The following is a 57,671-nucleotide window of genomic DNA, read 5'->3' on the forward strand; positions in this document are numbered from 1 at the left end:
GGCACTGAGAGTGTTAATCACGATCTCGGCATGCTGAATGACGACCAGGAAGAGAAGATAACTCTTGAAAATTACAACTGGGATATCGCCAAACGATAAGGCACTGCCAGATTTTAATATAGGATCTCAGCGTTCTGAATCACGGCACTATCAAGCGAAGACAACGCTAAAAAATAACACTATTGGGATATCGCCAAGCGGTAAGGCACCGGGTTTTGATCTCGGCATTCAGAGGTTCAAATCCTCTTATCCCAGCCACATTGATGCGGAAGTGGCGGAATTGGTAGGCGCGCTAGATTTAGGTTCTAGTATCTTAGGGTGTGAGATTTCAAGTCTCTCTTTCCGCACCATTCTTTGCTTAGGTGAAGAAGTAAAATAACCAGCTTAGTGCTGGTTTTTTATACCTGTAAGAAAATAAATATGCGCTAGAAACAAAAAGACACGCTAGATTTAGATTCAGCGGTTCCTCAAAGAAAGCGCAAGATGCATGAGTTCAAGTCTCTCTTTCCGTTTCTTAAGTAAAGATCTATTCCTGCCGTGGCGGAAGCTCAATAATATAGGGGATTAGCACAGCTCTATATTTCAACACATAATGCCATAGTCGAATCTTTACATTTCACCGATGCAGTTAGCATTGCTTTTCTATACCATTGATATTTATAATATTAGATCTCGAAAACTCTCTATCTGCGTGTAACTGATACAGTGAAAACAATTTTACTTAATCATACTAATTTAACACTTCGCAATGCCCTGACACCGCTTTTCGGCGGCCGCTGTATTTCTGTATTTTATAACTGATATCTAGTCTCCTCAGCAGCACTCTCATTCAATAAATAATAGCAAATCCACTAATTTTCTATTCATTTATGCTGGTTAAAATGGAGACGAGCTAAATACAAATAAGATTTGTATTTAGCTTCTTGATTTTGTAATTAGAACAACTAGTTACTGCAGTCAAGACCTTGCTTCCATCCATTTTTCCAACGCCTAAATAGATCATTTTAATGGAATTGCTATAACCTGCACTCCAGATACTGGTGATGCAGCCGAATCTGCATTTTGAAAATAGGCATCAAATGAAATGAAAATTAACAGTCTCTGGCTGGCTGATACCCTGGCCCTAATTTCTTTTACAATAATTACAGGCCTCTTTATCGAAGTATTAATTGTCGGCATGACAATACAACAGTCGCTGCTGTCACGCTTACTGTGCCAGCCTGTCAATATTGTAACTGGGCGGATGTACGGAATCTATCGAGATAAAATCATTGCAAAATTAAACAGCGGTAAACTACACAAACAGTATAAGGTTTTGGGTGATATCACCGCTTATATCACCTTCCAACTACCACTATATGTACTGATACTTTTCATTATCGATATGGATATACAAAACATCGCAAAGGCTGCCATGGCTCAAACTATGGCCTTACTGGTTCTAGGCGCGCCCTATGGATATTGGCTTACTGCAGTACGAAAATTTATGAATACAGCATCAGAACCCGATTTACGGATAACAGGTTAAAGAAAAGGCTGGCAGAGAAACCTGCCGGCCTTTTCTTTTATCAGCTTTTTGCATCAGACTATTACCAGGACGGCGGGTAAATAGTTACATTTCCTTGGTATCAAGCGGGGAACTGAAGTCTGTACTATTTGCCCTCTTTAGTTTCTTAGACGCTGCAGCACAGCCTCTACCATATTATTTAACGGCTCAACCTGATCGACGCCTCCTAATAACAGCGCTTCTCTCGGCATCCCGTAAACAACACAACTTTGTTCATCTTGTGAAAAGTTAAATGCTCCCTCATTTTTCATCGTTAATAACCCTGCGGCTCCATCTTTCCCCATACCGGTTAAGATGATTCCAATGGCATTTTCCCCGACATTAGATGCAACAGATTCAAACAAGACATCAACAGAAGGACGATGACGGTTCACCGGCTCTAGTTCATTAAGCTGCGTATAATAGCAGCCTGATTTGCGGATCACACATAAATGCTTATTGCCCGGTGCAATATATGCAGTTCCAGCACTAAGGCACTCATTATGCTTAGCTTCTTTTACCTCTATGGTGCAGAATGAGTTTAAACGCGAGGCAAATGATGCGGTAAATCCTGCGGGCATATGCTGAGCAATAACAATCGCCGGACATTCTTTAGGCATAGATCTTAACATTTGACTGATAGCTTCAGTGCCGCCCGTTGACGCACCAATCGCAATGACTGTTTTTCTACTGATATTGTCAGATCTAGGCATCGATACTTTTGAAAGAGCAGTGCTTTGAACGGGTCGTTTAATTTTTGCCATCGAAGCCGCGCGAATTTTATCGGTAATTTCCTGGCTGTATCCCTGCATGCCGTTAAGCTGATTAATTTTAGGCTTAGTAATAAAATCAACCGCTCCCAGCTCTAATGCCTGCATGGTAATCACAGAGCTTTTTTCCGTTAACGTCGATATCATTACCACCGGCATGGGACGTAAGCGCATTAATTTCTCAAGAAAGTTTAATCCGTCCATTTTCGGCATTTCAACATCCAGCGTTAAAACATCCGGATTTAGTGCTTTAATCAGCGTCCGGGCAATTAACGGATCCGGAGCCTCCCCAACAACCTCCATATCATGCTGAGAATTAATAATTTCTCTCAAAATTCTACGAATTAACATTGAGTCATCAACAATCAACACTTTTATGCTCATCGCGCCTCCCGTAGAACTTGCAGTTAACTGAACAGGTCATAATCCCCCTCAGCATCGCTTTGATTAACTTTAGAAAAATAACTTTTTTCGCGCATCTCTATTGTGTTGTTACTCACCTTTTTAAGCTTTCTCACCATTACCTTTCCCGTTTTCGGAAAAAAATAAACCTTTCTCGGATAATCACCTAATAAATCCTCTGCACATACCGGTATAGATTCATTTTTAAAATAACGGATAACGAATTCAGCATTACTTAAACCAACATCCAGCCCGTGAAAATGACTCAACATCCGTCCCCCGCCAAATACTTTAGCTGCTAAATTTTCTCTTTTCCCGCCAGACTGGATAATATTATTGATTAACAGCTCCATTGCATAAGCACCATAGCGGGCTGATTTATCAATGCAGGATTTTCCTGCATGGTTATTTTCAGGAAGCATAAAATGATTCATTCCTCCAATCCCGTTACTCTGATCCCAGATACACGCTGAAACACAAGAGCCTAATACTGTCACCAATACCATATTGCTCGTGGTAACATAGTATTCCCCAGGTAATAACTTAACCGCATCAAGAGCAAATGTCTGGTCAAAATAGGTTTGGAAAGCCAGCTGTTCTCTATCCATAATTTTTCCAAAGGGCAGGATAAATCCAGCGCCCGCAGTCAATTCCACGAGAAAAAAGAGCGGTAAAAACGATCTCATACTGCACACTATTCATTTTTACACTCTCCGATACACAGTATGCTTTTCTAATTTAAAAACACTGGAGGCATTTGGAAAACTTTCTGAATGGCCTACAAATAATAAACCTCGCGGGGGCAGCTTCTCAGCAAACTTTGCAAGCAGTTCATACTGCGTTTCTTTATCAAAATAGATCATTACATTACGGCAAAATATTACGTCAAACTGCCCTTTCATCGGCCATTCAGGTGATAATAAATTTAATTTTTTAAATGTAATTAAACGCTGCAGTTCAGGCTTTATTAGTACGAATCCCTCTTGAGCCCCTTTACCTTTTAGAAAAAACTGTTCAGTTTGTAATCTGCTTAACTGCTCGATTTTATCAATGGAGTAAATTCCCTTTCGCGCTTTTTCCAGTACACGGGTATCTAAATCAGTTGCTAGAATTTTCACCGGAGGGGCTAAACAGCCGAATAACGAGACCATCGTCATCGCAATACTGTACGGCTCTTCTCCAGTGGAACTGGCTGAACACCATATTTTAATCGGCTGGTCCTGAGATACTTTTGAATAATTACGTTTTATATGGGAGGCTAACGCTTCAAAATGATGCTTTTCTCTAAAAAATGAAGTTAAGTTAGTGGTCAGCGCATTAATAAACTCTTCCCACTCAGAACTATGCGGATCATCCAGTAAAGATAAATAGACACTAAAACGGCTGATTTTATGAAAGCGTAACCGTTTGACTAACCGGCTGTAAACCAGCTCCTCTTTTTTGGGGCTTAAAGAGATGCCTGCATGCTCATAAATTAATTTCTGCACATGCGCAAAGTCTTTACCGGTAAAAATAAATTCTCGTACATCACCCATAAATATACCTGCTTTAATAAACAGTCAAATTGCTGCCCGCCGGCAGCAGATGACTGCTCATTAAAACTCTGTCCATTCATCGTCATTCGGCGTTTTAGGAATCTGATTAAAACGATGATGCTCTTTTCTACCTGCAGCTGGAGGCCTCTGCAGTGTGTGCTCCGCAGCATCACCGGTATCAAAAACACTCACAGATACAGATAAATTATCAGCCTGCTCTTCTAATGACTCAGCCGCGGCGGCGGCCTCCTCAACCAGTGCTGCATTTTGTTGAGTGACCTCATCCATCTGTATTATTGCCTGACTGACCTGACCAATGCCGGAACTTTGCTCCATTGAAGCTGTTGCAATTTCAGCCATGATATCAGTAACCTGCTTAACGGCTGTCACGATCTCATCCATTGTATTTCCCGCTTCATCCACCAATTTAGCACCGACTTCTACTTTATCAACGGAATCACCAATTAAGATTTTAATCTCCTTAGCCGCCGCCGCTGAACGCTGCGCAAGACTTCTCACTTCAGAAGCAACAACTGCAAAACCACGTCCCTGCTCCCCGGCCCGGGCGGCCTCAACAGCGGCATTTAAAGCCAGAATATTGGTTTGGAAAGCAATTCCGTCGATTACCGAGATAATGTCAACAATTTCCCGGGAGCTGTCGTTAATATCACTCATGGTATTAACCACTTTACCAACAACATCCCCGCCTTTAAGTGCAATATTCGAAGCACCATTAGCTAATTCATTTGCCTGTTTTGCGTTTTCTGCATTCTGTTTAACCGTAGTAGTTAACTCCTCCATACTGGCGGCTGTTTCTTCCAGGCTGGAGGCCTGCTCTTCGGTGCGCTGCGATAAATCACTATTACCCATTGCAATCTCCCGGGATGCAATATTGATAGTATCCGTGGCTTCTTTTATCTGTAAAACAATCTCTTTTAGTTTATCTGCGGTTAAGTTTGAATCATCTTTTAACTGACCAAAAGTACCCTGATATTCATTGGTAATACGATCGGTCAGATCCCCTTTTGCTAAAGCTGACAGCATACGAACCACTTCATTCAACCCTTTCTCGCTGGTTTCCATCAAGCGGTTAATCGCTTCACAAAGCTGCGTGAAAAATTTGTCTTTTCCTTCCAGACTCATACGGCGGGTAAAGTCCCCCTGTACAGCACCATTTACAATACTTGCCACCTCTTTTTCAATAACCACTTCAGCAGTCCTGTCAGTCCACTCAATGACAGAGCCTAAACGTTCACCCTGTACATTAATGACAGGATTAGCAACCAGAAGAAAGGTTCTGCCTCCCACTTCAATTTCAGCTTTATGTTCACTGGTAAATGCGGCTAATAACTTTTCCTGATGTTCAGGATGTTTATGGAACTGATCAATATTACTGCCCATTAACTTTTCAACATCAAAATTCGGCAGCTCTGTACGGATATCATTTTGTGCATTGCTTAACATCGGCACAATTGAGTTATTCATATAAATAATATTGCGGTTATTATCGGCAACCATGACATTAGTACTTACGTTATCTAAACCTATTTTGATACGCGTTGATTCATTCGCCAGACGCTTCATATCCTCAACTTCAAAACCAAGCTTTATCTGCATCATTTTTAAAGCTTCAAGTACATGACCTACCTCATCGTCATTACCCGCTTCAACATCAAAAGCATAATTGCCTTGAGATAATTCACGAAAATATCCTATCGCCCGATTTAGTGGTTCCGTAATACTCTTACTAAGTCTCACGGAGACAACAAAAGTGATAATAATCACAATTAAAGTCGAGCTCAGCATAAACAGGGATATATTGATAAAGTTAGTGTGGCTTTGCTGGTAAAAAGACTTTGTCGCTTCCATATTTTGAACCATCACTTTATCAATCTGACTCTGCAGAGCAGGAAGCTGCCTGCCGGCCGTCTTTAATAGTGCCTGCAGCTGTTTTGTATCATCATCATAAATAACCTGCTCCGCCGGAGAAAAAACACTATCCAGCAGCTTTTCACTTGATTTTAAAAAGGTTTTATTCTCTGCTAGTTGTGCAGGAGTAAAGATATGCTGTGAGTATTGTGTCTGCAGTGCTTTAATCGCATTTACATTTTCAATTAAACGAGCGCTTATTAACTGCTGCTCCTGAATATTTTTTACGGCTAAAGCGTCTTCTAATAAAGAGCTGCTTTCATGCCACTTATTCTGCAGAGATATCAGTTCATTCTGGGCAGCCATATGGCGATTGTATAACTCATTAAAGGTGTTATTAGTCTGACTGTTAACAAAGATTCCAAGTCCGCCGCCGGCAAGTAAAACCAGCGCCATTATCATAAACATGGCAAAAATCCGCTGCTTAATGCTTATATTATATAGGAAGTTAAACTTATCCAGCCATACAGGAGATACAACCTGACCGTGTACTATTTTTAAGGCCCCCTGCTTCCCCTGCTTAAACAGGTTGTAAACCGCACTAATAGTTTCTATTTCACTGCGCAGCGGAGCTGTACGCACCGACATATAACCAATATGCTGGCCGTTTTCTAAAATGGGGGTCACATTTGCTTTAACCCAGTAAAAATCACCATTTTTACAGCGGTTTTTTACCAGGCCGGTCCATGGTTTTCCATTTCTTATGTCAGTCCAAAAATCAGCAAAGGCTTCCGCAGGCATATCCGGATGACGAACAATATTCTGCGGCTGGCCCATTAATTCCGCTTCGCTGAATTGACTTATACGCAGAAAGTCATCGTTAATATAGGTGATATTTCCCTGCAGATCAGTATTAGACACGATTGAATCTTTTTCAGTTAAAATGTATTCATCATTTGTTACCGGAGTATTATTTCGCATAGTGACATCCTAATTCTAAGTACTTAAAAACCACTTTAACTACAACTCTCTGCTTCAGGCTAACTGTTCAACCAGCGCCATCTCTTTACTGCTCATTAAATTTTCTATATCAATCAGAATCAACATCCGCTGGTCAACGACTCCCAGCCCTTTAATGTATTTTGTGTCAAGCACCGCGCCAAATTCCGGCGCTTCTTTAATCTGTTCGGAGCTCAGGGAAATGACATCGGAAACACCGTCAACCACCATTCCGACAACCCGGTCAGCAATATTAAGAACAATAACAACCGTCATTTCGTGATAAGTCACATCACCTAGGTTGAACTTAATTCTCATATCAACAATAGGTACAATAATGCCGCGTAAATTAATCACGCCTTTTATAAAATCCGGCATATTCGCAATGCTTGTCACAGAGTCGTAACCGCGAATTTCCTGTACAGTAAGAATATCAATGCCGTATTCTTCATCCCCTAAAGTAAATGTTAAATAGCCGCGGTCCTCTGTTCCCGTCATTTCAGAGATAAAATTATGCTTTGTATCTGTCCCGCTTTCTGTTTCCTGCATTATTTTGTCCTTTTCATTTTCCTGCTATTTTATACACACAGAGTGCTTACTCCATTGCGCTGATTAAACCGACGGCATCAAGAATTAAAGCAACTCGTCCATCTCCCATAATGGTTGCACCGGAGATGTACGGCACTGCGTGAAAATTCGTTTCTAAGCTTTTCAAAACAACCTGCTGCTGTCCGACTAAGCGATCCACTAATAAGGCTGTTTTTTTATTATTACTCTCTAACAGCACTAGAATTCCATCACTAGGCTGGTGTACCTGTGTTTCAATATTAAACAGCTGGTGCAGTGCCAGTAATGAAATATATTCCCCTCGAACTTTTACCACAGTGCCTTTACCATTGATGGTTTTTATGTTCTCTGGCTGCGGCTGCAGTGATTCAGAAATAAAGGTCAGCGGGATAATGTAGATATGATCTCCAACCGCAATCGACATACCGTCTAAAATAGCCAAGGTAAGCGGCAGGCGGATAGATATGGTTGACCCCAGTCCCAGATCGGAGTGAATTTCAACCTGCCCGCCCATTTCGATAATATTGCGTTTCACCACATCCATACCGACACCACGACCGGAAACATCGGTAACCTTTTCTGCTGTCGAAAAACCGGCAGAGAAAATCAGCTGAAAGACCTCGTTATCAGTCATGCTGTCACTGACATTCAGTCCGCGTTCAACAGCTTTAGCTAATATTTTTTCACGATTCAAACCTGCTCCGTCATCGCTGACATTTATTACCACATTACCGCCTTGATAAAAGGCAAACAAACTAATGGTACCGGCTTCCTCTTTACCCTCTGCAAGCCGTTTTTCCGGCATTTCAATACCGTGATCTATACTGTTGCGGATAAGATGAGTTAACGGATCTGCAAGCTTTTCCACCAGCCCTTTATCAAGTTCGGTTTCATCACCAATCATCTTTAAGTTAATTTTTTTATGTAACTTGCCCGACAAGTCACGTACAACTCGTGGAAAACGTGCAAATACAAAACTGATCGGCATCATACGGATCGACATCACAGATTCCTGCAGATCCCGCGTATTTCGCTCAAGCTGAGTCAGCCTGTTTAATAGAATTTCATGCTCAGAAGGATCCAGCAAAGCAGAGATCTGCGTTAACATAGCCTGGGTAATAACCAGCTCTCCAACCTGATTAATTAACTGATCCACCTTTTCGGTATTAACACGGATCGAGCTGGATGACTCCGAACTGCTTTGGGTGCTTTTCGGCGCTTTTTTTAAGGAAGTCTCGGGCAGCGGCTTAATCTCTGTTTTCTTTGTTTCATCACTAAAAAAACCATAAGCTTCTGTTTCTTTACTTGGGTCGTCCGCTGTAGCCGCCTCTGATACTGAGCTTAGGTGAGGTACAGGCAAGGTTTCACTTTCTGCTCCGCTGTTTTTAACAGGTAATTCATCAAAAAAACCAAAGCTGTCATTTTCTATTAGTGCATGAGCGCTTTCCTCTGTAAACAAGCCGAATGCCGTTTCTTCTTTAGCCTCCAGCCTAGTGATAATAATCGAGCCTGGTTCAGTAAAAAATGTGATGCAGTCAGTCAGCTCATCATCGGATACAGAAGCTTTAGTCAAAGTCACAGACCATTTTTTAGAATCGTCCTGCATCTCACTGCTGTAACTGAGCTCGCCAAATTCTGCTAATTCACGCAGCAGACAGGCAATATCTTCTTTTTCCCCGGTTAAAAAAGTTATTTGTCGATCAACTATTTCTGGTACTGCGTTACTTTCAGCTGACTGTGAAGATGCTCCGCTTTCAGCCGACAGGCTTTCTAAAGACTTACATAGCGCTTTAACTTTTGCCGAATCAACTTCTCCGTCTTCCTGATGTGCTTCCTTCATCTCAGCTAAAAGATCTCCTGCCTGTAAAAAAGCATCAATCATTTCAGAGGTTAATACTGTTTCTTGTTTACGTAATTTATCTAGAAGCGTTTCAAGGATATGCGTCACTTCAGTCATATCATCAAAAGCAAAAATTCCTGCGCCTCCCTTAATTGAGTGAGCGGCACGAAAGACAGCATTTAAATCATCTAAACTGGGGGATTCAATATCAATAGCGAGCAGTAACGACTCCATATTGGCCAGGTGTTCCGATACCTCTTCAAAAAAAACGGCATAGAACTGCTTCATATCTATCGACATATCACCTCACATGGAGAAAAATCAGTTAGCCTAACACCTTAGCAGTTAATTCAAGCAGCTTGGCTGGATTAAAAGGCTTTACCATCCAGCCCGTTGCACCGGCATCTTTTCCCTTTAATTTCATTTCATGACCAGCTTCAGTGGTTAACATAATGATAGGTATACGCTGGTAAGCGGGTAAACTACGTAATGATTTAATCAGAGTAATACCGTCCATTCTGGGCATATTCTGATCAGTAAGGACAAAGTTGTAGGTATTAATTCTGCACATATCAAAAGCTTCTTTACCGTCTTTTGCCAGCGATACCTGATAGTTTGCCGACAACAGCGTGACTTCCACCATCTGCCTGATTGAAACCGAGTCATCTACAACTAAAATATGCTTGGCCATTTAATTACCTCTCTTTTCAGCAGGTTTAATTTTCTAGAAGAATTCAACTTCACCACTATCCATATTGGAAGAAGAAACAGGGTTATTTACACTCTGTTGTTTTTTTGACTGCAAACCATGCAGTATCTGTTCTATCTCCTCTGGAATGTAGCGCCCTTCTGTGTTTGCAAGCTCCTCCATAGAGTCCGTCAGCTGCTTGATACTAGCAAGGGTAAACTGTAGGCTTTGAATACTGATATCACCAAACTGCAGCCCGCGCATCGTATCGTGCACCGCTTCGACTAACTGCCCCGCCAGCTGGTCAAGATTGCGGGTCATGTGCAGATCATTGTCCGCTTTATGCGCCAGCTGCTCTATTGCCGCCTCCACTTCTTTTTTAGAATCTAGTACATAATCAACATCTTGTGTTGCAACATTTTTCACATCTTTAGCAAGTTCAGTGATCAGGCGGTTCATTGAAGACAGCTGTTTTTGAATCTCCATGCTTACTTCAGATGAACTATTTGATAATGAGCGCACCTCACCGGCAACAACCGCAAATCCTCGCCCGGCCTCCCCCGCTCTGGCCGCTTCAATAGCGGCATTTAGTGCGAGTAGATTCGTTTGTGATGCAATCCTTTCAATACCTTGTAACGCTTTCATCACCTGCGGCATTTGTTCGCTGATATGATTAACTTTATCAAGCAGAAACAAGGACTCATTGCCCATTTTCGTCGCAATGTCTACAAAATGATTCAAAGTATTCGAGGTTTCCTGCGCAAACTGACGCATATCAAGGGCATCATCATTATCGTGCTTTTCTGAACCTGTACTTAATATGCTGTGTATATACGACTGCTGCTGCTCAAGCAGAAGCAGGATTGCTGAAAATGCACCGCTTAATGTCGTAATTGCCCCTTCTTGAGTACCAACCAGATCAGTTAAATCAAGCTTCCAGGTATGCATACTGTCCAGGCTTTCATTAGCTAAAGCACGGGTATTTAAAAGGACTTTTTCACTGATTTCAGTTTCATGGCTATTGAGCTTCAGGCATTCATTACCTGTATTCTCTGCCTTAACTATTTTGAAATAATCACTAAGAAAAGCTAAAAAAGTCAGCCCTAAAATAATGACTATTTCTGCAAAAATAAACTGTAGTGCAGCTAGGCAGATAACCAGCAATGTAGAAAGCTTAAATATTCTAATCAACATAATATTTTTAAACATAACGTCTAACACCTGTACTTTTAAAGAACCGTCTATTAAAAGTAGTCATATTTAAATTTGTTTATCTGTTAATCTTTTATTGACACATTGCTTTTTTGATCTAGATCACTTTTACTTAACTTTAATTGAATGCGATGTTGTGTGAAGAAAGTTTATTGTCAGGAAGATATAATATATTCACTGTTGATAAGCAGATTTAAATACACCAAAATCAATAATGAAATATCGCTGTTATTCTAAGTCTATCGAGCGGATTGCTTGTTTTAAAAAATCAGAACGAAGCTGAAATTCAGCGCTGGATTTTTCACTGCGGCTTGCATATAACTGGCTTTCAACTCCCACTAACTCTTGAAATAACCAACCGCGGATCATCATATAATATCGCGAGTCCGTCCCGTAAGAGATAATTGTCTGTAACGATTGTGCATGTTCAGGCGCTGTTAATGCGGCCTGGATTTCCTGCACCATGATGCCTATATTATAAACTTCATCAATGTCTGATAATGCTGAAGACTGTTGTGCATTAACCGAGTTGACCAGCATAAATAATATTGCAATAAACAAAGACTTATTCATCATATTAACCAGCCCTCACTATTTTCACGATACATTAGGCAGGCATTATACGCTTTAACTGTGCAAAAAACAGTCAGTTCCGATAGAGCATTTTCAAAAATACTCCTGCAACTAGAAAGTCCAATAGGTACGAACAGAGTCGTTATATTATTTAAAATTCACACCTATATGCTCTGCAAAATGGTAAATTACACGGGTAAATGTATCTTATAGAGCTTAATAACATGATTATCAAAAAAGAGTGGCGAATTCTAACTGTCGGTGACGGGGACCTGTCATTTTCCAGTGCGCTGCTTAAACACCACCACCCGGCCTATTTAACTGCAACTGTCTATGATTCTTTAGAAACAATGAAGGATAAATACGGTGATCAGTTTTACCAGGAGCTTAAGAGTCGAAATAACCCGGTACTGTTTGGCTTTGATGTTACCAACCCAAGATCCTGGGGGGCTTTAAAGAAAAACAGCTTTGATCTGATCATCTTTCAGTTCCCGTTATTGCCCGCTTTTCGTTCTTTTGATGAATATAAAAGCCGCGGTAAAGATGTCAATATCAATACCCTGAACCGCCGTTTATTACGCAGTTTTCTGATTAACTCTTTTAGTCATTTTTTAGATCCAAAAGGTCAGCAGTTATGTTTTATTACTTCTAAAGATGTGAAGCCATACCGCGAATGGAATATTGAAAATGATCTGCACCTGCACACAGATATTCATTATCTAGGATCGACAGCCTTTGATATCAATATGTTTCCCGGGTACAGAATTCGTAACGTAGATCGTGATAAACATGTAAAGGATACCAAAGGCATAACCTATGTCTGGAGCCAGAATGTAAACAACGATTTAGTAGAGGAGCTGCAGGAGGCTCTATATCAGTGGGATAACTGCTGCACAGCCTGCCGGGCAGGCCCCTTTTCGACGCACTCCGATCGCCTCGAACATAACCAGTCAAAAAAGCATTTAAACATGATGGAATTTAAAAGACTGTGGTTAGCTGACCTAAAAAATGAAAGGTAAATAGAATGAGGGGCAGCTTCCCCTCACTCACAGATATCTAAAGCTTATCTTCAAGCTTTCACTTAAGCTGCTGTTTCTTTTTCGCCTGAAGGGCTTCAAAAACAGCCGTCTGTTCTGCTGTTGCAGGTAACTGATGATTATCCTTCCACTGACTGTAAGGCATGCCGTAAACATGCTCGCGTGCCTGGTCATAATCTAACTCAACGTCTAACTTATCTGCTTCTGCCATCATCCATTTTGATAAACAATTACGACAGAAACCAGCTAAGTTCATCAGTTCAATATTCTGTACATCTTTACGACTGTCCAGGTGTTTTAACAAATGACGAAATGCGGCAGCTTCAAGTTGAATTTTTTGTTCATTAGTCATACTTTTCTCACTTAACATAAATTATTTTTTCGTTAATGAGAATAATAACGATTTACCTGCTGCTGCAGCAAGGCTCTTGTTTAACATTTTTATGCAATTATTTATCAGTAAATTTAACAACACCTTAACTAAACGCAGTCGTTCTAACTTGAAAATGTAGATAATTATAAAAACAACTAACTAGCGCACTGTTATTTAAGGCTTATATCCTATAATTTAGAGGTAATAATAGATATTTTGTTTGAATAGGACTCCAATATGCAGTCAACCTCCAGTCAGTCTCAGGGATTGTTACTTTTTCAACTGACGCAGCTGCAAAGTTTCGCACTTGGCACATTAAAAATACAAGAGATAGTTCCCTATCAGCAGCTTACACAGCTTCCTAACGCGGAGCCGAATGTTATTGGTGCGGCCAGTATCCGCGGGCAGACCCTGTCAGTTATTGATATGGCGGGTGCGGTTGGCTATGCTCCGATAAGTGAAGAAGAAAAGAAAAACTGCGTCATTATTATTACTGACTGCAGTCGCCAGCATGTTGGTTTTTTAGTTAGAAAAATAGAACGAATTATCGAATGTAACTGGAAAAATATTGAACCGCCTCCAAGTACCCTAGGACATAAAACCTATATAACCGGCATCACCCGCTTTGAAGATAAACTCATTCAACTGATGGATGTTGAATTATTACTGTCTGAAATTTTCCCCTCCGAAGATGAGAATACAGTTGAAATTACCGGGGTGCAGAAAGGAATGCTGCAGAACATGCACATCCTGTTAGTTGATGACTCAGCAGTTGCACGTCGTCAGCTTGAAAATGCGCTCACCAATATCGATGTACCTTTTAAAGTTTGTAAAAACGGTGCCGATGCGCTGTCCGTTATGAAAGAGCTGGCAGCCAAAGACAATCCTATCGACATTCTTGTCAGTGATATTGAGATGCCGGGCTTAGACGGATATGAACTTACTTTTGAAGTACGCAGCGTTCCTGAAATTGCCGGTGCTTATATTATTCTGCATACCTCTCTTTCAAGTGAGATGAGCGTAGACCGGGCTAATCAGGTAGGAGCAGATGATGCGTTAACTAAATTTGAAGCTCAGGAGCTGATTAATGCGATGCTTAAAGGGGCAAAAAAACACGAAGCATAAAGTGAAGAGTAAAGCTTAAGTAGTACCGGCCTGATAAACCGGTACTATTAATAGCTTCCTTTAAAAACTCATTTTAAGCGACTAAGACAAAACACTTCTGACACAGTTTTTACCGGCTTCTTTAGCTAAATATACACCTTGATCAGCTAACTTAATTAACTCTTCAAATTCAGACATATCAGGCTGCCTACTGGCCACACCGATACTGACACTGCCCGGCCATGCTCCGCCGACAAATACAACTTGTAATTCAGCAACTGCTTCATGTAATAACCTGGCGATATGCTCTGCACCTGAAAAATCTGTGTTTTCACAAATAACCAAAAATTCGTCCCCCCCTAAACGGCAGACAGTATCGTCATTACGCAGTGTCTGCTGCAGTTTCAAGCTAAGTTCAGTTAAAACCAGATCGCCGCTGTCATGGCCGTAACGGTCATTCACATCTTTAAAATGATCGGCATCAATCATCAAACAGGAAAGCGGCTGTTTCTCCTGCTTAGCTTTTTCCCATAATGTGGATAAATGCGACATCGCATAACGACGATTAGGTAAGTTAGTTAATACATCCGTAACCGCAAGCTGTTCAAGGTGTTTATTAGCGGCCTGCAGCGCCTCGGTTCGTTGTACTACTTTAAGCTCAAGCGTCTGATTTAACTGTAGTAACTCGGTGTTACGATCAGATACCTGCTGAAACAGTTTACTCAGCGCTTTTAATAATGCTTCGGTGGCCTTATCTTCAGCTGTATCCTGAGCCTCATATGCGATCTCTGCACTACAGCCGGATTTTATTTTTTCCAGCTGCCTTGCCATATTCTGATCCATTCCAAGAATATGATAAACCAGCCACTGGGTTAAAAATTCAAACAAATTTCTTAATGACGAAGGATTATCCAGCGAAACTTCATTATTCATCGTCGTCAGTTTATAAATAAATTCCTGGTGTGTTTCAATATGATGAGACAAAAAGCGCGGATCAATACCGGCATTTCTCATCATTAATTCTTCTTCACGAAAATGATAGACAGTATAGTCATATAATTCATTGAATACTCGAGAGATATCTTCCATCAGCAGTTCATTTTGCGCCAGTAAATCACCAAATTTATTAATTAACTTCACCATATAAAAATGCTGCTGATCAACCTCTTCAAGTCCTGTAATGTAATACGTATCCCAACAAAATGATTCCATAATTCACCTAGTTTTTATCTGTTTGCTAGATATTATATATAAACAATAGAGCAATGCTTGCCTACACCATGCGTTAAGGTTACTTTAGAGAAAATTTTTGTTTAGGATCAACTTATGAATCACACCTTTTATTCATTTCGCCGTTGTCCATATGCAATGCGCGCCCGTTTAGCCCTTGCGGTCAGTCTTCAGACAGTTAATTTACGCGAGATAATTCTACAGCAGAAACCATCGGAAATGCTGACCGTTTCAGCAAAAGGAACCGTGCCTGTTTTGCAGCTGACAGACGGTACAGTACTTGATGAAAGTTTAGATATAATGGCCTGGGCATTAGAAAAATCAGATCCTGACGGCTGGTTAAAAAACGATTTATCTGAAATGTTAACGCTGATTGATGAAAATGACTTTGAATTTAAACCGTGGTTAGATAAATACAAATATGCCGAGCGCTTTCCAGAATACCCTGTCAGTTATTATCGTCAGCAGGCAGAAGATTTCATCTTCATACTGGAAAACCGCTTAGTTAATAAGCCCTACCTGTTCGGAGAAAATATCAGTCTGGCTGATATGGCAATTTTTCCCTTTATCCGCCAGTTTTCCGGCGTAGATAAAAACAGCTTTGAGCAAAGCCCCTATGTGAATGTAAAAACATGGTTAGACAACCTTATCAACTCCTCACTGTTTGAACAGATCATGGAAAAATATCCGCTATGGCTGGAGTCCGGCGAACAGATTTCTTTTCCATAAACAGTAAAGCCCGCTTTAAATCCTTTCCTATTATTTATCCGTAAGCCCTTTGAAAACTAAATTCCTAAGATGGTTACGGATAAAACATCAAAATAATTGAACATATCATTCATTTTATATCTGTTTGATTCCTTTTATTTTTGTATAGAATGAACTTATATTAATTAGCAAAGTCGTAACAAGACATTAACAATATGTTGTGTATACAGGGGGTACAAATGTCTACAACAGTCACACAATATAACCTTTTAGCAAAGCTATTACACTGGGGCTCAGCATTACTCATTATCGGTTTATTTGCTTTAGGTTTATGGATGGTCGACCTGACGTACTACAGCGAATGGTATAAACCGGCTCCTTACTGGCATAAATCTTTAGGTTTGTGTTTATTTGCTCTAACCTTAATTCGGATTATTTGGAAATTCATTACCGCCTCACCTGCAATTGAAGGAGCAAAGTGGGAAATTCAAGGGGCTAAAATAGCACATAACGCTCTTTATTTATTACTCTTAGCCGTTTTCATCAGCGGCTATATGATTTCAACCGCAGACGGAAGAAGCATAGATGTTTTTAACTGGTTTTCTGTCCCCGGTTTCGGCTCATTTTTTGAAAATCAGGCAGATATTGCCGGTGAGCTGCATTTTTACCTTGCCAGTACTCTTATTGGTTTAGCGGTGCTGCATGCACTGGCCGCTTTAAAACATCATTTTATCAACAAAGACAATACTCTTAGCAAAATGCTTTGAAATAAATAATAGGAAATCAATAATGAAAAAACTACTTGCAGCAAGCGTTTTAAGCATCGCATTAACCGCACCAGCTTTAGTCAATGCCGCCGACTATACGATTGATACTAAAGGTGCACATGCATCAATCAATTTTAAAGTCAGCCATCTGGGTTACAGTTTTATTCAAGGCCGTTTTAATAAATTTGACGGACAGTTCAGCTTTGATGCGAACAATGTTGAAGCATCAAAAGTAACGGTAAATGTTGATACACAAAGCCTTGATTCAAACCATGCAGAACGTGATAAACATATTCGCAGTGATGACTTCATCAATGCCGGTAAATTCCCGACAGCAAAATTTGTCAGCAGCAAGGTAACTAAAAAAGCAGACGGCGGTTTAGCAATTGACGGGCTGTTAACTTTACATGGTCAGAGTAAGGCAATTACCATTGATGCGGACTTTATCGGCGAAGGTAAAGATCCCTGGGGCGGTTACCGTGTCGGTTTTCAGGGGACAACTCGTTTACAATTAGCTGACTTCGGCATTCCTGTTATGGGGGCCTCAAGTTATGTTGATATGAATTTACATGTTGAAGGTGTACGAAAATAACAGCGAATAAAAATAACCCTGAAAACAGCTCTATTTTCGGGGTTATTTTATACAGTTCAATTACCTAAAATAAATAACACTTCGCTCACTATGCCCTGTGTAGACAGTTTCTATTTACAAATACACCTTTCAGAATAATTCTTAATATTAGACAGAAAACATATATTTATTCCCTTTTTTTTGACTATTTCCTTAATCATTCTCATATTTAACTATGCTTATCTGGTGTGCTTTTCTGAAAGGAATTAATAATGGAAATTTTTAATGTTTTAAAATGGCTGAACCATTTTTCGGTCAAGCAGAAAATAATTATATTAATCGTGTTTATCCTTGGCGCACTGAGCTTCATGTCACTCTATACCATCATCACATTAGATAACCAGAAAAATGACGGTACAGTTATTAATATTGCCGGCCGGCAGCGCATGCTTTCGCAAAAATACAGCAAAGAGTTTTTACTCGCTCTGCAGCATGCACAAAAAAACGGCGAACAGGTAGACAGTGGACAGATGCTTCAGACTAAAAAATTATTTGATGCTTCACTGCAGGCGCTTAGTCTTGGTGGAACAACTTACCTGGATCTCGGTATGCACTCCGCAATTAAGCTTCCTAAAGAGCAGGATGCCAGAATACTCAGTCAGTTAAAAGAAGTGCAGAAATACTGGCTGAAGCTGCAGTCATCAATAGAAGCAGTAAACCCGCAGGAATACCGTATAGAACAGCTTATGAATATCAATACACTAAGTAATAAAGTGCTCGCCAGCATGAATAAAAGTGTTGTTATGCTTGCAGAGAACTCAGAACTTAAGGTTCAGAAGATGCTGATCTGCCAGCAGGGAAGCTGGATAATAACCGTGCTCTTATCAATATTATTAGGCTGGCTTATTTCCCGTAATATTACCCAGCCTTTAAAACATGTAGTAGAAGCAACTAGAAGAGTGGGTCAGGGAGATCTCAAATCCTATGCCTATGATAATGAGAATAAAGATGAACTGGGCTTGCTAGTTGCGCAGGTTGATAAAATGCGTTCCATACTCAGCAATATTATTCATACCGTACAGCAGAACAGCAAGCAGATGACTCATTCATCCTCACAGGTTGCGACTATCTCTAATGAAATATCCACGGTTAACGAACAACAAAAAGACGGTTCAGCAAGAGTGTTGAGCGCAACCGATTCGCTGCAGGATATTGCAGCCTCTGTCAGCGAACACATCAGCGAAGCCACTAAAACGGCTGAAGAAACACAAGCAACAGCAATCCAGTGTATGACGGTTGTACAGGAAAGTATCGAAGAACTCGAAGGCGCAGTTAAAAGTGTTGATATTACTGCTACGCAAATGGCCTCAGTAAAAAATGCAACCAATCAGATTCATGACATCATTGAAGTGATTGAAAATATTGCCGCGCAAACAAATTTATTAGCATTAAATGCGGCAATTGAAGCTGCTCGAGCAGGCGATCAAGGCAGAGGGTTTGCAGTGGTAGCAGATGAAGTACGGACGCTTGCCTCTCGTACCGCCGACTCCACGACGCAAATCACCAACTTAATTCAAGAGCTGACCGCTTCAGTTGACAGTTCTGTGACCTCAATGAACAATGTGACCGGCCAGGTTAATCAGTCACAGAAAAAGTCCCAGCAGACGCTAAGCGCATTTGACTCCATGCAGGACGGGATTTTACGTAATAATGTCAACTCAACAGAAATTGCATCTCTGAATCACCAGCAGAGTGATCATTTACAATCCCTGCAGAGTGAGTTAGCCCACCTGTTCGAGATACTTGAACAAAGCTCTGAAAAAGCAAATTCAACATCACTGGTTGCCAGTGAACTGCATAGTGTCGCTGAGCAGTTAGACAGCCTGCTTCACCGCTTTGAAACAGATTCCGTGACTCCAGATGCACGCAAAGGTAATGAGCAGCGTCATTTCCCGCGTATTCATAATCAGATTAAAGTATTTGCAGAGCAATCCGGCCAGCGTATAGAAGCAATAACACAAGACTTCAGTCTTTCTGGTTTACACCTGAAATGCGTTGAAGAGCTAAATTTCAATACTCGACAAGCAGTAAATTTCACTATTCATTTACCAGCCCCAAATTCACTGCCTTTTGTTATAAAAGGGAATATTGTTCACACAGAACATGTTGACCGGGCTTTTTATTATGGAGTTAAATTCAGCACGTTAAATGATGATGAGAAAAAAAGGTTACAAACAGCATTTGATTTTTTTGAAAAGTCATCAGAATTCAAAATATCCTATTAAGAGTTATACGGACAAATTAAGACCCTGAGCAGTTTTATGCGAGGGTCTTTTTATATTAAAAACAATTAACCTTTATCTGAGACCGTTACCTTACGAATCACGCGGCAGGGATTACCAACGGCAACGCTGTTATCTTCAATATCCCGGTTAACGACACTGCCGGCGCCTATTACGCAATTATTGCCGATCTTTACTCCCGGTAAAACGGAAACATTACCGCCTAACCAGACGTCATTACCTATTTTTATAGGCGCACCGTATTCCGTCGTTTGTCTTTCAACCGGATCAATCGGATGTGTGCCCGTTGACAGCATAACGCAGGGCCCGAACATAACATTATGTCCAATATCAACACGGCAGACATCAACGATAGTGAGGTTATGATTGGCGTAAAAGTTATCACCGATATGAATGTTATAGCCATAATCACAAAAGAAATTAGGCTCGAAATGTGCGTTACCTTTAATATCCAACAGCCCCCTAAGTATGTCCATGCGCTCTTCAAATAACGTCGGATCGGCAAGGTTAAAAGCATGGCAGGTCGATTTAGCTGTTTTCCGCTGCTTAAGTAATAATTCATCCCACGCATCATAGGGCAAACCAGCTAACATTTTCTCTTGTTCGGTCATTTAATTCTCCTGCACATAAAAACGGCTTAGTTCTGAAATATAAACAATAACTTAATTAACCTATTGCTTATACGAGATTTACACTAATAAGACCTCGATGCCCTGTTCTCTTAATTCACTAATGTCCTGCTGCGGTGCATCCAGGCTGGTGTTCAGCACTGCAAACTGGTTGTTTAAACCTAAACTGGTCGGAAAAATTTTACCAAATTTGCTGGCATCTGTAAGTACAATATTACGCTTGTTTTTGGCGAGAATAGCACTGGCAACATCTACACGCATCATATCCCGGCTAGTAAAGCCGCTGTCAGCATGATAACCGTCAATACCTAAAAATGCCGTACTGAAATGGGTATGTTCGATACATAAACGGGTAAGCGATCCTACCAGGCTTTCCCCCCTGATGCTGATAAACGCCCCCCAGCAGAATAACCGTTGCCTGAGTATTACGAATCAGATGGGCATGGAGGCACTTGGCGTGATTATCGTAACATCTCCCCTGTCCGCGAGTATTCGTGCTAACAGAGCAATTTTCACAGGACTGGCAGACAGCTTTTGGGAACAAGCTTTCATTCGAAAGCTGAAGTTGTGAAAGAGACAACAGGCAGATAAGCAGGTTATCAGCCTAAGAACGTAAGGTCAGGGTGACACAGACAATACCATGGTCGGTACTTTCTCCGTCACGCTCAAATATAGGATTGATTAAATGCCGATCATAGGTGTGGTGTTCGCTTAATTCAAAGATACTTGACTGGCTGCATGCGTCAAACTCATTTGAAAGTAAAATATAATCCAGCACCGAGCTGCTTTCACCAAAGTAATGCGTCGCTTTACGTTTTATGTGCTCAGTATCGTTGTCGGTTGCCTGATACAGGTCCCATGAATCTTGTAACAGATATTTAGCCAGAAAAGCCTCGCAGTCGTATTTAGAAACAAAGCGCAGCGAGTCAGTCAGCAGATGGGTTAAAACACCGTCAGCCAGCGTATTATTGAAATCGCCCATCAATATCATCGGCTGTCCGGTCTGCTCACGACGGCTGATCATATTAACTAATAACAAAGCAGCTTCCGAGCCGCGCTGAATAGTCGATCCCCACCCCCCGGCGACTTGTGCTTTTAAAGATTTAATAATGTTTTTTTCAGCACAAAGCTGCTGATCTTTTTCATGCTCAAGCATCGGACGTTTTGATTTGAAATGTACCACATAACAGTCACAGTCACCGATATGCGGCAGATCAACGGTTGCACGCAGCACTTTACGGCTGAAGGAGAAATCATCTGTTAAACCAATCGAAGCGGCCAGATCAAGATCCGGCTGCACTGCCTGCACACCCTTAATCGGATAACGCGAAGCAATCGCCACTACCGGACTTCGGCAGATAAAATCATCAACAATCTCGGCACTGTCCACCACTGCAAAATGCCCATAACCATGCTCTAAAACTAATTCACATAAAGACTCAGGGCTGAACACTTCCTGAAAACCGATCACATCCGGCTGAAATTCATTGAGGTAATCACCGATCCAGCGCTGCTTTTTAGCCCACTGCTCGGCACTGTAAATACGCTCAAAATCATAATAAGCAAACGGTGGCTCAAGGTAATTAAACAGATTAAAGGTGGCGATTTTAAGCTGTGAATGAGGCACAAGCTCATTGGAATTGTGTATTGTTTCAGGATCTAGCGGGTTATTTTCTGGCAAACTGTTATCTCAGGTCATATGTGTATACCCATGTTACTTCAAGATGCAAAATCAGCAAGTCAAATTGTACTTAGATGCGAGGCATAAAATTGAAGTCTAGTTGCTCTACATTGATATTTTATAACGACGCAGATGAGTGCAGTTGGGCTTGCCCTGCGGGGGCTCAGCTCAAAAACCAGTATCGCGTTACAGCATTCAATAAGGGAGCACCATTACCCTCATGCTGTGCCTAATTCTGGTCTCCGAGCTGAGTCCTGATAAAGCATCTTGAGGTATCATGGATATATAAAGATTATAACGGAATTCATCTGTGCTTATACATATGATTTGGGTGTACGCCGGATCTACAGAGATAAAGTATATAGATAGTAAATCGGCTAAAAACACTGAGTCAAACAAACCACAGCACTTTATTACGAGGTACTAATATTATTTTTATTTTTTTTATTAAAGATATTTTCAGCTTTCAAAAACATAACCACCTGAAAAATAAGATCTTAAACAAAACACCACAAAAGTGTTAGATTGATTTTTTTATCTTTGATTTTTTGTCTTATAAAACACTATGTATAGTGAATACTGGCTAAAAGAATGATCTAATTGTGTACGATGACATTAACGAAATGCAGTTTATCTGCATCGCTACTAACAGTTTATATCCGCAGTTATTTTTCTTTGCAATGCCTAACCGCTAAACAGCGGAATAAATGTAACTTATGTAATAAAAATATTTTGAGGATGTACTTTGAGAAAATACGTAGTTTGTTTAACACTTATGCTGTTTAGCTGGAGCGGTTTTAGTCAGACCGGCTCGCTAGAAGCAGCTGCTGAACCTAAGGTTTCCAGCGCACAAATCGAAGACTGGGACAGTAACATTAGTCAGCCGCTGCCGGCTGCGGCGCGCTACGCCGGTTTATATGCGGTTGCAGGAAGCCAAGATGCCAGCCTGGAACTTTACGATATTGATAAAAACTTACTACACAGCCTTGATACTGAAGCATTTAAAAAAGCACTCTCTGAACAAAATTTAACGGAAAGTACTGCATCACTAGCAATTCGGGGAGTTACCTTTTCCGCCTCCGGCCGACAGCTGTATATCGCAGTGACAAGCGGTCCTGAAACCCTTCTCCAAGTATTTAAACTTAATACTGGTTTATCTCAGTTATCGTTATTTATAGAAGCGGTGGAGATGCCCCAGCTGCAGTCTGACAAAAAACTGGCAATGGCCCATCACAAAGGTGAACTATGGCTAGGCACCCACCACGGTGAATTACTGCGTTATCAGGCTCAGAAAAATGATGCTCAAGGTTTGCTCCTCACACGTCACTCATTAGCGGCGGGAGAAGAAAGCACGGTAACCGGCATCACCATTGACGGTGGTAGTGAGCAGATATATGTTTCATCATCTTCAGCTGTTTACCGCTTACAGAACAGTCACAGCAGCTTAACAGAAATTGCAGCTGTCCCGGAAATTATAGATTTGTCCTTTGCCCGAACCTATGGGGCTCAAGAACATGAGGGACTGTATATTCTTAGCGAGCAGCAGGATAAACCAAATCAACTGGCTTTTATCAGCCGAACAGCATTAGCTCAAAATGCAGATATGCCTGTAACGCCGTACACGGAACTGCAGAACGTACAGGCAATTGCAGCCACTGCCGATGGAAAAATGATGCTGGCAGCAGAGAAAGCTCAATTAATGAGTGATACAGCTGATCTGCGCCTTAGTTATCAAGACTGGCTTTTCGATGAGTTTCAGCAGTACCATACGTTTATCCGTACTCTGCTATGGCCTGATGGCAGAACTGAAGGCTGGGTAACTGGTACAGAAGCTAAACCGGGCATGAATCGCTACGACATAGCAAACAGCGGCCCGGCAGGATGGGCTGTTCTAGCACTGATTGCTTATGAATCTATGTTCGAAGAATCGGGACAAAGTAAAGTAAGAAGCATTTTAACTCGTCATGCCGGTTTGAGCAGCGATGGTATCGTACCTGAAATAACTACTGACGGCCTCTACTACAGTAACTACGAAGAGGACACCGGCGAAGGCATCGCTCGAGGCGGTGAAAAATTATCAGCTATCTATCCTTCAGCCAAATTAGTGCATGCGGCACTGCGGGCAAAAGATTTTTACCCTCATGATGCAGCTATTGTTACAGCGGCTGACACCATCATCAGCAGGCAGAAAAACTATGCCGATTACTTAAGAGATTACGGGAAAGTTGTGCATTTGGGCACTGATTACGGCCCGACAAGTGACACTGCAATAAGGTTTGTAAAACCTTATCAGGAATCTTACATATTTGCAGAGCTGGCACCGGCTGTTGATCCAATGGCGGAACTTGCATATCTGGACTGGTGGAAATACCGGGAGAATCATGCCTATCTTACAACTTACCTAAATGATGAACCGGTAATTAAGTGGGATATAGCTTCTTTTGTTGAACAATACGGTCATATTCTGTTTAAGGATCAGCGTAATGATCCTGCCTGGACAGAAAACTTTAACAACCTATATGCTCATTATGCAGCCTGGACAGATGATAACAGCCCTGATTACTTAACCGTTTTCTCTGCTGGTGCAACAAAAAGTGCCGGTTACAGTGCCGACAGAATAAATAGGCATCCCGATACTATTTCTCACTTCCCCGGCTTATTAGGTTTTGGCCTTTATGGTGACAGTGTCCCTATGGTTGGCGGTTATTTTGCTTACCGTGACGGAGTACGCCAGAAAATGAAGGGCACACCGGGCGTATTAGCACCAGACGGCACCATTGGTGCAGATCTGCTTACCCGTTATTCCAATGAAGATCCGGAATGGCAGCTGCCTCGATTAGGCCTTGCGGATATGATCTTTGGTTTCTTCGGTCTCGCTGAGCAGCTGCGCGGCAACGACGGCACAATCGGTGTAGTTGACCAGGTAATTGCAAGAAACAATCATCCACAGGATTTCGCCTTAGAAGCTCAATCCGGATCACAAATTTTCGATTTTGAACAAGAAGGAGAACTGGTTGCGATTAAGAATGCCAGCTTTGACGACCGCCTGGACTACTGGACAACGACTGGAGACTTTAACTATTACAGCGGAGATAAGGAAGACGTTGCGATTGACGGCAGAACCGCAGAGATCCGCAGCCATAAGGAGCTGACCTCAGAATACGGACGCTTAATGCAGACAGTTGATTTGTCAGGTCATCCGAGCATGACTCCCTATGTATTCCGCGCTAAATCCCGGATTAAAAACCCAGATTCACCGGATCAGGCTTATCTTAAAATAGTTTGGGATAATGATGCAGACCCGACTAATGCCAGCCCTTTTGAGGCACAATACAGTAATATCTTAGATGCTGAAGCTTATCCTTATCCGGGAGCGGATACTGCAGATCTTGAGCTGCACCTGCTGACCCATAAACCAGCTGGCGCAACTCATGCCCACGTAGGCTTCGAAGTAAAACGGGATCTCAATGTCAAAGCGAGTTTTAAACGCTATCTTGTTGATCAGCTCAGCATGACTCGCTTAAGCCAGGAGCTCAAGCCAGGCACAGAAAACTGGGAGCTGTTGAATGGAAACAACGCCTATGCACAGATCACTCCAGAGAGCTTTAACTTCACTACTCCTTCAGGAACGAGGAACAATGATTATGCAGAAATATATCGTGATTATCCGCTGGACAGTGAAGACCCGCTCGGCACCCGCTATGTAGCAGCTGCAGAAATGGCCAGTCAGAATATTTCTGATTCTGAGCTGCGGGTTTACGTGCAGTACCGCAGCAGCAGTGATCCTGAATACTTCCGCGAAGAAGGAGCGGATGTGGTCAGCAGGGATGTAAACGGCATTAATATATTCCATTCCAGCCGCCGTCTTGAGACACATGAAGACAGTTTACGCGTAGTATTTCGCTTTATGCGCAAGGGAAGCACAGCCGACAGCACTGAACAAGCTCAGGTCCGCGCTGTTAGTGTAGTAAAACAAGCCCCTTAATAACGTAAAATTCTCAGCATAATAAACGTTTCGCAGAGCCGTATAAGCTCTGCGAAACGTTAAACCGCTAGGGTTCTGCATCATGTAAAATTAATAACCGCAACAGCCTTTGTATTTGCGGTAAATTTCAATTTCCTTCCTGCTCATCTGCACAATCATAGAGCCGTTGCTGTCATTAAAATGTCTCAGTCCCGCTGCGGTAAAAAAAATTATCCAGTAATTTATCACCTAAACCTTCTACTGCTTTTATGTTAGCGCACGCATGACCAGATAAGCTTCGTCCCAGAATGTCCGCAGTTATTCAGGCGCCCGGTTTCAGAAACTGTTTCCAATAGGTAAGCGACGCATCAACCCTCATGATATAAGCGGCCCCTTCTGAGCAGATTAGCTCCAGGCTTTGGTCGTGGTAATGCGTTCTGCTAGTCCAGCCTGCTGTGTTATGTTTTGTGTTTCATACAGGTACGCCTCATAAATACCCAGCGCAGTTACGCAGGAAAGGCTGATGCAGGTGGATAGCTCGCTAGTAACATCTTCAGCTGTGTACTATAAGTTAACCTGACATAGAATAAAAACAGGATACTCAGTATGAATATTTTAAAAGCAAAATCAGCATTTCTCAGACTGCCCCTGCTTATTTTAATAAGCATCATCAGCTTTAACAGTTTTGCAGTAAATGTCACTACACCAGCACTTCGTAAAGGCTCAGAGCTGGATAAATATTCCAGTCGTCTGATAGAGTTTTTAATTGATAAAGCCGGCGATAAAGCGGTTATGACACCTTACCGCAGCATAGTGAACTCACAGTCGCGCAAAGTATCAATGCTTCAGGAAGGAACTCTAAGTGTTGACTGGCTTGGCGCAAGTAAAACAATGGAAGAAAAACTCATTCCTGTACGTTTTCCTGTATTCCGCGGCCTGCTTGGACATCGTATTTTTATCACTAATACCAATACCGGCAAAAAACTGCATAATGTCACCACCAAAGAGCAGCTTGATACCTTTTTAATGATTCAGGGGGAAGGCTGGGCCGACGTAGATGTATTACGTTCAAGCGGCTTTAAAGTGAAAGAGCTGCCCAGCTTTGAAAATATTTTTAAAGTTGTCAGTGCCGGCCGGGCCGATCTGTTTCCCCGCGCTGTCATTGAGCCCTTCAGCGAAGTTGCAGAACGTTCTCAACTTCCTAATTTAATAGTAGATGACCAGTTAATGGTGGTATACAAGTTCCCGATGTTTTTTTTCGTTTCCCCTAAACAGCCTGAACTTGCAGAGTTATTAAAGAAAGGGTTTGATAAATCCTATAACGACGGCTCTTTTCTCGAGTTCTTTGAAAATGATCCTTTAGTGAAAAAAACCTTTGCCGAAGCCAAACTGAAACAGCGCCGTATTTTTGTTATTGATAATCCTCATTTAAGTGAAGAAACACGAAACATTGATGATAAATACTGGATGAAGTTATAAGCTTATTCTCCTTCAGGCTGCGGCTATTAATAAACAGTACGGCAGCCTGCATTAATAAAGCTATTAACCGTCGTCGGCACAATTGGATGCTCTTAGTTGCAGGCGGTATTGTGGTACACAGTAACTCGACTGTTCATCATCAGGTTAAGAGTATTATCAGCAGCCTGCCGACGCTCTCTTATATTTCTGCCGGTTATGTCATGTTTGCAAACGCTTGACCTGCGGATCCGCTCTGGTTTTTATCAGTCCGGTCTGGAAGCTCATTAAAAAATGCCTGTAGAGCAGGCCTGCTTTTCCCATTATACAGCAGCCGGAAGATAAAATGTTAATACTTATCCGGGCGATTAATTCCTCTTATCTGCCCCACTGTCAGAGTGCAGATTCATCAATTAAATAATTGATAACGAACTATACTTAATCATCTACAATGAAAGGAAGCGCTATCAATCACCCCAAGGAGATTCAGCAATGAAAACAAGCATAAACACTTGGTTATGTCTTCTCTTGCTTGTTTTTTCCGGATACCTGTCCGCCGCCCAGAAAATATTAATCATTGAAAGCTATCACAGTGAATACAAATGGGATATGAGTTATATCAAAGGTATTAAATCTGTTTTACTTGATGATTTTGAACTTAGCTATTTTCAAATGGATACCAAACGCCAGCCTAAAGCGGTTTACCCGGAAAGGGCTGATAAAGCCTGGCAGTATTTTCAGAAAGTACAGCCGGATTTAGTGATTTTAGGTGATGATAATGCCCTGAATTATCTTGGAAGACGTTTCTCAAAAATAAGCACACCGGTTATCTATCTCGGTATCAATAATAACCCGCGTTATTATCATGTTCATAGAAGTAAAAATATTTCCGGCGTATTAGAGCGTCCTTTAATCAAGCGGGCAATTCCAGCGGTGACACAGATATTAGACAGGGATATCAAAAATATTCTGCTGATGTTTGATAACAGCCTGACTTCCCATACCATTTTAGAAGAGATTTTCTCCAGTAATACTCAATTAAAGATCTCCGGCATTAAAGTTGAAATCCGCTTAATCGGTGAATGGGAAATTTGGCAGAGAAAACTATTAACAGCTGCAGATGAATCCTACGATGCTGTATTTTTCGGTTTATTCCATACACTCAAAGACAAAGACGGCAGACATGTTCCGGCAGAGCAGGTTCTGCAGTGGTCTGCAGAAAACACTCCGGTACCGCCTTTTGCTTTCTGGGACTTTGCAGTCGGCGAAGATAAAGCCATCGGTGGTTTAGTGCTATTCGGTTATGAGCAGGGAAAACTGGCGGCAAAGATGGCCAGAGAAGTACTAAGCACCGATATACAGCCTTATCAGCTGGGTACTAAAACTGCCGAAAAAGGCAGCTATTTGTTCAGTCGCAGTCAGTTACAAAAATATGGTATTACACTGCCGGAAAAATTATCTGCAAAGGCTGTGTTAGTAGAATAAATAACAACAGACGGCAGAAGAGGGGGTAAAATGAAAATACGATTAAACGCCTGGCTGTTTATTATATTAATCTGCCTGCCTTTACAATTATCAGCTAAACAAAAAGTGTTAATTATAGAGAGTTACCATAGCGAATACAGTTGGGACAAAAGTTATATCCAGGGCATTAAATCTGTTCTACAGGACAATTTTGAACTCACCTATTTTCAGATGGATACTAAACGTCTGGCGAAACCTTTATATGACCAAAGGGCGGCCCTTGCCTGGCAGTTTTATCAACAAACACAACCGGATTTAGTCATTTTAGGCGATGATAATGCGCTGGATTATCTTGGTACACGTTTTTCAGAAACAACCACTCCGGTTATTTACCTCGGCATCAATAATAATCCCCGCCATTATAATGTTCATAAAAGTAAAAATATCAGCGGTGTATTAGAGCGCCCTTTTATCAAACGCTCAATCCCGGCTATGGCACAGTTACTGCCTAAAAAAGTAAATAAAATATTACTTATGTTTGATAACAGCCGCACTTCCTACGTCATTCTAGAAGAGGTATTTTCCAGTAATACTCAGATAGTGCTCTCAGGCATAAAAATTGAAATAAGATTAATTGGTGACTGGGATACCTGGAAAGACAAACTGTTAACCGCCAAAGATAAGGGATACGATGCCGTATTTTTAGGTTTATTCCACACACTGAAAGATAAAAATGACAATCATGTTTCGGCAGAGCAGATTCTCAAATGGTCAGCGGTAAACACCCCAGTACCGCCTTTTGCTTTCTGGGACTTTGCAGTTGGAGCAGATAAAGCCATCGGCGGCTTAGTATTGTTTGGTTATGAACAGGGAAAACTGGCGGCGAAAATGGCCAGAGAAGTACTGACAAGCGACCTGCAGCCCTATCAATTAGGTACTAAAACGGCTGAAAAAGGCCGCTACCTTTTCAGCCGTAAACAACTGCACAAATACGGTATAACACTGCCTGAAAAATTTATAAACAAAGCTGTCTTGATTGACTAGAAGGGAGCAGATGTCCCCTTCTAGTGACTATTTAAAAATCCAGAGACGAGCCGTTTTGTAAAAAGTTATCCAGGTGTGCTAGATAAGGAGATACATCACCGATATTATTCTCCACCCATTCAGGGTTAAAATAGCTGTCCAGGTAACGATCACCTTTGTCACACAGCAGTGTCACAATCGAACCCGTCTGACCTTTTGACTGCATCTCCTGAGCAAGCTTTAATACACCATACATATTGGTACCGGTACTTGCCCCGACTTTACGCCCTAATACTTTTTCTAACCATAAGGTTACTGCAACAGACGCAGCATCCGGCACGCGGATCATTTCATCCACCACTGAAGCGATAAATGAAGGTTCAACACGAGGACGGCCAATGCCCTCTATTTTACTGCCCAGACAGCTGGTTAAACTGCTGTCTGCACTTTTAAAGTAATCTAAAAATACCGAGTTTTCAGGATCAACGACAGTAAGGCTGGTATCTAACTGGTGATAACGCAAATAGCGGCCGATCGTTGCACTGGTGCCGCCAGTGCCTGCACTCATCACAATGTGCTTAGGAATCGGGTGCGGCTCAAGCTGCATCTGCTGAAAAATAGAATCAGCAATATTATTATTGCCGCGCCAGTCTGTTGCGCGCTCAGCATGAGTAAACTGATCCATATAATAACCATTAAGTTCTTTGGCTAACTTTTCTGATTCCGCATAAATCATTTCCGTAGAGTCAACTAAAAAACATTCACCGCCGTACATTTTAATCTGTTCGATTTTCTCCTGGCTGGTGCTTTTAGCCATTACAGCGATAAACTTAAGCCCTAACAGGCGGGCAAAATAAGCTTCAGAAATGGCAGTACTGCCCGATGATGATTCAATTATCGTCGTACCCTGTTGAATTTTACCGTTACATAAAGCATACAAAAACAGAGAGCGTGCTAAACGGTGTTTTAAACTTCCCGTCGGATGCGTACTTTCATCTTTTAGATAAATATCAATACCGGCAAGCTGCGGTAAATTCACTTTGATAAGATGTGTATCTGCACTGCGCTGAAAGTCAGCCTGAATTTTTGCAATTGCATTCGCTACCCAAGTACGTTGTTCATTCATCATCGACCCTGCCTTTTATTTATCGCGTTGATTTGATGAATCAATCTTAAGTAAATGGAAGAAGAAATAGTTCCTTAAATAATTATTAAATCACACAATAAAGGAAAATTATTCTACAATTATGAAATGTATAGAAAATACTTCCCCATGCTCCTCAATAGAGAGATATTAATGCCGATTGATAATACCGATAAACAAATTTTAAGTCTGCTCCAGCAGGATGCCTCATTATCTTTACAACAGATTGCAGAGCAGTTAAACCTGACCACCACCCCCTGCTGGAACCGCATTAAACGCCTTGAAAACGAGGGGGTTATCAGCAGACGCGTCGCTTTGTTAAACCCGCAGAAAATAGGCTTAGAGCTGATTGCCTTTGTGCAGATTAAAACCCAGCAGCATTCTGAAACCTGGTTAGAAGAATTTGTGCTGCAGGTAAAAGGTTTTGCTCAGGTCATGGAGTTTTACCGAATGGCCGGCGAATACGACTATCTGCTCAAAGTATTAGTCTCTGATATGCGCAGCTACGACCGATTTTATAAGAAACTGGTTAATAACGTCAGCGGTCTGACCGATGTAAATTCCAGTTTCGCCATGGAGCAGCTCAAATACACCACAGAACTGCCGCTAAGCTGACGCTTATTTCAACTACAATAGATGAATAATAATTAAATTGAATTACAATTAGATTGTAAAATTATTACACTCTTGATCATTGATACTTAAAAGGAAAAATCGATGAAACTGTTTATTAAATTATTTGCAGGGCTAATTACCCTGCTTGTTTTGGCCGTAGTTATTTTGCTGACGGTAGTCGATCCGAATGATTATAAAGAAGAGATCCAAACACAGGTTAAAAATACCATTAACCGCGATTTACTGATTAACGGTGATATCGGCTGGACTTTTTATCCGCAGCTGGGCTTCAGCAGCGGTGAAATTGAACTGAATAACCTAGATGGCTTTAACCGTAAACACCTGGTTAAAATTGACCAGGCTTCACTTGGTTTAGATATTATGCCCCTGTTTAAAGGCCAGATACAGATAAGTGAACTAACACTTAACGGTTTTGTTTTAAATCTGATCACAGATAAAAACGGACGTTCGAACCTTGATAATATGAGCACAGCAAGTGCCGCTTCAACCACAACTGATGCATCTCAAGAAAGTACTGAATCCAGCTCTGAAGGGAAATCAGGCACATTTACAGCAGATAAAGTGCAGCTGGCGGGCATCAATATCAATAATGCAGTTATTGAAATTCAAGACCTAACAGTTTCCTCAAGCACTAAACTCAATATCAGTCATATTCGTCTTGGTGAATTTGCTTTAGGTAAAGAAGCCGATTTATCAGTATTAACTGATGTAATGGTGGCTGAAATGGACGGCCATATTGATTTACAGTCCAAGCTGCTTGTTGCTGCAGATTTTTCATCAATCCAGCTTAATAAACTTTTATTAAAAACAGACTTTAGCGGTAAAACCTTACCTAACGGTAAGGTCAGCAGCGTGCTCAGCAGTGACATTACTTATAACCTCAACAGCGCAGCCGCAGATATTAAAAACCTGCAGTTAAACGTAGACAAAATTCAGCTCAAAGGATCAGCCTCAGTACAAACTGGGACCGTAACCAAAGTTCGTTACGCTTTAGAAGGCAATGAATGGGACCTTAACCCTTATTTAAACCAGCCAGGCTCTAGTGACAGTACAGCAGACAGCACGGGGACATCAGACAAAACACCTGACTCGCAAAGCGAAACTCCAGCTGCAGAGCAGGAGCCTGATTTAAGCTTTTTAAAAACCTTAGATGTCCAGGGAACCTTAAAAATTGCCGGAGTGAAAGCTGACAAATTAGTGATTGGCGAAATCAATAAAACACTGATGATTAAAAATGGTAAAGCTGAACTTAAACCGTTAACCGCTCAGTTATACAAAGGTTTATTAAAGGTTAATGCCATGGTGGACGAAGCGCAGGGTAAAAACAGATATAAAGTTTCCAGTCATCTTAACAACGTGGATCTGCGTCCTTTATTAACGGATGCCGCAGAGGTCGATATATTAAGCGGTACCACAGCATTTAATTTTTCCGGTAAGGGTCAGGGGTTAACTGCAGCGAAAATCAAGTCCGGAATAGTAGGAAGTGGTGATTTCGAGCTGCTTGACGGTGAGCTATACGGCGTTAATATTCCGCAGGAGATCCGCTCACTGAAGGCCAAACTTTCAGGTAAGGCGGCTCCCACAGAAAAAAATATCAAAAAGACAGATTTTGCGTCCTTAACCGGCAAATTCAGCATTAAAAAAGGCCTGGTTAATAATCAAAAGTTTTTAATGTTATCACCGGTAATGCGCCTTGATGGTTTAGGTCTGGTTGATATTTTAAAAGAAACCTTAGACTACAAATTAAGCATCGCACCGCTGTCAAAAAGTGGTGCTGATACTGAACAGTTTGACCTTAGCGGCTTAACCATACCATTGCTGATTACCGGTACCTTCACTGAGCCTAAGTTTGCTTTAGATATGGACGGCGCGATGCAGGAGCAGCTTAAAGCAAAGGCCGAAAAAGAGCTGGAGAAACTTAAAGGCAAATCAACGGAAGAGCTTAAAGAAGAAGGCAAGAAACTGGAAGATAAAGTGAAATCAAAATTTAAAAATATATTTGGGTAGTACATTCAAACTGGAGACCGCAGTTTTGAAAGCAGATCTGCTATCTCCACTAATTCACTGAATTGCTCGCTTCGGGAAGAAGCGAGCGTGGAATTTTTATTAGCTGAAGCGTTTGGGGTACATACCGACTTAGGTTATTTACTCCAAAATGCGCATAACGGGGGATGGTAAATAGAATTATGCAGGGGGATAATTAACCAAAATCAGACGCAAAACGAGTTATTTTTTCAATGTTAGCAATTGAAAATTGTTTATTGCTATAAAGGAAATAACCTTCATCACAGCATTCTTTTAAGACCCTATTAAAACTTCTTTTTGGCGCGCCAACCTCTTGTATTAGTTTACTTTTTTGCAGCAATGCTAAATCACCATTTTTATAGTGTTTAAAGAGGCTTATCAACAAGCGTTGTTTAATTGTTAGAGCAGCTAGATTATCGGTGCGTACGCATTTTTTTATGTAGCAATTGACGATTACCTCAAAAAGGTATTTAGAAAAATCGCGGTCAATTTTCATCCACTCGAAAACATGTTCTCTCTGCAGTTTTACTACAACGCAATCTGTTTTTGCGATAACTGTATTTGTCTTAAAAGCTTCGTCAAATACTTCTAACTCACCAAACACGTCGTTAGCATTTAATTCATTGATAAATATCTCATTTCCATCATGAGTAAGTTGGACGACTTCAACCTTACCTTTTGTCAGAAAAAACAAATAATCATTGTGTTCATTAGACCGAATTATATGGCTCCCTTGGACATATGTTCTTTGAGTCATATAGTGCGATATTTCATTTGGTATAGAGTTTAAAGGTCTGATCTGATTAGTCACAGAGTTCCCCATAAAAATTAATTTTTTCAAGTGGATAATAAATGATTTTAGCTGATGGGTCATATGACCTATTTTTTATAACTCAGGCAAATATACTTTATTTCCAATGTCTAAACAAAGACTAATTCAGATAAGTATAGGAGTCCAAGTATGTTTCTAGATAACGAAATAATGCCCCACGTGAAGTTGAAAAAAGGTGATGTTGGTAAATATGTATTGCTACCAGGAGACCCTTTTAGAACAGATGCGTTAGCTGAACTTTTAGATGATCCGGTTTTAATCGCTCACAACAGGGAGCACAAAACGTGGACAGGTACTCTATTGGGAGAAAAGGTTTCAGTGACTTCGACTGGAATGGGATGTCCATCTACAGCTATAGCGGTTGAAGAGTTAATCGCTTGTGGAGCGGATACATTTATTCGAGTAGGGACTGCTGGGCGAGTAAATAGAAAATTAAAAGATGCAGCAATGATAGGTGGCATTATCACTGGGGCAGTACGTGATGAAGGTACAACAAAACAGTACGTACCTGTTGAATATCCTGCAATAGCAGATAGAAAGGTCGTTGATGCCTTGATAAAAGCTGCTGAGAACCTAAATCTTAATTTTGGTTCAGGTATTAGCCGTACCGTTGATTCTTTTTATAGCCTTGAATTTCCTGAAATGTCCCCGTTAGGTGATGAATCAAAAGAGAACAAAGATATTTGGGTTAAAGCCAATGTCTTATTATCTGAAATGGAAGCAGCAGCGATCTTAGTTATATCTTCGCTTAGAGGTGCAAGAGCTTCTGGAATAATGGCTTTTCCTGACGAAGGAGAGCTAATTGCATCTGGTACAAAAGGTGAAAATTCTGGTATTAGCCACGCCTGTCGTGCCGCATGCGAGGCCATCAAAATCTTGATTGAGTCAGACAAGAAATTTAAACAATAATATATTAAAAGGCTTACTTGAGATAGTGAGCCTTCATTATTAAGTGTTTGCGAACGGATGTATAAATTGAGTATTGAAACGAGCAACTCTCTTAGTTTTAGACTTAACCTAAAGAGCTGGATAAATGAGTACTTCAGTGTTTTCTCCATAAGTTTAAAAGGTTAATAATATGACATCTAGACTAGACAAATTACGTAAATTAACAACAGTTGTAGCTGACACTGGGGATATTGAAGCAATTCAAAAATATAAACCTCAAGATGCAACAACTAACCCTTCTCTTATATTAAAAGCAGCTCAAACTTCTCTTATATTAAAAGCAGCTAAAATTGCTGAATATGCTCCTTTGATTGACAGTGCAATAACATATGCAAAAACACAAAGTAACGATCTAAAAAAGCAGATTCAAGATACTTGTGACATGCTCACGGTTAATATTGGTAAAGAGATTTTAAAAGTTGTACCGGGCCGTATTTCAACCGAAGTTGATGCACGTTTATCTTATGATACAGAAGCAAGTTTGATTAAAGCGCGTCAGCTGATAAAGATGTATAACGATGCAGGAATTACCAACGATCGTATTTTGATTAAACTAGCATCAACTTGGCAGGGTATTAAAGCCGCTGAAATCTTAGAAAAAGAAGGGATCAACTGTAATCTGACGCTACTGTTTTCTTTCGCGCAGGCGCGTGCTTGTGCTGAAGCCGGTGTCTATTTAATCTCTCCGTTTGTCGGTCGCATTATGGATTGGCATAAAGCAAAGGAAGGGCGTGATTTTGCCCCACAGGAAGATCCGGGCGTGCTGTCGGTTTCAAAAATATATAACTTCTATAAAGCAAATGATTATAAAACTGTTGTGATGGGTGCAAGCTTTAGAAATATCGATGAAATTTTAGAGCTTGCTGGTTGTGACCGACTTACTATTAGCCCTGAATTACTGAAGCAGTTAGCAGATACCGATGGAGAAGTAGTGAGAAAACTCGCCCCTTCAACAAAGGTTCTGACTTTCCAGGCCCCCTTAACCCATGCAGAATTTTTATGGGAACATAATCAGGATCCAATGGCGATTGACAAACTAGCTGAAGGTATCCGTAATTTTGCTCTTGACCAGAATCAACTGGAAAAAATGATTGCAGAACGTCTTTAATTATCCTCAAAGGACTAATTATTAGTCCTTTCATTCATTTATGATGGAACTCTTATGAAAAACAATCGATTTGCTAATGCTATTAGAGCACTAAGCATGGACGCCGTTCAAAAAGCTAATTCAGGCCACCCAGGCGCCCCAATGGGGATGGCTGATATCGCTGAAGTCCTATGGCGTGATTTCTTAAACCACAACCCGACTAACCCGCAGTGGGCTGACCGAGACCGTTTTGTACTGTCTAACGGACATGGTTCAATGTTGATCTATTCTCTATTACATCTATCGGGTTATGATTTGTCAATTGATGATCTTAAATCTTTCCGTCAGTTACACTCGAAAACGCCGGGTCACCCTGAATATGATTACACGCCAGGCGTAGAAACAACAACCGGTCCTTTAGGGCAAGGTGTTACTAACGCAGTTGGTATGGCGATTGCTGAAAAATCTTTAGCTGCACAGTTCAATCGTGAAGGCCACAGTATCGTTGATCATTACACTTATACTTTCTTAGGCGATGGCTGTCTGATGGAAGGTATCTCCCATGAAGCTTGTTCTTTAGCGGGTACGTTAGGTCTTGGTAAGCTAATTGCATTCTGGGATGATAACGGCATCTCTATTGATGGTGAAGTTGAAGGCTGGTTCACTGATGATACTCCGGCACGTTTCGAAGCCTACGGCTGGCATGTTCTTGAAGTTAATGGCCATAGTCGCGAAGAAATTAAAGCGGCAATCGAAGCTGCTAAAACTAAAACAACAAAACCAACCATGATCTGTTGTAAAACAACTATCGGCTTTGGTTCTCCAAATAAACAGGGGACACATGATTGTCATGGTGCTCCACTTGGTACTGAAGAAATTCTTGCTACCCGTAAAGCATTAGACTGGAACTACGGCGATTTTGAAATTCCTGCCGATATTTACGCTGGCTGGGATAATAAAACAAACGGTCAGGCTGCTGAAAAGTCTTGGGATAAGAAATTTGCCGCCTATGCATCTGCTTTCCCTGAACTGGCATCTGAATACAAGCGTCGTATTAACAGTGAAATGCCAAGCGACTGGGAAGCTAAATCAACGCTGTATATTGCTGATTTACAAGCTGACTCTGCTAATATCGCAACACGTAAAGCATCACAAAACTGTATCGAAGCATTTGCGCCTATGCTGCCTGAACTTCTAGGCGGCTCTGCAGATTTAGCTCCGTCTAACTTAACTATGTGGTCTGGTACTAAAGCCATTACAGCTGATGATGCATCTGGTAACTACCTGCATTACGGTGTACGTGAATTTGCTATGTCGGCAATTATTAACGGTATGGCGCTGCACAAAGGTTTTGTTCCTTACGGCGCAACATTCCTGATGTTTATGGAATATGCACGTAACGGTTTACGTATGTCTGCACTAATGAAGCAGCGCGCAATCCAGGTATTTACCCATGACTCAATCGGTCTTGGCGAAGATGGTCCGACTCACCAGCCGGTAGAGCAAATTGCCAGCCTGCGTTTAACGCCAAATATGGACACCTGGCGTCCATGTGACAGTGTTGAGTCTGCGGTTTCTTGGAAATCTGCAATCGAGCGCACTGATGGTCCAACATCGCTTATCTTCAGTCGTCAAAACCTGAAACCTCAACCGCGTGATGAACAGCAGTTAGCTGATGTTGCAAAAGGTGGTTACGTACTATTAGACAGTGCTGCTCCTGCTGAAATTATCTTGATTGCTACTGGTTCAGAAGTACAGCTTGCTGTTGAAGCACACGCTGAACTAACAGCTCAAGGTAAAGCGGTACGTGTTGTTTCTCTTCCTTGTACTGATGTGTTTGAAACACAAAGCACAGAATACAAAGAGTCTGTACTGCCGGCTGCTGTCGCTAAACGTGTTGCTATTGAAGCAGGCATTGCTGATTTTTGGTACAAATATGTAGGTCTAAACGGTAAAGTTATCGGCATGACAACATTTGGCGAGTCAGCACCGGCTGATCAGTTATTTGAAATGTTCGGTTTTACAGTAAAAAATATAGTCGGTACAGTTAATGCGCTATAAGCGTAGACGCTGTATCCGAGCTAGACGCCAAAGGTCTTTATTTTTATTGATTCAATTAAGACAACGAGTTGTCTAATTTATTCAGGGTCAGGATATATTTCTCCTGGCTCTGTTTTGTGAAATCTATTAATTTATTTGATTAAGTCAAGGTATGCTCCACATTAATGACTAATAACGCAGAGGCCCAGCCCTACTTTCATATGCATTGATCGTAATTCATTTACAACAATACTCTTCATGTTTTAAGAAATGTTTAAATCAACAGGTCCTAGTTTTATATTTATTTTCTCAGAGCAAATGACAACTAGCATTACGATGTATTAAGCAAGGGGGATTGTTGGTTTTGCAGTTTCTTCTCAATTGATGAAAGATTATGATATTTATTAGGAAGGATAGAAAGTGGCACCAGTTAAGTCATCTGATCACAGTAATCCATACTTTGGAAGTTATCGAGCGAAGATTTGTTAAATTAAATTGAGCCTGACAGACTGAACTGTCAAATCGAATCGGAGCCACTACATAACACAATTGGGTTTAGAGCTAATTATACAATCTCTATTTTTCAAAATATGAGATTGTTGACAATGAATGTAGTACTTCTTATAAGTCACAGTGCTTACTTACGACACAAATCAGACGGCTGTTGCCGGAAAAATGGTATTGCCGTTTGTGGCCTGGTTGGTCAGTCTCAACCCCAGCTGTTTATCTATAGACTTGTGAAACAACATACGGTAGCATCCAATACCGAGCTTGATGTTGGTTTAAATACCTGCAACTTGCTTTCCCTTCGTATAACCCCAGTAATATGGCCTGGGGGTATCTACCAGGAACCAATAATTCCTGATTACGAAGAGTTTAGTGCTTTAGCGCTTTTCTCTTTGTATTAGTAGTTTTGTTATTCAGAAGAAAAGTGCTTAGTAATATTTTATTTATTAAGAGCTTAATCATGAAAAAATTTATCCAGTCTTTACCTAAAGTCGAACTGCACCTTCACATTGAAGGAACGCTTGAGCCAGAGCTTATGTTTGAGCTTGCACAGCGTAACAATATTACTATTCCTTTTAACTCATCCACAGAAGTTAAAGAGGCTTATAATTTTCACAATCTTCAGTCATTTCTAGATATCTATTTCCAGGGGGCAAATGTACTGGTTCATGAACAGGATTTCTTTGACCTGACTTGGGCTTACCTGCTGCACTGTAAAGACGATAATGTTGTGCACACAGAGGTGTTTTTTGATCCGCAGGCGCATACTGAGCGGGGTATTTGTTTTGCTACTGTAGTCAATGGTATTCATAAAGCACTTGCAAAAGGTAGGACGGAATTAGGCATCAGCAGCAGGCTGATTATGTGTTTCTTAAGGCATTTAGATGAACAGTCTGCATTTAAAACACTGGAGCAGGCACAAGCACATAAAGATAAAATCATTGCTGTGGGGTTGGATTCAACTGAAATTGGCCACCCAGCGAGCAAATTTGAGAGAGTATTTAAACAAGCCATTAATCAAGGTTTTTTAACCGTTGCTCATGCTGGCGAAGAGGGTCCCGTAAGTAACATCCACGATGCTATGAACTTGCTGCAAATCACCCGCATTGATCACGGCGTTCGCTGCTCAGAGGACCAAGCCTTAATAAAACAACTAGCCGCTGAACGCATCCCCCTGACTGTTTGTCCATTATCCAACATTAAACTCAAAGTATTTGATTTTATGAAAGAGCACAACATAGTCGATCTTCTTCGCAAGGGCCTGTGTGTAACGATTAATTCTGACGACCCTGCCTATTTTGGCGGTTATATGACGGATAACTTTTTAGCGGTGAGTAACGCACATTCTATGAATAAAGCTGAAATTGCTCAATTTACTTTAAATGCAATCGAAGCAAGTTTTATTTCTGAATGTGAGAAAAAACGGCTAAAAATAATGACCCAAAAATATTTAGATCTACATCAATAATTAACATCTCAAATAGATCCCGTTCTTTTGTTTAAATCAATACGCTGTTGATTCCTGTTCACCAGTGATTATTTGATTACAGAGGAGAAAACTATGGGCTTGTATTATCACACTTGGGCAGAAATGCCTGTTATATAAAGTGTGGTTGTACAACGCCCAATGAAAGTTTTTGTGTATATTGTGTTTTAGGAAGACTACGTAACTGCAATTATAATTGCAGTTACGTAGCTATTTAAGCTAAGTCGCTGGAGGCAATAGAGTCGTAACGTTATACCGAAAGGATAAAGAGGCCTTTACGCTCGCTACTGGGAGAAAGCGCGCGTTGTGTCAATAACGAAACATTGATGATAACAAATATTATCGCTCACTCGACGGACATTTGTGAGCTAGCCTTTTACACACTTCTGGCTACAACACACCTTCGCTTTTTTGTTATCTAATTTCACTTTACTCAACCCATACCGGCTTATAGCTTTGGCTTTTTTCATAAAATTAAATGCACTTAATTAACTGTTATATTCAATTTTTTACAATGAACTACAATTTAGTCGACAGCTGATGCGTATTGTTGAGCAAACTGTCTAATTATCTATTTTGTACAGAAAACGACCTGCACATCCAAGTTTATGTATCTGCTGTTTATGGAATTACTGCAGAAAAATATTGCTGCGGTAAAGCAAATATGAGTTTACAGAGGAAAGTTCGATATGAGTAAGGGCACAGTAAAGTGGTTCAATGCAGATAAAGGTTTCGGTTTCATCAGCCCCGAGGACGGAAGCAAAGATCTGTTCGTTCACCACTCCGAAATCAAAACAGGTGGTTATGCAACGCTCGATGAAGGTCAGAAAGTAGAGTTCGAAGTCGGACAAGGTCAAAAGGGACCGTGCGCAAATAACGTTGTACCAATTTAATTTTAAGTAATAATAACAGTAAGGCGCATCAATACGGTGTGCCTGCTGTTGGTGCTAGCCTTCTGGCAACCTAAATTAGACTGCCGTGGCCTCTTGGGATCTGTTTCCGGGCTTTTTATTCTTTCCTCCTATCTCAGCGGCAGATTAACCGCCCGCGAGCAGCCGAAAAATGCACAAGATATCTCAAACACACATAAGCCACCATCAAAGTTGCAATCAGCAGTTCAATATCAGCTAAACGTCCAGCCATAACTGCCAGCTGCGGATCAAATTGAGAGGCAGATAAATAAGCAGCCGTTTTATACATAGCCGTTGCACCAATCACTAAAGGAAAGGTAAAGGCAGAATAAGCCGGACTAAAAGGCAGGCGTAACAGTTTAGTAAAAGCGAAATAGATAAAGAAGGTCATCAGCACCGCCAGCCCGCCTAATATAACCACCAGCAGATGATGCGGATTTTCAGCAATGGTTAAATAACCTGCTAATAATAAACTGGCAGGCGCGGCAAATATCGCAATCGTCGGCTTTTCATTATCTGCAATAGTGGTGGTGAAAAATAAACGGTACAGCATAACAGGCAGCAATACTGCGTAGGCTGCCAGGCCGAACACAAACAGCGTTTGCGCAAGCGAAACAAAAACACCGCCGGGGAATGAAACAGCCGCCACTACTATGCCTACCGGCGGAATAAACCAGCTTGGTAAAATATGCTCTACAGTGAAATTTTTACAGCGGTAATAGATAAAAACGCTTAAAAAAATCAGGTGCAGCACAATTGCTGTCAGCCATAAAGCTTGGGCTAAGGAATGATCAAAACGGCCTATATTTTTCGCCACAATCATGGTCGCCATGGCAAATGTAGGTACCACGCTGCCGCTCATATGATGACTTAAATCCTGTTTTAATAAACCAGGATTAACAATAAATTTAAGCAGCAGCAGGATTAATAAAGCTCCGCCGACTAGTGCACCAAACATTTGTCCTTTACCATACAGATCCGCCTGGTTTTCCCAGCACCAGCCCAAACTTGCAATACCTAAAGCAAGGCCGGCCAAAGCTGTCGGTGTATTAGATAAAGAAGTATTTACTTTTTTCAGCATGACAACCCCTCGCTGGTTTTAATATAAAATGATTATAAACTGCCGCTATTATTAAAAATAGCTTAAACTATTTAACCAAACGTTAAATAAAACTTACCATCAATGCAGTGTAAGCAGCCGCTCTACTCAATCGCGCAGAGGTGTATGTGCATATTACCTTAAAACAGTTACAGGTTTTTATCTGTATTACTCAGGAAAAAACCATTACAGCCGCAGCCTTAAAGCTTTTTATCAGTAAACCAGCGGTCAGCATGGCACTGGCCGAATTAGAAAAACAGTTAGGTCATAAACTCTTTGAACGTAAAAATAACCGCTTAATCATTAATGAACAGGGCAGACAGCTGCAGCCCCTGGCGGATGAACAGATTGAACGCAGTAAAGAGATAAGCCGCTTATTCAAACCGGCAGCTCAAAGCAGCGGTAAGCTGAAGATAGGTTCAAGTAATACTATCGGCAACCACGTAATCCCCTCTCTGCTGGGTGATTTCAGAGTCACCTCTAGTCAAAGCCGTCAGTCTTTGTTAATTGATAACAGCGCATTTATTGCTCAACAGCTGAAAGATTATGAACTCGATATTGGCTTAGTTGAAGCCAATATCTTTGACAGCGAACTGCAGTCAAGCCGCTGGCTGCAGGATGAAATGCTGATAGTCTGCCATGCCGGACACCCGCTTGCACAAGAGCAACAGATCACCTTAAATGAGCTGGAAAACCAGCAGTGGATTTTACGTGAACACGGCTCCGGTACCCGTGACTTTTTCTTAAAACAGATAGGTGAAAAACTGACAGATTATGAAGTGTCACTAGAGCTGAATACTACAGAAGCAATTATTAACTGTGTTTCAGCAGGATTAGGTATCAGCTGTATGTCGAAATTAGCCGCACGCCATGCACTTAAAGATAAACGCCTGGTGCAGCTGGATTTAAAGCTTGGTGAAGATATCACCATGACACGTGATTACTGGCTGATCCGGCATAAAGAAAAGTACCAGAGCCCGTTATTAAAGCAGTTTATTGAGTTTGCACAGAACTGGAAACTGCCCTTTTAGCCATAAAAAAACGCATTAAGTAAAAAATACCTAATGCGTTTTCTTCACTAATAAAAAATAAACGATTATTTAATAAAAGGTGTATTGGTTGTCACATGCAGGTTCTGTGCACGATGGCGCAGCAGATGATCCAGCAGGGTTATCGCCATCTGCGCTTCAGCAATCGGCACGGCACGAATACCAACACAAGGATCGTGACGTCCTTTAGTGATCATCTCAGTCTGCTCGCCGTCAGTTGTAATAGTGCGTCCGGGAATAGTCAGACTTGATGTCGGTTTTAAGGCAATATGCGCGATAATATCCTGGCCGGTTGAAATGCCGCCTAATATACCGCCGGCATGATTGGATAAGAAACCGTCCGGGGTCATTTCATCACGATGCTCAGTACCCTTTTGTGCTGCAACGGCAAAACCGTCGCCAATCTCCACACCTTTAACGGCATTAATGCTCATTAATGAGTGTGCAAGCTCTGCATCTAAACGGTCAAATACCGGTTCACCTAAGCCAACTGGTACACCGGAAGCAACTACAGACACTTTAGCGCCTACTGAATTGCCCTCTTTAATCAAAGCTTTCATGTAATCTTCAAGCGCTTCTAATTTCGATGTATCAGGAAAGAAAAACGGATTGTTTTCAATTTCATTCCAGTCAATTATATCAGGTGTAATATCCCCTAGCTGACTTAAATAACCGCGGATCTCAATGCCGAAATGCTCTTTTAAATATTTTTTCGCAATCGCACCGGCAGCTACACGCATTGCCGTTTCACGCGCCGATGAACGGCCGCCGCCGCGGTAGTCACGGTGTCCGTATTTCTGATGGTAAGTGTAATCAGCATGACCCGGGCGGAACAGATCTTTGATCGCCGAATAGTCTTTTGAACGCTGATCGGTATTCTCAATTAACAAACCTATGCTGCAGCCGGTTGTTTTACCTTCAAATACACCGGATAAAATCTTAACCTGATCCCCTTCCTGGCGCATCGTAGTATAACGCGACTGTCCTGGACGACGCCTGTCTAAATCGTGCTGCAGATCTGCTTCACAAATCTCTAAACTTGGTGGAATACCATCAACGATACAACCTAGAGCCGCACCGTGACTTTCACCAAATGTGGTTACTTTAAAAAGCTGACCAATACTGCTTCCTGCCATGATTATTTCCCGCTTGTTTGTGATTTTAAAACAGAGGCTCTACCTCTATTCTGTGAAATATTGCGCCGGCCGAAATTAAAACTCGGCGGCGTCAAGCTGTGCTTTTGTTAAGACAAATACACCATGCCCGCCTGCTTTGAATTCGATCCAGGTAAATGGAACGTCTGGATAAGCCTGCTGCAGGTGTACCTGTGAATTACCGACTTCAACAAATAACACACCGTTTTCATTTAATTTACTGCTCGCCTGCTGGAGCATTTTACGTACTAAGTCTAAACCGTCAAAGCCGCAGGCTAAGCCCAGCTCAGGCTCATGCTTGAACTCTTCAGGTAAGTTTGCCATATCTTCTGCGTCAACATAAGGCGGATTTGAAACAATTAAATCGTATTTTTCCTGCTCAATGCCGGAAAAAAGATCTGACTGAATCGGGAAAACCTGCTGCTCAAGCCCATGCCCCTGAATATTAATTTCCGCAACATCTAAAGCATCTTCTGATATATCAACGGCATCCACTTCCGCTTCCGGGAAAGCATAAGCACAGGCAATCGCAATACATGCACTGCCGGTGCACAGATCCAGAATACGTTTGGGCGCTTCTTCAACCCAGGGTGCAAACTGCGATTTAATTAACTCGGCAAATGGGGATCGCGGTACTAAAGTACGCTCGTCAACATAAAACTCTAAACCTGCAAACCAGGCTGTATTAGTTAAGTATGCAACCGGAATACGTTTCTCAATACGCATAACAATCAGCTCAGCTAACATTTCCCGTTCGCGTCTGGTTAGGCGCGACTGCAGAACGCTGTCATGACTGTCCATGGCTAAATTCAATGAAGGTAATATAAGCTGAAGCGCATCATCCCACGCGTTGTCTGTTCCATGGCCGTAAAAAATACCGGCGCGGTTAAACTCGGTTGCCGCCCAGCGCAGCATATCCTGAATGGTAACCAGCTCATTAACAGCTTCATCTGTAAAAATCGTATCCAACTTATTCTCCAATTAAGGTAAACTCACGCAACTTTGTTTTATTCAAGTAATCAGCATAGGAAAGGCCATGACTAATAAAAATAAAAACGATGATTTTTCGCTATTCAGCGCTGAGTTTTCAGGTATCAAAAAGTTGCAACAGGATACCATAAAATTACCGACTAAAAACATGAAGAAAAAAGAAGTCATCAAACAAAAACGCGAAGAATCACTCGAGGCAAATCATTTCTCCGATGCTTTTGAACCTCACCTGCCGGAAGAAGGCCCGGTTCGTTACTGCCGTGAAGATGCTGACAAGTATTTAGTAAAACAGATAAGACGCGGTGATTTTGCACCGGAAATCATCCTCGATATGCATGGCCTGACACAAGAAGAAGCCAAGCGTGAATTAGGCGCATTAATCGCCTGTTGTAAAAAAGAGGGATTGTACTGCTGCAGCGTGCTGCACGGTGTTGGTAAACATATTTTGAAAAAACAAGTGCCTCTATGGCTTGCTCAGCACCCGGATATTTTAGCCTTTCACCAAGCACCGCTCGAGTTCGGCGGACACGGCGCACTGCTGGTGTTAGTTGAACTGGAAGACTGGCAGATGAAGCAGGAATACGAAAAATAATTTAGTTTAAAACTGATAGATATATCATCAAGCGTCGCCAGCATGCATTCGGCAGACACTACGCTTTACTAGTTCGAATTGAACTGGAAGACAGCTTGGGAAACAAGAATACGAAAAATAATTGAATTAAAAGATAAAAGCACTTAATCAGCCGTCACTTGTTAGCCCTCTGAGAAAATCCACCAGTCCGGCGACTGTAGAAGTGCTCAGCCGCGGTCTCCTCTTTTTGACTGATTTGATAATTACTCCTATCTTTTAGCTATGCTTTATTGTCTTCTGACAACCGCAGTCCCGCTTTAAGCATTGTACCATGATCAGCTGCATTGCCGATATATAACAGTCGACAGGCAAAGCGTACTAAGATCAGAAAAGAACAAGAGTAAAACGTCTAAGCTTCGAACGGCAAGGAAAGGTTATGTTAAAAAAACTATTAACCTTATTAACTGTATCTGTATTGTCTTTTTCACTGCTTTCAACCAAGGCAGTTTCAGATGTGATAACCCTGCATGTCCCGGTTCTTGAAGAGAGCCTTGAGCAGCACCTGTTCTACCATGAACTGCTGGAAACGGCGATTCAAGAAATTGGACATACCCCAAATCTTATTGCTTCCCGGCTTCCGCAGCTGAGAATTAAAAGTTATCTGCAGCACGGCTTAATCAGCCTGTACTGGATGGTTGAGTCTGAGCAGAGAAACCAGCGCTACATTCCTATTGAGATCGGACTTACCAATAAACTAATCGGTAAAAGAATTTTATTTATTAAAAAAGGCGATCAGCATTTATTTAAATCAGTGGAAAATATTGAAGATTTTCAAAATTTAAACTTTGTGGCACATTTAGGAAAAAAATGGTTTGACGTTAAGGTCTGGCAGGAAAATGATCTTGCCTATAAGGAGCACTCCGGCAGCTGGAAACAAATTTTCAGAATGATTGAGCAGGGCACCCGGCATAATTACTTTCCCAGAGGCATCAATGAGATCCTTATGGAAGCGCAGCAGCACCCTAATTTAGCAATAGAAAAACGCCTGGTTTTAATCTACGACCGGGATTTTCGTTTTTACCTCAGCAATACGGGTATAAACGCCGGCAGTCGATATAAAAACGTAATTGAACAGGCTATGATAAAAGCACAGCAAAGCGGCTTAATAGAGCGTTTGATTAAAAAATATTGGGGCAGTGATTTTGACATATTGGAATATGACAACAGAATAAAAATTCTCTTACAAACCCCCAAATAATAAATCCCGGCACGCCCCTGCCGCATTAAACTGCTGTTCACTTATTCCCTGTTATGCACTGACAAAGACACCTTATTTCCCCTCTAAAAATAAAAATTTAAATTATTTGGCGCACATCATATTCTCTTCCTGCAAACATGCCTGTCTGTACTATTATTAACCTGACATTTCCTCAAGGAGCTGATATTAAACATGAAAATAAAACAGATAATATTAGCAGGCTTAGCAATACTGAGCTCCCCGGCGGCACTTTCCGCAACGCAGACACTCGACTTAACAAATGCACCTGTCGGTTATGCCTCGTTGCTTTTTTTTACTCTTGCTTACTGCCTGGTAATGGGAGAAGAGTTTTTACATCTGCATAAATCCAAACCTGTACTGCTGGCTGCCGGGTTAATCTGGCTTATGATCGGCTGTGTGCTGAAGCAGCAGGGGCAAACAGAAATTGCCCAGGCAGCCATAGAGCACAACTTACTCGAATATTCTAAACTGCTGCTGTTTTTATTAGTCGCTATGACTTATATAAATGCCATGGAAGAACGACGCTTATTTGATGCATTACAGTCATGGATGGTAAGCAGAGGTTTCGGTTACAGAACCCTTTTCTGGCTGACCGGTATCTTATCTTTTGTCATTTCCCCCATTGCCGATAACTTAACAACGGCATTGTTAATGTGTGCAGTGGTGATGAAAGTAGCAGGAAACAACAGTAAATTTATTAATCTTGCGTGTATCAATATTGTGGTTGCGGCCAACGCCGGCGGTGCATTCAGCCCGTTTGGTGATATTACCACCTTAATGGTCTGGCAGACTGGACTGGTAAACTTTAGTGAATTTTTAACATTATTCTTTCCTTCTCTGGTCAACTATTTAATTCCCGCTTTAATTATGTCTCTATTTGTACCTAAGACACAGCCGAATACAATCAATGAATATATTGAACTCAAACGCGGTGCCCGGCGTATTGTTCTGTTGTTTTTATTAACCATAGCAACTGCAGTGGGTTTCCATGCAGTAATGCATTTCCCTCCGGTAATCGGAATGATGATGGGGCTGGCTTATTTACAGTTCTTCGCATATTTCCTGCGCCGCACACTGGCCAGCTCGCTGGCCAAAAAAACCAGACAAGCAATAGCCAATAATGATGAAGCGGCACTCAGGCGAATTGGTTATGTCGTACCTTTTAATGTATTTAAACGTATCTCTGATGCGGAGTGGGATACACTGCTGTTCTTTTACGGCGTTGTTATGTGCGTCGGAGGATTAAACTTATTAGGATATTTAGATCTGGTCTCTGAAATTATGTATAGCCAGTGGAATCCAGTTTCCGCCAACATTATGGTTGGCGCCTTATCTGCGATTGTAGATAATATTCCGGTTATGTTTGCCGTCTTAACCATGGAGCCGGAAATGTCTCTGGGTAACTGGTTATTAGTGACTTTAACGGCGGGAGTCGGCGGCAGCATGCTGTCTATCGGTTCAGCTGCTGGTGTCGCCCTGATGGGAGCTTCTCGAGGAAAATATACTTTCTTTGGTCATCTAAAATGGGCACCTGTGATTGCGCTCGGATACGCGGCCGGCATTATGGTCCACCTGCACCTTAACAGTCAGCTGTTTTAGATATCGCAGTTGACTGTATTAACCGGGCTGCCTAGCCCGGTTTATTCTCGCTCAACGGCTTCCTGAATAGGTAGTACATTCAACGGCATATTTAATTTACTTAATATCTGCTCTACACAAGCCTGTTTATCTATAACCCACAAGCCATAACTGAGCGGTAAAATATCAATTCCCGCCCGCTTAAACAATTTATAACTGTTCAACTCGAAATAATCTGCCCATGGGCCGGGATAACCAACAAGGTCCAGCGCTAGATATTGCCCGTTACAGCGGCATAAAATATCTGCTTCCGTTCCGGCAATGGTATAACCGGGCCAGTGTTCAATGCCCAGCTTATCTAATACCTTAATCACAGCCTGCTGAAATTCATCCAGCTCACTGTTAGCCATGTGTTTAACTTCAAATTCATGAATAGAATTAATATAGGACTTCAGCAGGTTATTATCCGCAAGCAGGTTTTCATCAATGGACAAAAACACGGTCTGCAGCTGCCGGGCTCGGGTGACTGTCACATTAAAAACATCAGCTTTATTGAGGTAAACAGCGGCTCGGCGTGAATTATTATCAACAGCAAAAGAGATATAGATAATATCCCGCTCTTCCCCCTGAAAACCAAAAGGTGTAGCGGCACGAATACTATGTTTTGAAATTTCAGACTCATTAAAATTCAGACTAATTTGTTTCGCCAGGTATTCCGCCTGGTGCCGAAAAGGAGAGATAATACCCAGACTATGAATGACTCCCGTTTGTGCATCTTTTTTTATCTGTACAGTGACCGCCTTAATAACTTCAGCGGCTTCAATTTTATTAATTCCTGATTTATCCCGGCAGCCGCCGGTGCGCTGCACATTCAGGTGACCGCTGCTAGTGCAGGGCCGGTGCTGCATTATTTTTAATTTATTACGGTAAAACATACTGTTACTAAAGTTAATCAGCTCAGGTTTACTGCGGAAATGTTCATCTAAAAAAGCCGTCTGTTTATGGCTGACGACCGCAGCTAAAGTCAAATCGAGAATAGAATTATCTCTGTAGCTTACCACCCCGGGCGTCTGTTCTGTCAGGTTATGACGGGTCATCAGCTGCAGCTCTTTACTGCGGGCCAGAAACGAATAATGTCTGAGCTGTTTTGCATCACCCACCACCATGACTCTTTTGGCTCGATATAATGCCGGCAGACAACTGCTTATATTGCACTGGGTTGCTTCATCAATAATCACCAGATCAAACATCTGCGCTTTTAAAGGAAGAACTCGGTGTAAAGCATTGATACTGACTAACCAGACAGGAAAAGCCGAGAAGAAAGAGGTATATTCAATCTGGTCAAATAGTTCAAACTGCCGTTTTGAAGTTCGACTGCGGATCGCTTTGTTAAATGCCTGCAGGGATTTACGTTGAGTTTCAATAAGTCTCTGCAGGTTTAAATTTTTCAGCTCATTCAGATAACTTCTCGCCAGGTTTTCTCTATGTATCTGCTCCTGATTAACGACATCCAGTGCATGCCACAGTTTAAACAGTTCACGGATCCCCCTGCCCGCAAATGACAAATAAAGTTTTTTAAGCCAGATCTGTTCACGCAGCTCAAAACCGCGCAGCCTCTGTCCTCTGACGATAGCAGCACGACAGAATTTTACGAACTGTTTTTCTAAACCGTTCAACTTTTTATTAAGCTTGTGTAACTGTAATTCACTGTCAGCAGGGTTGATTAACTGTTGATCAGAAAAATATCCAGACAGCAGATCCGCAACATAACTCTTTAGTTTCTTAAGAAATACTTTTTGACCCGCGCGAATCGAAATATCACCTAAACCAAAAGTAACATCCAGCTTCTGCGCAATCACATCCAGCGCACTGTCATTATTCGCGACTATCAGTACCGACTCCCCTCTTGCCATATGTTCTGCGGCAGCAGCTGCAATGGTATAACTTTTACCGGTCCCCGGCGGCCCGGAAGTACAACCTACAGCTGCATTGGCGGCAATAGATATAACTTTCTTCTGCGCGCTGGAAAGCAGACCAGGCAGATAGTCATATTTTAATAATTTATCCGCTTGCGCTCCAGCCTGCGGCTCAAATAAATTCAACAGCGCGGACGAATACTGTTTTGTGTCGATAATTGTTTCTATTTCATGCAGAACGCCGCGGCTGCTGGCGGAACGCTCAATAAAAACCAGCATTGATGCCGGTAACAAAACATTTATGCCGCTTTTAACAGCCTGTTTAATCTGCTGTGTCTCTGCCAGCCTTGGAAAATTCAACAGGGTCAGTGAATCAATATCTACAGGACTGTCTTTTAACCACGATGCCCATAAAGAAGGATTCTGTACAAAGCAGCATTCTTGGCTTGAGGGGGGATTGTTACTTTCAGGTTTGAGCAGCTGCGTTAATGGCTCATTTATCTGCATAGTTTCCTGACTGGCAGAGAAATAATAATCACCATTATCCAGCTCAATTTCAGCTTCATTAAACAGCAGCGGCGAAACCACTGATTTTATTTCTCCGTTTATTTCTAATTTACCGACAAAAATAAAACTGGCATAAAGTAATACCCGTTCCCGCTGATAAACCTCAACACGTTTGATCATCTGTTCGGCAAAATCTGCAGGGATCGGCAGCCGCGGCAGAAACCCGGCGCCTAAATCATCACAACCCTGCAGTAACAGACAATCTTCTTTTTTAAGTTTGAGTAGATTCCAGAGATTAAGGTCACTGCTGTCTTCTTTATAACAGTCTCGGTAATAGGCCAGCCTACTGTTTAAGTTGACCATTTTTCAACAACTTGTTTTTTCTGGTAAGCGCCGTTCGGGCAGATGGTATAGTTAGTAGTCATTCTATTGTCCTTAATAGTTTGACGAAAGGGATTAGACAGACTGGAGTTTATTATCTTAATGGTAAGCTGAAAGCGGCCGCTTTCAGCTGTTTTTAGCTGTTTTTATTTAAGCCGATATTTGAGCAACACTGGTTAAACTATGCAGGCAGGCAAAACCACTTTCATCCAGCTCCACATGGCCTACAGTCGAAGTAGCAAACGCCGGTACGCCGGCTGCCGGAGTCAGTTCTCCAACTATATAACCAACTAAAGGAAGATGTGAAACGATTAATAGATTTTTTACACCGCTTGCCTGTAAAGCTAAAATCTCATTCACTGATTTTCGAGCGCTGCCGCTCGGCGTTAAAAACTTAATGACCTGCACGTTATCAACTTCAGGAAAAAATGGACAAACAGAATCCCAGGTCTGCAGAGCGCGCAGATAAGGACTGACCATAACCGCATCAAACGAGATGTTGCTGGAAGCTAAATAAGCGGCCATTTTTTCTGACTCTGTGCGCCCAACCGAGGTCAGAGCTCGCTCCGCATCGGAACAAGCCATCATTTCCGCCTGCCCATGACGCATAATATAAATCTGCATAACGCTCTCCTCGAGCAATAAAAAAAGCCCCGCTGTAAGAATACAGGGAGCTTATCAATAATTGCTTTATTTCAATAGCGCTTTTGCGCTAACAAACAATAATTGTGATTAATCTTCGACGGGTGTATCACCGGAGACTTTTAAAATTGCCACAGCGACAAGAAATACACCGATAAAACCAGCAGCAAAGATTGTCGGCATCGCTAAATAACCGAGAGTATGCCAAATAATCGATTCCAATTCGCTCATTTTAATTCCTTAAATTTAGTTAAATTAGATAAGAGTTTGTTAATGATACGTAAATAAAGCCTAAAAAAACATGTGCAAAATCATAAAAATCAGGATTAACAGCCTTCTAACGACTTCCTTAAATAATATTATTAGTGCAAGTACCTTTAATTTACAGGTAATTATGGAACTTTTTGACCTTGAAGTTGACTGTTATTGGCAGTATATTTTTCATTCTCTTTATTTAAGCAGATTATAATCATGGCAAAACAACAACTTAATGCATTACGAACTTACCTTAATAAAATGATCCTGGGACAAAGTGAACTGGTAGATGGTTTATTGATAGCTTTGTTAGCAGACGGCCATATTCTTGTTGAAAGCCCGCCTGGCCTAGCTAAAACTCGTGCTATTAATGCCTTGTCAGACGGTATCGAGGGTGATTTTCACCGCATTCAGTTTACCCCTGACTTATTACCGTCAGATCTGACCGGCACAGATATCTTCCGTCAGGAAACTGGAGAGTTTATTTTTGAAAAAGGGCCGCTGTTTCATAATTTAATTTTAGCCGATGAAATAAACCGTGCACCGGCGAAGGTACAGTCGGCATTATTAGAGGCAATGGCCGAACATCAGATTACTGTAGGTAAAAAGACCTATAAACTGCCGGAGCTTTTTCTGGTAATGGCAACACAAAACCCGCTTGAACAGGAAGGAACTTATCCACTTCCGGAAGCGCAGTTAGATCGTTTTATTATGCACCTTGAACTGGATTACCCGGATGCACAAACGGAAAAAGAGATTTTAAAACTCAATCAGAAAGAGATATTAAAAGAAAAAATTGCTGAAGTAACACCTCTGCTCAATGAACAGATTTTTGCTGTCCGTCAAGAAATAATGACCATCACCATCGCGCCGCATTTAGAGCAGTACCTGATTGATTTAATTATCGCAACTCGCCAGCCGGCACGTTACGGTGAGCAGTTAAACGAGTGGATAAGTTACGGTGCCAGCCCCCGTGCAACCATTGCATTAATGCGCACAGCAAAAGCCCGCGCGTGGTTAGATAACCGTGATTACGTGATGCCCGATGATATTATTCAAAACCTCTATCCGGTTTTACGTCACCGTCTAATATTAAGTTACGAAGCGGAAGCACAGGGCATAAATGCCAATCGTGTTATTAAAGAGATTATTAATCAGGTAGCGATTCCAGCCTAATGAAGAGCACTAAACCACACATCTTTACTGACACGCCGTACCAGACCGGTATCGATGTCAGTTTGAATGAACTGCTGAGTTATAAAAAGCAGGCTAAAATACAGCTGCAGCCGGCCGCTAAAGCGGCCTATCGGCAGCTGTCAGGAAATTATCTGGCTAAAATTAAAGGCCGAGGTATGGAGTTTGCCGAAGTGCGCCATTATCAGGCAGGTGATGATGTACGCACCATCGACTGGTCCGTCACAGCACGTACCGGCAAAGCACATACTAAGTTATTTCAGGAAGAAAAAGAGCGGCCGGTTTTTATTTTATTAGATCTTTCCGACAGTATGATTTTCGGCAGTCAGTTCGTTTTTAAATCTGTACAGGCCTGTCATCTGGCGGCCCTGCTCAGCTGGCAGGCAAAACAGCGTAATGACCGGCTCGGCGGCATTATATTTAACCAGCAGAGAGCAGCTGAATTAAAGCCGACCGGAAGAAATAAAGGTCTGATGACTTTTCTTCATCAAAGTGAACAGTTGTGCACAACTCAGGCATTTAAAACCGAAGCTGCTGCACAGTCCTTGTTTGTACAGCTCAAACGCCTTTCCCGTCTGGTACAGACAGGCAGCCAGGTGCATTTAATCAGTGATTTTTCACAGCTTAATGACCCCTGCCAGAAATTAATCAGTCAAATTCGCCGTCATAATCAGATCAATGCCTGGCAGATCAGCGATCCGCTGGAGCAGGTTTTACCTAAAGATGTGCAGCAGACAGACCTGAAAGTAAACAGCCTTTCTGGAAGCGGTTTTTTCAAACAGAAAAATGCTTTACAGGATTATCAGGAAGCCGCTTGCGAACGTCAGCAGAATGTTGTTAACACCTTTATGAAGTACGGCATTCCACTTTACTCGATATCAGCTTCCAGCTCATTAATGGAGCAGTTTCATGCCCCCGAACGATAACCAGGATCCACTTGCTCAGCTGCATGGCATTATAGGTCCAGACCAAGCATCTTCCTGGCCGCCGGCCCTTATTTACTGGCTGCTGGCAGTGTTAGTTATTCTTTTACTGGCGGCTGCTGTTTATTTATTCAAACGCTATAAAGAAAAAAAACAACTACAGAAAAAAGTACTGCAGGAGCTTGATCATTTAAAGCACGCCGGCGGCACGTTTATTTCCTTAAATCAGTTGTTAAAAGGCACTGCCCTACAGTATTTCCCAAGGTCAGAAGTCGCGTCACTGCATGGTGAGTTGTGGTTTGAATTTTTACAAAATCATTCGGCCGAAACTATTTTTCAAGATAAACAGACGTTCACCAAACGCCTTTACCACAGCACTGCGCAGCACTGCAGTACGGATGATTTTCAACAGGCCAGAGTCTGGATAAAAAATTTACCGCAACAGATTAAAAAACAACATAAAGAGAGCTGTAACAATGTTTGAATTTGTTTATCTATGGGTATTTCTGCTGCTGCCGCTGCCTCTAGTTATCCGCTATTTTTTAAGTGCGCAGAAACGCAGCTATACCCAGGTATGGATCCCGCTTGCAAAGGGGTTAAGCGGTGAGCAGTCACAAAATCAGCGCACTAACTTAAGCGCATTTATTCCCTGGTTAGTATGGGTTCTATTACTGTGCGCATTAGCTAAACCAATCTGGTTTGGTGAACCGATTCGCCTGCAGCAGCAGAGCCGCGATATGATTTTATCGCTGGATCTATCGGGCAGTATGCAGGAAGTCGATATGCCTTTAGACGATAAAAAAGTCGACCGTTTAACCCTGGTAAAAGATCTGTTAAAAACCTTTATTGATAAACGCCATGGCGACCGTTTAGGTTTGATTTTATTTGCCGATCACGCCTATTTACAAACACCGCTGACCTTTGATCTTAATACCATACAGCAGATGGTTAATGAGGCTGAAATAGGCTTAGTCGGGCAGCGTACCGCCATTGGAGAGTCTATTGCAATGGGGATTAAACGCTTTGTTGAAAATAAAAATGAACAGCGGGTGCTTATTTTAATTACCGATGGAGCCAACACTGCCGGCACCATAAAGCCGCTGACGGCTGCCAGACAGGCGGCCCAGAATAATATTACTATCTACACGATCGGCATTGGTGCAGACGAGATGATTAAACGCGGCTTGTTCGGTAATCAGCGCATCAATCCGTCAGCCGATCTTGATGAAAAAACCTTGACTGAAATAGCCCAATTAACCGGTGGTCAGTATTTTAGAGCCAGAAATCAGCAAGAGTTACAAAAAATCTACCAGAAACTCAATGAATTAGAGCCTATTGACAGCGAATTCTTAGAGTTTCGTCCAGAAAAAGATCTCTTTTACTGGCCGTTATCAGGCGCACTTTTAATTCTGTTTTTATTTGCTTTGTATTTTAAATTAAGAGGCCGTTATGCTGCCTGAAACTACTTTTATACCGCTAGAATTTTTACGGCCGCTATGGCTGCTGGGAATCATTGTTGTTGTTTTATTCTCGTTACTGCGCTACCAAAGCAGTAAAAATAATCGAGTACAGACTTTAATTGCCCCGCATTTAAGTAAAAATCTGGTAAGCGCACCAGATAAATCCAATGCAGGACAGTTTGCTTTCAGCGCACTGGCAGTCATTGCCTGCATCTCGTTATCCGGTCCAAGCTGGCGTCAACTGGAGCTGCCGGTTTATGAAATGGAAAAAGCACAGGTTGTGGTTTTAGACCTTTCCTACTCAATGTATGCCACAGACGCTAAACCCAGCCGCTTAACTCAGGCCAAGTATAAAGCGATAGATCTGATCAAAAAATGGAGCGAGGGCGAAAAAGGCTTAATTACTTATGCGGGAGATGCTTTTACGATTTCACCGTTAACCGTTGACGGGAATTCTATCATTAATCATATTCCGCACCTCTCACCGGCAATAATGCCGGTGACCGGCTCACGTGCAGATCTGGCCTTAGAAAAAGCAATAGAGCTGATGACTAACGCCGGTTACAAACAGGGACATATTGTTTTTCTTAGTGATGATATCGATAAACAAACTGCAGATAAAATGATTAAAGATCTGCAGGGAACTAACTGGGTTGTCTCAATATTAGCCATGGCCACTCCACAAGGCGCACCGATAAAACTGCCCGACGGCTCATTATTAAAGGATGAAAGCGGCAGAATAGTTGT

49 protein-coding genes, 2 tRNA genes, 2 pseudogenes and 1 riboswitch (1 of these 54 running past the window's edge) are annotated in these 57,671 nt (G+C 41.6%); of the genes and pseudogenes, 30 read left to right on the forward strand and 23 right to left on the reverse strand.

The window, feature by feature from the left end:
- The first annotated feature begins 183 nt into the window (after positions 1–183).
- The 3 genes from G327_RS0101070 (at position 184) to alaE (ending at position 1,528) form a co-directional block, all read left to right on the forward strand.
- Positions 184–258, forward strand: a tRNA-Gln gene (locus G327_RS0101070).
- Positions 259–265: 7 nt separating this feature from the next.
- Positions 266–350 (forward strand) — tRNA-Leu (locus G327_RS0101075).
- 734 nt (positions 351–1,084) lie between these two features.
- On the forward strand, positions 1,085–1,528 hold the full coding sequence (alaE, locus tag G327_RS23805) for an L-alanine exporter AlaE (protein WP_019612912.1): 444 nt from the start codon (positions 1,085–1,087) through the stop codon (positions 1,526–1,528).
- Between the two features lie 137 nt (positions 1,529–1,665).
- Here alaE and G327_RS0101085 read toward each other — a convergent pair whose 3' ends face one another.
- From G327_RS0101085 to G327_RS0101125, 10 genes and pseudogenes are all read right to left on the reverse strand, one after another.
- Entirely contained in the window at positions 1,666–2,700 is a 1,035-nt protein-coding gene (locus tag G327_RS0101085) for a protein-glutamate methylesterase/protein-glutamine glutaminase (protein ID WP_019612913.1), read from the reverse strand.
- 23 nt (positions 2,701–2,723) lie between these two features.
- A complete protein-coding gene (cheD, locus tag G327_RS0101090) occupies positions 2,724–3,326 on the reverse strand; it encodes a chemoreceptor glutamine deamidase CheD (protein WP_019612914.1) in 603 nt (200 codons plus the stop codon).
- A 96-nt stretch (positions 3,327–3,422) separates the two neighbouring features.
- Positions 3,423–4,253, reverse strand: coding sequence for a CheR family methyltransferase (locus G327_RS0101095; protein WP_019612915.1), 831 nt, complete (start codon positions 4,251–4,253; stop codon positions 3,423–3,425).
- A gap of 60 nt (positions 4,254–4,313) precedes the next feature.
- Positions 4,314–5,810, reverse strand: a pseudogene (locus G327_RS27620) (methyl-accepting chemotaxis protein); the annotation flags it as partial.
- A gap of 57 nt (positions 5,811–5,867) precedes the next feature.
- Positions 5,868–7,103 (reverse strand): annotated as a pseudogene (locus tag G327_RS27625) (methyl-accepting chemotaxis protein); the annotation flags it as partial.
- A gap of 54 nt (positions 7,104–7,157) precedes the next feature.
- Complete coding sequence (locus G327_RS0101105) at positions 7,158–7,670, reverse strand: chemotaxis protein CheW (protein WP_019612917.1); 513 nt, start codon at positions 7,668–7,670, stop codon at positions 7,158–7,160.
- A gap of 46 nt (positions 7,671–7,716) precedes the next feature.
- Positions 7,717–9,828: a chemotaxis protein CheW gene (locus G327_RS0101110; protein ID WP_019612918.1), complete on the reverse strand. Its 2,112-nt coding sequence runs from the start codon at positions 9,826–9,828 to the stop codon at positions 7,717–7,719.
- A gap of 25 nt (positions 9,829–9,853) precedes the next feature.
- Entirely contained in the window at positions 9,854–10,219 is a 366-nt protein-coding gene (locus G327_RS0101115; RefSeq protein ID WP_019612919.1) for a response regulator, read from the reverse strand.
- Between the two features lie 33 nt (positions 10,220–10,252).
- Positions 10,253–11,425, reverse strand: coding sequence for a methyl-accepting chemotaxis protein (locus tag G327_RS27495; RefSeq protein WP_019612920.1), 1,173 nt, complete (start codon positions 11,423–11,425; stop codon positions 10,253–10,255).
- Between the two features lie 231 nt (positions 11,426–11,656).
- The gene (locus tag G327_RS0101125) at positions 11,657–12,004 is read right to left on the reverse strand and encodes a hypothetical protein (protein WP_157600956.1); all 348 of its coding nucleotides are present in this window, start codon (positions 12,002–12,004) and stop codon (positions 11,657–11,659) included.
- Positions 12,005–12,225: 221 nt separating this feature from the next.
- On the opposite strand from G327_RS0101125, the gene G327_RS0101130 reads away from it, so the two are divergent.
- Positions 12,226–13,020 (forward strand): class I SAM-dependent methyltransferase, encoded by a 795-nt coding sequence (locus G327_RS0101130; RefSeq protein ID WP_019612922.1) that lies wholly within the window; start codon positions 12,226–12,228, stop codon positions 13,018–13,020.
- Positions 13,021–13,078: 58 nt separating this feature from the next.
- On the opposite strand, the gene G327_RS0101135 is transcribed toward G327_RS0101130, so the two are convergent.
- Positions 13,079–13,390 carry a DUF1244 domain-containing protein gene (locus G327_RS0101135; protein ID WP_019612923.1) on the reverse strand — a complete coding sequence of 104 codons (312 nt, stop codon included), beginning with the start codon at positions 13,388–13,390 and terminating at the stop codon, positions 13,079–13,081.
- A gap of 258 nt (positions 13,391–13,648) precedes the next feature.
- Here G327_RS0101135 and G327_RS0101140 point away from each other — a divergent pair, with 258 nt between their 5' ends.
- The gene (locus G327_RS0101140) at positions 13,649–14,536 is read left to right on the forward strand and encodes a chemotaxis protein (RefSeq protein ID WP_019612924.1); all 888 of its coding nucleotides are present in this window, start codon (positions 13,649–13,651) and stop codon (positions 14,534–14,536) included.
- An 81-nt stretch (positions 14,537–14,617) separates the two neighbouring features.
- On the opposite strand, the gene G327_RS0101145 is transcribed toward G327_RS0101140, so the two are convergent.
- Positions 14,618–15,727, reverse strand: coding sequence for a GGDEF domain-containing protein (locus G327_RS0101145; protein WP_019612925.1), 1,110 nt, complete (start codon positions 15,725–15,727; stop codon positions 14,618–14,620).
- 114 nt (positions 15,728–15,841) lie between these two features.
- Between G327_RS0101145 and G327_RS0101150 the strand changes: the two genes are divergently transcribed.
- From G327_RS0101150 to G327_RS0101165, 4 genes are all read left to right on the forward strand, one after another.
- Positions 15,842–16,474 carry a glutathione S-transferase gene (locus tag G327_RS0101150; protein WP_019612926.1) on the forward strand — a complete coding sequence of 211 codons (633 nt, stop codon included), beginning with the start codon at positions 15,842–15,844 and terminating at the stop codon, positions 16,472–16,474.
- A 218-nt stretch (positions 16,475–16,692) separates the two neighbouring features.
- Positions 16,693–17,220 carry a cytochrome b gene (locus G327_RS0101155; protein ID WP_019612927.1) on the forward strand — a complete coding sequence of 176 codons (528 nt, stop codon included), beginning with the start codon at positions 16,693–16,695 and terminating at the stop codon, positions 17,218–17,220.
- 22 nt (positions 17,221–17,242) lie between these two features.
- Positions 17,243–17,812: a YceI family protein gene (locus G327_RS0101160; RefSeq protein ID WP_019612928.1), complete on the forward strand. Its 570-nt coding sequence runs from the start codon at positions 17,243–17,245 to the stop codon at positions 17,810–17,812.
- Positions 17,813–18,063: 251 nt separating this feature from the next.
- Positions 18,064–20,076 carry a methyl-accepting chemotaxis protein gene (locus G327_RS0101165; protein WP_019612929.1) on the forward strand — a complete coding sequence of 671 codons (2,013 nt, stop codon included), beginning with the start codon at positions 18,064–18,066 and terminating at the stop codon, positions 20,074–20,076.
- 65 nt (positions 20,077–20,141) lie between these two features.
- Here the strand turns inward: G327_RS0101165 and G327_RS0101170 are convergent, their stop codons facing one another.
- The 3 genes from G327_RS0101170 to G327_RS0101185 form a co-directional block, all read right to left on the reverse strand.
- The gene (locus tag G327_RS0101170; RefSeq protein WP_019612930.1) at positions 20,142–20,705 is read right to left on the reverse strand and encodes a sugar O-acetyltransferase; all 564 of its coding nucleotides are present in this window, start codon (positions 20,703–20,705) and stop codon (positions 20,142–20,144) included.
- A gap of 78 nt (positions 20,706–20,783) precedes the next feature.
- A complete protein-coding gene (locus G327_RS27285) occupies positions 20,784–21,149 on the reverse strand; it encodes a DeoR/GlpR family DNA-binding transcription regulator (RefSeq protein ID WP_281167211.1) in 366 nt (121 codons plus the stop codon).
- Between the two features lie 178 nt (positions 21,150–21,327).
- Complete coding sequence (locus tag G327_RS0101185; protein WP_019612933.1) at positions 21,328–22,404, reverse strand: endonuclease/exonuclease/phosphatase family protein; 1,077 nt, start codon at positions 22,402–22,404, stop codon at positions 21,328–21,330.
- 745 nt (positions 22,405–23,149) lie between these two features.
- Between G327_RS0101185 and G327_RS0101195 the strand changes: the two genes are divergently transcribed.
- The 5 genes from G327_RS0101195 to G327_RS0101220 all read left to right on the forward strand — a co-directional run bounded on the left by G327_RS0101195 (position 23,150) and on the right by G327_RS0101220 (position 30,331).
- A complete protein-coding gene (locus tag G327_RS0101195) occupies positions 23,150–26,389 on the forward strand; it encodes a hypothetical protein (protein ID WP_019612935.1) in 3,240 nt (1,079 codons plus the stop codon).
- 585 nt (positions 26,390–26,974) lie between these two features.
- The gene (locus tag G327_RS23820; RefSeq protein WP_019612936.1) at positions 26,975–27,847 is read left to right on the forward strand and encodes a type 2 periplasmic-binding domain-containing protein; all 873 of its coding nucleotides are present in this window, start codon (positions 26,975–26,977) and stop codon (positions 27,845–27,847) included.
- 86 nt (positions 27,848–27,933) lie between these two features.
- The gene (locus tag G327_RS27500) at positions 27,934–28,065 is read left to right on the forward strand and encodes a hypothetical protein (protein WP_019612937.1); all 132 of its coding nucleotides are present in this window, start codon (positions 27,934–27,936) and stop codon (positions 28,063–28,065) included.
- Between the two features lie 250 nt (positions 28,066–28,315).
- Positions 28,316–29,308 (forward strand): ABC transporter substrate-binding protein, encoded by a 993-nt coding sequence (locus G327_RS0101215; protein ID WP_019612938.1) that lies wholly within the window; start codon positions 28,316–28,318, stop codon positions 29,306–29,308.
- Between the two features lie 30 nt (positions 29,309–29,338).
- Entirely contained in the window at positions 29,339–30,331 is a 993-nt protein-coding gene (locus G327_RS0101220) for an ABC transporter substrate-binding protein (protein ID WP_019612939.1), read from the forward strand.
- Between the two features lie 31 nt (positions 30,332–30,362).
- Here G327_RS0101220 and G327_RS0101225 read toward each other — a convergent pair whose 3' ends face one another.
- Positions 30,363–31,439: a PLP-dependent cysteine synthase family protein gene (locus G327_RS0101225; protein WP_019612940.1), complete on the reverse strand. Its 1,077-nt coding sequence runs from the start codon at positions 31,437–31,439 to the stop codon at positions 30,363–30,365.
- Positions 31,440–31,607: 168 nt separating this feature from the next.
- On the opposite strand from G327_RS0101225, the gene G327_RS0101230 reads away from it, so the two are divergent.
- Together G327_RS0101230 and G327_RS0101235 are read left to right on the forward strand one after the other, a co-directional pair.
- A complete protein-coding gene (locus G327_RS0101230) occupies positions 31,608–32,069 on the forward strand; it encodes an Lrp/AsnC family transcriptional regulator (protein ID WP_019612941.1) in 462 nt (153 codons plus the stop codon).
- A 102-nt stretch (positions 32,070–32,171) separates the two neighbouring features.
- Positions 32,172–34,097 carry an AsmA family protein gene (locus tag G327_RS0101235; RefSeq protein WP_019612942.1) on the forward strand — a complete coding sequence of 642 codons (1,926 nt, stop codon included), beginning with the start codon at positions 32,172–32,174 and terminating at the stop codon, positions 34,095–34,097.
- Positions 34,098–34,290: 193 nt separating this feature from the next.
- Here the strand turns inward: G327_RS0101235 and G327_RS0101240 are convergent, their stop codons facing one another.
- On the reverse strand, positions 34,291–34,926 hold the full coding sequence (locus G327_RS0101240; protein WP_169337214.1) for a Crp/Fnr family transcriptional regulator: 636 nt from the start codon (positions 34,924–34,926) through the stop codon (positions 34,291–34,293).
- A gap of 150 nt (positions 34,927–35,076) precedes the next feature.
- Between G327_RS0101240 and G327_RS0101245 the strand changes: the two genes are divergently transcribed.
- The 5 genes from G327_RS0101245 to G327_RS0101265 all read left to right on the forward strand — a co-directional run bounded on the left by G327_RS0101245 (position 35,077) and on the right by G327_RS0101265 (position 41,908).
- Complete coding sequence (locus G327_RS0101245) at positions 35,077–35,856, forward strand: nucleoside phosphorylase (RefSeq protein ID WP_019612944.1); 780 nt, start codon at positions 35,077–35,079, stop codon at positions 35,854–35,856.
- A gap of 169 nt (positions 35,857–36,025) precedes the next feature.
- Positions 36,026–37,003, forward strand: coding sequence for a transaldolase (gene tal / locus G327_RS0101250; RefSeq protein ID WP_019612945.1), 978 nt, complete (start codon positions 36,026–36,028; stop codon positions 37,001–37,003).
- A 54-nt stretch (positions 37,004–37,057) separates the two neighbouring features.
- A complete protein-coding gene (tkt, locus tag G327_RS0101255) occupies positions 37,058–39,043 on the forward strand; it encodes a transketolase (protein ID WP_019612946.1) in 1,986 nt (661 codons plus the stop codon).
- Positions 39,044–39,810: 767 nt separating this feature from the next.
- Positions 39,811–39,910, forward strand: a riboswitch (purine riboswitch).
- A 79-nt stretch (positions 39,911–39,989) separates the two neighbouring features.
- Positions 39,990–40,997, forward strand: a complete 1,008-nt coding sequence (locus tag G327_RS0101260) for an adenosine deaminase (protein ID WP_019612947.1) — start codon at positions 39,990–39,992, stop codon at positions 40,995–40,997.
- A gap of 707 nt (positions 40,998–41,704) precedes the next feature.
- On the forward strand, positions 41,705–41,908 hold the full coding sequence (locus G327_RS0101265; protein WP_019612948.1) for a cold-shock protein: 204 nt from the start codon (positions 41,705–41,707) through the stop codon (positions 41,906–41,908).
- 133 nt (positions 41,909–42,041) lie between these two features.
- Here the strand turns inward: G327_RS0101265 and G327_RS0101270 are convergent, their stop codons facing one another.
- Complete coding sequence (locus tag G327_RS0101270; RefSeq protein ID WP_019612949.1) at positions 42,042–43,007, reverse strand: TDT family transporter; 966 nt, start codon at positions 43,005–43,007, stop codon at positions 42,042–42,044.
- Between the two features lie 146 nt (positions 43,008–43,153).
- On the opposite strand from G327_RS0101270, the gene G327_RS0101275 reads away from it, so the two are divergent.
- A complete protein-coding gene (locus tag G327_RS0101275; RefSeq protein ID WP_019612950.1) occupies positions 43,154–44,056 on the forward strand; it encodes a LysR family transcriptional regulator in 903 nt (300 codons plus the stop codon).
- A 65-nt stretch (positions 44,057–44,121) separates the two neighbouring features.
- Here the strand turns inward: G327_RS0101275 and aroC are convergent, their stop codons facing one another.
- Positions 44,122–45,210: a chorismate synthase gene (gene aroC, locus G327_RS0101280; RefSeq protein WP_019612951.1), complete on the reverse strand. Its 1,089-nt coding sequence runs from the start codon at positions 45,208–45,210 to the stop codon at positions 44,122–44,124.
- A 75-nt stretch (positions 45,211–45,285) separates the two neighbouring features.
- Entirely contained in the window at positions 45,286–46,197 is a 912-nt protein-coding gene (gene prmB, locus G327_RS0101285; RefSeq protein ID WP_019612952.1) for a 50S ribosomal protein L3 N(5)-glutamine methyltransferase, read from the reverse strand.
- Positions 46,198–46,264: 67 nt separating this feature from the next.
- Between prmB and smrB the strand changes: the two genes are divergently transcribed.
- The 3 genes from smrB (at position 46,265) to nhaD (ending at position 49,667) form a co-directional block, all read left to right on the forward strand.
- On the forward strand, positions 46,265–46,810 hold the full coding sequence (gene smrB, locus G327_RS0101290; RefSeq protein ID WP_019612953.1) for an endonuclease SmrB: 546 nt from the start codon (positions 46,265–46,267) through the stop codon (positions 46,808–46,810).
- Between the two features lie 415 nt (positions 46,811–47,225).
- Positions 47,226–48,047: a hypothetical protein gene (locus tag G327_RS23825; protein WP_019612954.1), complete on the forward strand. Its 822-nt coding sequence runs from the start codon at positions 47,226–47,228 to the stop codon at positions 48,045–48,047.
- A gap of 192 nt (positions 48,048–48,239) precedes the next feature.
- Entirely contained in the window at positions 48,240–49,667 is a 1,428-nt protein-coding gene (nhaD, locus tag G327_RS0101300) for a sodium:proton antiporter NhaD (RefSeq protein ID WP_019612955.1), read from the forward strand.
- A 41-nt stretch (positions 49,668–49,708) separates the two neighbouring features.
- Here nhaD and G327_RS0101305 read toward each other — a convergent pair whose 3' ends face one another.
- From G327_RS0101305 to G327_RS26360, 3 genes are all read right to left on the reverse strand, one after another.
- Positions 49,709–52,432, reverse strand: coding sequence for a DEAD/DEAH box helicase (locus G327_RS0101305; RefSeq protein WP_019612956.1), 2,724 nt, complete (start codon positions 52,430–52,432; stop codon positions 49,709–49,711).
- Between the two features lie 168 nt (positions 52,433–52,600).
- A complete protein-coding gene (sixA, locus tag G327_RS0101310) occupies positions 52,601–53,074 on the reverse strand; it encodes a phosphohistidine phosphatase SixA (protein WP_019612957.1) in 474 nt (157 codons plus the stop codon).
- Positions 53,075–53,182: 108 nt separating this feature from the next.
- Positions 53,183–53,323, reverse strand: coding sequence for a TIGR02808 family protein (locus G327_RS26360; protein WP_019612958.1), 141 nt, complete (start codon positions 53,321–53,323; stop codon positions 53,183–53,185).
- 240 nt (positions 53,324–53,563) lie between these two features.
- Between G327_RS26360 and G327_RS0101320 the strand changes: the two genes are divergently transcribed.
- The 5 genes from G327_RS0101320 to G327_RS0101340 form a co-directional block, all read left to right on the forward strand.
- Positions 53,564–54,523, forward strand: a complete 960-nt coding sequence (locus tag G327_RS0101320; RefSeq protein WP_019612959.1) for an AAA family ATPase — start codon at positions 53,564–53,566, stop codon at positions 54,521–54,523.
- Positions 54,523–55,467, forward strand: coding sequence for a DUF58 domain-containing protein (locus tag G327_RS0101325; protein WP_019612960.1), 945 nt, complete (start codon positions 54,523–54,525; stop codon positions 55,465–55,467). Before G327_RS0101320 ends, G327_RS0101325 begins: the two co-directional genes overlap by 1 nt.
- A complete protein-coding gene (locus G327_RS0101330; protein ID WP_019612961.1) occupies positions 55,451–55,948 on the forward strand; it encodes a DUF4381 domain-containing protein in 498 nt (165 codons plus the stop codon). Before G327_RS0101325 ends, G327_RS0101330 begins: the two co-directional genes overlap by 17 nt.
- Positions 55,941–56,924 (forward strand): vWA domain-containing protein, encoded by a 984-nt coding sequence (locus G327_RS0101335; protein ID WP_019612962.1) that lies wholly within the window; start codon positions 55,941–55,943, stop codon positions 56,922–56,924. Before G327_RS0101330 ends, G327_RS0101335 begins: the two co-directional genes overlap by 8 nt.
- Positions 56,914–57,671, forward strand: part of the annotated coding region (locus G327_RS0101340) for a vWA domain-containing protein (protein WP_019612963.1) (this coding region is incomplete at its 3' end). 709 nt of the annotated region lie beyond the right edge of the window; 758 of its 1,467 annotated nt are in view. The genes G327_RS0101335 and G327_RS0101340, both read left to right, overlap by 11 nt.

It is taken from the genome of Psychromonas ossibalaenae ATCC BAA-1528 (assembly GCF_000381745.1).
Classification (GTDB): Bacteria; Pseudomonadota; Gammaproteobacteria; order Enterobacterales; family Psychromonadaceae; genus Psychromonas; species Psychromonas ossibalaenae.

What these genes read in the sequence shown, in the direction of transcription:
- alaE (WP_019612912.1), top strand. Translation starts at nt 1,085, where the DNA reads ATGAAAATTAACAGTCTCTGGCTGGCTGATACCCTGGCCCTAATTTCT.
- G327_RS0101085 (WP_019612913.1), bottom strand. Translation starts at nt 2,700, where the DNA reads ATGAGCATAAAAGTGTTGATTGTTGATGACTCAATGTTAATTCGTAGA.
- cheD (WP_019612914.1), bottom strand. Translation starts at nt 3,326, where the DNA reads ATGGATAGAGAACAGCTGGCTTTCCAAACCTATTTTGACCAGACATTT.
- G327_RS0101095 (WP_019612915.1), bottom strand. Translation starts at nt 4,253, where the DNA reads ATGGGTGATGTACGAGAATTTATTTTTACCGGTAAAGACTTTGCGCAT.
- G327_RS0101105 (WP_019612917.1), bottom strand. Translation starts at nt 7,670, where the DNA reads ATGCAGGAAACAGAAAGCGGGACAGATACAAAGCATAATTTTATCTCT.
- G327_RS0101110 (WP_019612918.1), bottom strand. Translation starts at nt 9,828, where the DNA reads ATGTCGATAGATATGAAGCAGTTCTATGCCGTTTTTTTTGAAGAGGTA.
- G327_RS0101115 (WP_019612919.1), bottom strand. Translation starts at nt 10,219, where the DNA reads ATGGCCAAGCATATTTTAGTTGTAGATGACTCGGTTTCAATCAGGCAG.
- G327_RS27495 (WP_019612920.1), bottom strand. Translation starts at nt 11,425, where the DNA reads ATGTTTAAAAATATTATGTTGATTAGAATATTTAAGCTTTCTACATTG.
- G327_RS0101125 (WP_157600956.1), bottom strand. Translation starts at nt 12,004, where the DNA reads ATGATGAATAAGTCTTTGTTTATTGCAATATTATTTATGCTGGTCAAC.
- G327_RS0101130 (WP_019612922.1), top strand. Translation starts at nt 12,226, where the DNA reads ATGATTATCAAAAAAGAGTGGCGAATTCTAACTGTCGGTGACGGGGAC.
- G327_RS0101135 (WP_019612923.1), bottom strand. Translation starts at nt 13,390, where the DNA reads ATGACTAATGAACAAAAAATTCAACTTGAAGCTGCCGCATTTCGTCAT.
- G327_RS0101140 (WP_019612924.1), top strand. Translation starts at nt 13,649, where the DNA reads ATGCAGTCAACCTCCAGTCAGTCTCAGGGATTGTTACTTTTTCAACTG.
- G327_RS0101145 (WP_019612925.1), bottom strand. Translation starts at nt 15,727, where the DNA reads ATGGAATCATTTTGTTGGGATACGTATTACATTACAGGACTTGAAGAG.
- G327_RS0101150 (WP_019612926.1), top strand. Translation starts at nt 15,842, where the DNA reads ATGAATCACACCTTTTATTCATTTCGCCGTTGTCCATATGCAATGCGC.
- G327_RS0101155 (WP_019612927.1), top strand. Translation starts at nt 16,693, where the DNA reads ATGTCTACAACAGTCACACAATATAACCTTTTAGCAAAGCTATTACAC.
- G327_RS0101160 (WP_019612928.1), top strand. Translation starts at nt 17,243, where the DNA reads ATGAAAAAACTACTTGCAGCAAGCGTTTTAAGCATCGCATTAACCGCA.
- G327_RS0101165 (WP_019612929.1), top strand. Translation starts at nt 18,064, where the DNA reads ATGGAAATTTTTAATGTTTTAAAATGGCTGAACCATTTTTCGGTCAAG.
- G327_RS0101170 (WP_019612930.1), bottom strand. Translation starts at nt 20,705, where the DNA reads ATGACCGAACAAGAGAAAATGTTAGCTGGTTTGCCCTATGATGCGTGG.
- G327_RS23820 (WP_019612936.1), top strand. Translation starts at nt 26,975, where the DNA reads ATGAATATTTTAAAAGCAAAATCAGCATTTCTCAGACTGCCCCTGCTT.
- G327_RS27500 (WP_019612937.1), top strand. Translation starts at nt 27,934, where the DNA reads ATGCTCTTAGTTGCAGGCGGTATTGTGGTACACAGTAACTCGACTGTT.
- G327_RS0101215 (WP_019612938.1), top strand. Translation starts at nt 28,316, where the DNA reads ATGAAAACAAGCATAAACACTTGGTTATGTCTTCTCTTGCTTGTTTTT.
- G327_RS0101220 (WP_019612939.1), top strand. Translation starts at nt 29,339, where the DNA reads ATGAAAATACGATTAAACGCCTGGCTGTTTATTATATTAATCTGCCTG.
- G327_RS0101225 (WP_019612940.1), bottom strand. Translation starts at nt 31,439, where the DNA reads ATGATGAATGAACAACGTACTTGGGTAGCGAATGCAATTGCAAAAATT.
- G327_RS0101230 (WP_019612941.1), top strand. Translation starts at nt 31,608, where the DNA reads ATGCCGATTGATAATACCGATAAACAAATTTTAAGTCTGCTCCAGCAG.
- G327_RS0101235 (WP_019612942.1), top strand. Translation starts at nt 32,172, where the DNA reads ATGAAACTGTTTATTAAATTATTTGCAGGGCTAATTACCCTGCTTGTT.
- G327_RS0101245 (WP_019612944.1), top strand. Translation starts at nt 35,077, where the DNA reads ATGTTTCTAGATAACGAAATAATGCCCCACGTGAAGTTGAAAAAAGGT.
- tal (WP_019612945.1), top strand. Translation starts at nt 36,026, where the DNA reads ATGACATCTAGACTAGACAAATTACGTAAATTAACAACAGTTGTAGCT.
- tkt (WP_019612946.1), top strand. Translation starts at nt 37,058, where the DNA reads ATGAAAAACAATCGATTTGCTAATGCTATTAGAGCACTAAGCATGGAC.
- G327_RS0101260 (WP_019612947.1), top strand. Translation starts at nt 39,990, where the DNA reads ATGAAAAAATTTATCCAGTCTTTACCTAAAGTCGAACTGCACCTTCAC.
- G327_RS0101265 (WP_019612948.1), top strand. Translation starts at nt 41,705, where the DNA reads ATGAGTAAGGGCACAGTAAAGTGGTTCAATGCAGATAAAGGTTTCGGT.
- G327_RS0101270 (WP_019612949.1), bottom strand. Translation starts at nt 43,007, where the DNA reads ATGCTGAAAAAAGTAAATACTTCTTTATCTAATACACCGACAGCTTTG.
- aroC (WP_019612951.1), bottom strand. Translation starts at nt 45,210, where the DNA reads ATGGCAGGAAGCAGTATTGGTCAGCTTTTTAAAGTAACCACATTTGGT.
- smrB (WP_019612953.1), top strand. Translation starts at nt 46,265, where the DNA reads ATGACTAATAAAAATAAAAACGATGATTTTTCGCTATTCAGCGCTGAG.
- G327_RS23825 (WP_019612954.1), top strand. Translation starts at nt 47,226, where the DNA reads ATGTTAAAAAAACTATTAACCTTATTAACTGTATCTGTATTGTCTTTT.
- nhaD (WP_019612955.1), top strand. Translation starts at nt 48,240, where the DNA reads ATGAAAATAAAACAGATAATATTAGCAGGCTTAGCAATACTGAGCTCC.
- G327_RS0101305 (WP_019612956.1), bottom strand. Translation starts at nt 52,432, where the DNA reads ATGGTCAACTTAAACAGTAGGCTGGCCTATTACCGAGACTGTTATAAA.
- sixA (WP_019612957.1), bottom strand. Translation starts at nt 53,074, where the DNA reads ATGCAGATTTATATTATGCGTCATGGGCAGGCGGAAATGATGGCTTGT.
- G327_RS26360 (WP_019612958.1), bottom strand. Translation starts at nt 53,323, where the DNA reads ATGAGCGAATTGGAATCGATTATTTGGCATACTCTCGGTTATTTAGCG.
- G327_RS0101320 (WP_019612959.1), top strand. Translation starts at nt 53,564, where the DNA reads ATGGCAAAACAACAACTTAATGCATTACGAACTTACCTTAATAAAATG.
- G327_RS0101325 (WP_019612960.1), top strand. Translation starts at nt 54,523, where the DNA reads ATGAAGAGCACTAAACCACACATCTTTACTGACACGCCGTACCAGACC.
- G327_RS0101330 (WP_019612961.1), top strand. Translation starts at nt 55,451, where the DNA reads ATGCCCCCGAACGATAACCAGGATCCACTTGCTCAGCTGCATGGCATT.
- G327_RS0101335 (WP_019612962.1), top strand. Translation starts at nt 55,941, where the DNA reads ATGTTTGAATTTGTTTATCTATGGGTATTTCTGCTGCTGCCGCTGCCT.